Raw genomic sequence first — 57671 nt, forward strand, 5'->3', positions numbered from 1 at the left:
ATGGACTTGCAGACCTTTTTGACATGGGCGTAAAGCCCGTCCTGGGGCGCGTCGATCAGGTAGTGCGGGATCAGCAGGATGCCGTCGGCCCCGGCCTTTTCCGCCGCCTGGGCGATATCGACCGCGATTTCGGTGCCGTATCCGCATCCCGAAACGATCGGCACATCGCCCGCGCTGGATTTGGCCGCCTGCACGATTTCGGGGATTTCCGAAGGCTTCAGCGAAAAGAATTCGCCGGTGCCGCCGGCGGCGAAAAGCGTCGCTGCAGGATAACCCGCCAGCCAACCGACATGATCTTCATAGACCGGGCGGTTGAAAGCACCATTCACGCCAAAGGGGGTGACGGGGAAGGACAGAAGGCCTGAGCCCAGGGAAGTCTTGAGGGTTTGCGGGTCCATTGTGTTCTCCGGTGTTCCGTTCGGAACCAGAGCTACCCGAGAGGACAGACAAGTGTCAATAACTTGTATGATATATTTCAGGGATTGCGCAGCATGTTCCGGTATCTCTGCTGGCTTCCCTTCAGGTGGTGGCGCATTGCTTCGCGTGCGGCATCCGCATCCCCCGCGGCAATCGCATCAGCAATGGCGCGGTGTTCGTTCGAGATCAGGTTGATGTAACTGTCGGGGCTGCGCTGCCCGCCGCTGGCCTTCAGCGCCGAGCGCGGAATCACCGATGGCCCCATGAGATCCAGGAACTCGGCAAAGCGCGGGTTGTTTGCGGCCACAGCAATCGCGCGGTGCAGACGGAAGTCGGCCTCGGTCGTGGCTTCCCCCCTCCGGGCAAGGGCGCGAATTTCGGCCTCGGCTTCGTAGATTTGTTCTTCCTGCGCCGGAGATCTGCGGTTGGCCGCCAGGGCGGCGGCCTCCATCTCAACGGCGGTCCGCAGCTCAAGCATCTCGATTATTGAGGAAATTTTGTCCACATCGACGATCTGAAAAGGGCGTTGGATGCCGGCCGAAGGTTCTAGCACGAAGACGCCGGCGCCCTGGCGGGGTTCGACCAGGCCGTCCGCCCGCAGTGCGGCGATCGCCTCGCGGACAACGGTGCGCGACACGGAATACGCCTCGGTCAGTTGTGCTTCGGAAGGCAGGCGGTCGCCCACGTCGAATTCGCCATTCTCGATTCGCTCACGCAGCCCCACGGTGACTTCAGACACCAGATTGCGCCTGCCGCGAGGAGAAGTTTGTTTCTGTGTAGTCTCAGCCATGCCAGTATCCTTCCGTGTGTGACCATAAGCTGAATCGCGACCAATTTGTCAAATGATGACGACATGCATCATATGTGTTGACAACTTGTATGATGATTCTCCATACCACCGGTATCGGCGGACATACCGCCTGACCAAATGGGAGGACGAAAATGACTTTGACCCGGATCGCCATGAGCGGCGCCATTGCGGCCCTGACCGCTGTTCCCACACTGGCCGAGGGCTGGCGCGGCTGGAATATTCACCCCGAGGATTATCCGAACTCGATCGCACTTGAGAGCTTTGCCAAGGAAGTGGCAGAAAAGACCGAGGGCCGGATCGAGCCGCAGGTCTACCACAACGCGGTTCTGGGCGATCAGCCCGACGCGATTGAACAGGTCCGCAACGGCGGGCTGGATTTCGCGAACTTCAACATGGGCCCAATGGGCCAGATCGTGCCCGCGACAAACGTGTTGTCGCTGCCGTTCATCTTCCGCGACGTCGATCAGATGCATGTCGTCATGGACGGCGAGATCGGCCAGCGGTTCTCGGACGCGCTGTCCGAAGAGGGGCTTGTCGCCCTGTCGTGGTTCGACAGCGGCTCACGGTCATTCTACAACACCAAGCAGGCGATCGAGACACCCGACGACGTCAAGGGCATGAAGTTCCGCGTCATGAACAACGACCTTTACGTCCAGATGGTCGACATGCTGGGCGGCAATGCGACGCCGATGGCCTATGGCGAGGTTTATCAGTCGCTGAAGACCGGTGTGATCGACGGCGCGGAAAACAATTATCCGTCCTACGACAGCTCGAACCACTTCGAGGTGGCGAAATACTACTCGATCACCAACCACCTCATCATTCCCGAATGCCTGTGCGTGTCCACCGCCGCGTGGGACGGTCTGTCGGACGAAGACAAGGCCATCGTGAAAGAAGCCGCTGTAAACGCCGCGAAAGAGCAGCGCGCGCTGTGGGCCGACCGCGAAATGAAAAGCCGCGAAAAGGTCGAAGCGGCCGGCGCGATGATTAACGAGGTCAAGGATCCGGCGGCGTTCCAGGATGCCATGGGCCCGGTCTACGAAGGCTTCATCAAAGCGAACCCGGATCTGGAAAGCCTGATCGAGGACATCCAGTCCAGCAACTGATCCAAGCCAAGATGCCCCGGCCTGCTAGCATGGCCGGGGTATCGTTGTTCGGAGACCCGGATGATTTCTGAAACATCTTCTGCGCCTCGCGGCCCGCTCTTCCGGGTTCTCGACCTGACGGCCCGGATCTGCATCACCATCGCAGGCATTCAGCTGGTCACGCTGATCGCCATTTTCGGCTGGCTTGTCTTCGGGCGCTACATGCTGAACGACACCCCGACATGGGTGGAGCAGGCCTCGCTTCTGCTGGTTGTCTGGATCACCTTTCTGGGCGGAGCCGCCGGTGTCTGGAACCGGGCGCATCTGTCGATCGACTTTGTCCGCGAGATGATGCCGCCGATATTCCGCATCCCGCTGCGTTGGCTGGCCGTCATCGGCGTGCTGATCTTTGCCTCTTATCTGGCTTGGTACGGGGTTGAGCTGGCGGAAAAGACCTGGCGCCGCCGCATTCCAATGCTTGCGATTGCCGAGGGCTGGCGGGCCGTTCCGATGGCGATCTGCGGTGTTCTGAGTGTGTTTTATTCCCTTTATCAACTCGCCATGCTGCTGCGTGGTCAAGACCCGACGGAGCACTGAATGGGCCTGTCCATCCTTTTCGGCATCTTTGCCCTTGGCCTTATTTCGGGCATGCCCGTCGCCTTCGCGCTTGGCCTCGCCACCGTCGGCGGGTTTCTCTACGAAGGCCTGCCGCTGTTCATCGGCTTTCAGCGGATCATGTCGGGGATTTCCGTCTTTTCCCTTCTGGCCATCCCGTTCTTTATCTTCGCCGGAGAGCTGATGATGCAGGGCGGTATCGCGGGCCGGCTGGTACGGCTTGCGGCCTCGGCCGTGGGGAAATCGCGCGGGGGGCTAGGGGTCGTGAACGTTGCGTCCTCGATGCTGTTTGGCGGGATTTCAGGTTCGGCCGTGGCCGATACCTCGGCGCTTGGGTCTATTCTCATGCCGGTCATGAAGGAAAAGGGCTATGACGCCGACTATGCGGTGAACGTGACGGTAACCTCCTCGGTCGCGGGGGTGGTTATTCCCCCGTCGCACAACATGATCCTTTATGCGGTGGCGGCCGGCGGTGTCTCGGTGTCGCAGCTGTTTTTGGCGGGCATCGTGCCAGGTATCCTGATGTGCCTGTGTCTTGGGATCGTCGCCTGGTACATCGCCGTGCGCCGCGGCTATCCCTCCGAAGAGTTTCCTGGCTGGCACGCCCTGCTCATAAGCTTTGCCGCCGCAATCCCTGGCCTGATGACAGCCGTCATCATCGTCGGCGGCGTGCTGTCCGGTGTCATGACCGTGACGGAATCCGGGGCCTTCGGCGCGATTTGGGCGATTTTGGTGACAACTCTTGTCTATCGAGAACTGACGTGGCCGGGGTTCAAGTTGGCGGTCCGGTCGGCGGTCCGCACAACGGCGCTGGTCATGATCCTTGTGGCTACGGCATCGTCCTTTGCCTATCTGCTGGCGCTGTACCGGGTGCCGGACAATCTGGCGTCCTTTGTCACCTCGATCTCGTCTAACCCGATCGTGATCCTGCTTCTGCTGAACCTGACGCTTCTGGTGCTTGGGATGGTGATGGACATGGCGGCGCTGATCCTGATCTGCACGCCGATCTTCCTGCCCGTGGTCGTTGGCCTTGGGATGGACCCGGCCCAGTTCGGTGTCATCATGATGATGAACCTTGGTCTTGGCCTGTGCACACCTCCGGTCGGCGCATGCCTGTTTGTCGGCTGTGTCGTAGGCGGGATCCGAATAGATCAGGCGGTGCGCACGATCTGGCCGTTTTACTGCGCAATTCTCGTCGCGCTGATGCTGGTAACTTATGTGCCCGCTTTCTCGATGACCCTTCCCAACCTATTGAAATAAGGAGCTGACGGTTTGAAACGACTGCTCATCACCGGCGCCGCCGGGAACCTTGGCCAATTGGCCCGTGCCCGTCTGGGCCATCTGACCGACGTGCTGCGCCTTTCGGACATTGCCGATCTTGGCCCCGCTGGCCCGAACGAGGAAATCGTGACCTGCGATCTGGGGGACGAGGCGGCGGTGCATGAGCTGGTTCGCGACTGCGACGGCATCCTGCATCTGGGCGGAGTGTCCGTCGAACGGCCTTGGGATCAGATCCAGCGTGGCAACATCACCGGGGTCTATAACCTATACGAGGCTGCGCGCGCCCACGGGATGCCGCGGATCTTCTTTGCCTCGTCCAACCACGCCATCGGCTATTATCGACAGGACGAAGTCATCGACACCACCGCTCCGCAAAAACCGGACGGTCTTTATGGAGTGTCCAAGTGTTTCGGCGAAGCCATGGCATCGCTTTATCATTCCAAGTTCGGGCAAGAGACGGCGTTGATCCGTATCGGATCCTGCTTTGAAAAACCGCGCGACCGGCGGATGCTGGCCACCTGGATGTCGCCGGATGATTTTGTCAGCCTTGTCGAATGCGTCTTCCGGGTGCCGATGCTGGGCTGTCCGATCATCTGGGGCGTGTCCGACAATGACGAAGGTTGGTGGAACCAAGAAACCGCAAAGCTGATCGGCTGGCGGCCCAAGGACAATTCCGAGGTCTACCGGCAAGAGATCGAGGCCGCCGCCCCATGCCCGCCAAAGCATGCACCCGAAAGCGTCTATCAGGGCGGCAAGTTCACCAGCGAACCGATCTACAAGGACTGACCGATGACCTTCACACCCCATGGCAAACACCTGATCGCGGGGGACTGGGTGTCCGGTGCCGACACGTTCGCGTCCTCTCGGGTCACCGGCGATGGCCATGCCGTATCGCGCGGCACCCCGGCCGAAGTGGACCGCGCCGTTCAGGCGGCCGAGGACGCCTTCTGGACCTACGGCTATTCCTCCCGTGATACCCGTGCCGCATTCCTGGATGCCATCGCCGACGAGATCGAGGCGCGCGGCCCGGACATCACCGCCATCGGGACGGCCGAAACTGGCCTGCCCGTGGCCCGACTGGAAGGCGAGCGTGGGCGCACCACCGGTCAGCTTCGTCTATTCGCGTCGCATATTCGCGACGGTGCCTATCTGGATGTCCGGCACGACCCCGCGTTGCCGGATCGTCAGCCTTTGCCGCGCCCGGACCTGAAGATGGTGCAGCGTCCCATTGGCCCCGTGGCGGTCTTTGGCGCGTCGAACTTCCCGCTCGCCTTTTCGACCGCCGGGGGTGATACGGCCGCCGCGCTGGCGGCCGGGTGCCCGGTGGTGGTCAAGGGTCACCCGGCCCATCCCGGAACCGGCGAAATCGTCGCGCAGGCGATCCAAGGCGCGATCCGGCGGTGCGATCTGCATCCCGGTGTCTTTGCGCTGATCCAGGGCGATCAGGTCGACTATGCCCAGGCTTTGGTGCAGCACCCGCTGATCCGTGCGGTCGGGTTCACCGGTTCGCTTGGGGCAGGGCGCGCGCTGTTCGATCTGTGTGCTGCCCGGCCCGAACCCATCCCGTTCTTTGGTGAACTGGGCTCGGTCAATCCGATGTTCATCCTGCCGCAGGCCGCCGCTGCCCGTGCCGTGGCAATCGGCGAAGGCTGGGCCGGGTCGCTCACCATGGGGGCGGGGCAATTCTGTACCAATCCCGGTATCGCAGTTGTTGCTTCGGGCCCCGATGGTGATGCGCTGGTCGCGGCGGCTGCCGAGTCCCTCAAGGGGACAGCCGCGCAGTGCATGTTGACCGACGGCATTGTGGAAGCGTATCGGAACGGCAAGACCCGCATGGACGGACGCAATGCCGTCCGCCCTGTCCTGACCACCGACAGCCAAGGTCGCAATGCGATGCCGAACCTGTACGAGACGGATGCCGCAACCTATCTGCAGGATCACGGTCTGGGAGAGGAGGTCTTTGGCCCCCTCGGGCTGGTCGTCCGCGTCGACGGACCCGATCAGATGTCGGCCCTTGCCCGCGGGTTTGAAGGGCAGCTTACCGCGACGCTGCATATGGACGACGGCGATACTGACGCTGCGCGCCAGTTGCTTCCGATCCTCGAGCGCAAAGCGGGGCGGATTCTTGTCAACGGCTTTCCGACCGGTGTTGAAGTGGCGGATGCGATGGTGCATGGCGGGCCGTATCCGGCCTCGACAAACTTTGGCGCCACATCGGTCGGCACTTTGTCGATCCGTCGGTTCCTGCGGCCTGTCTGTTATCAGAACCTTCCCGGTGCCATCGGGCCCCAGTATCTCAACTAAGCATAGTCTTTGAGGACTCACGCTGAAGCGCAATTTCTGATATAGTTTTCTATTCCAATCGGTTCTGGATTTCCATCAGCTTGGTTTCAAAGATCTCAGCTGGTGTCTTCCATCCAAGGCACTTGCGGGGCGTGGAATTGAGGCCCTGACAAATCGACCTCAAAGATCGATTTGCCTGCGCCATCGGATCGGTTGGGCGGGGCAGATACTTTCGCAGCCTGTTGTTCGTGTTTTCTACGGTACCTTTCTGGTACGGCGCTTATGGATCACAGAACCACGCATCTGCGCCAATCCCTGCCTTGAGATGCTTCCAGGCCGAAAACTCTGCCCCTCGATCAAAGGTGATCGACTGGCGCGCGTCGGCCGGCAGGGGAGCGAGCTCTTGGATCAGCACTTCCATGATCGGCTTGGACTGACGATCCTCATTGCGCATGACTACCGCAAATCTGCTCACGCGTTCGACGAGCGATGTCACATTCACCTTCCCGTGGTACTTACGAAACATCATCAGATCGCACTCCCAATGGCCGAACTCGGCGCGTTCCGCGATCTGTGAGCGATACCTGAAACGCGACTCCTATTGCCTGCGGGGGTAGGGGCGGCGACCGATCTCCTCCATCATTTTGTCGCGGAAGACCTCGGCCAGGGTCTTCCAGCCGAGGCATTTCCGGGGCGTGTTGTTGAGCTGGTCGCAGAGCTTCTTCAGCTCGTGGTCCGTCATCTTGTTGATGTCGCGCTTGCGCGGCAGCCACCGGCGGACGCGCCGGTTGGTGTTTTCCGCTGTGCCTTTCTGCCAGGGTGAAGAGGGGTCACAGAACCAGGCTTGCGTCCCGATCTCGGCCTGAAGGTGCGGCCAGCTGACGAACTCGGTGCCGGAAGCTATCGCTCGGCGTCACTCTCGTCTTTCGCGAGGCGGTTTATGATCGCAGTCGCATCCTAGGGTCGGCTCGCGCTGCGAAAGCATAGGCCATCTCTGCAAGCCACCTATCCAAGATAAACCTTGCTCGGAGCGTACCCCACCCGGGGCTTGGATCGTGTTGCCAGGAAAAAGCCCAGGGTCAGGGGGCCGACCCGGCCCAAAAACATTACGGCGATGATTACCGCGCGACCGAAGCCGTCCAGATCTCCGGTGGTCCCACGTGACAATCCGACGGTACCGAAGGCCGAGGTGACCTCGAAAGCAAAATCGAGGAAATCCCCGTCGTGAGACAGGGTCACGAGGAAGATCGCGACCAGAACCGTCATCAGGCTGACCATAGTCAGCGCCAGAACCTTCATGACCTCTTCGGCGCCGATACTCCGCCCGAAAACATGCAGCTGCTGACTGCGACGGAAGAAGGCGACTGTCGCAAGCAACAGAACGATGAAGGTGGTCACCTTGATGCCGCCGGCCGTCGAAGTGCTGCCTCCGCCGATCACCATGAGGGACATGAACATCAATGAGGTGTTGTCATGGATGCTGCCAATATCGACGGTGTTGAAGCCTGCGGTACGGGTCGTCACGCCCTGGAACCAGCTCGCCCACAGCCTGTCACCGGTACTGGCAAGCCCCCCGAGCGTGGCCGGGTTAGACCATTCCAGCACAGCGAAGGTCAGCACCGACCAGACGATCAGGGCCAGCGTGCCGACCAACATGAGCTTTGTGTGCAGCGAGAAGGCCCGCCAACTGCGCTTGCCATAAGCCTCGGTCACCACGATGAACCCCAGGCCGCCGAAGATGAACAGTGCCGGGATCGTCAGGTTGACGATGGGGTTGCCCACATAGCGAGACAAACTGTCCGGGAAGAGCGCGAAGCCCGCATTGTTGAATGCCGAGACCGTGTGAAAAAGCGCCTGCCACAGACCCTCGCCCCAGCCAAATTCCGGCACGAAGACACCGGACAGCAGCGCGACGCCCAACAGTTCGCAGGCCAGAACGGTTTTTAGGATCCCACGAACCAGGACCAGCAAGTCGCTGATCGAGGTCTGGTTCAAGTCCTCGCGCAGAAAGATGCGCTGCGATATCGTGACCGGAAGTCCCAGCATCGACAACAACAGCACGGCAAAGGTCATCAAGCCCAGCCCGCCCAGCTGGATCAGCACCATGATGACCCCCTGCCCGAAATGGGTGAACTGGCTGCCGGTGTCTGAAATCACGAGCCCGGTTACAGTCACGGCGGATGCCGCGGTGAACATCGCATCCGACCAGGTGATTGGCATCGCCGTCGCTGCCGGCAGCATCAGCAGAATGCCACCCAGGATGATCAACACTGCATAAAGACCAGCGAGGATCGCAGGTGGTGGCAGTCGCATGCGCCATACCCCCTTGGACCATGCGGGCCGCATCAGCGATCAGAGCCCGTCCGCGAAGCGACGCAGGTTTTCCCTGCGTCCGAGAAGCAGCAACTTGTCGTCGGCCCTGAGTTCGGTTGCACCGGCCTGACACTCCACAAAATCGCTGCCACGCATAAGCCCTAGGGCCCGGAGATCGAACGTTTCGGACAGGCCAATCTTGTCCATGGGGGTCCCGTCGAGACTTTCCGGTACGCGAAAGTCCACCACGTGGAAGCCGTTGCCAAGGCTCACGTAATCGCGGACCAGCGGGTTGTGTAGCATCTGGGCGATATGGCGCCCGATCTCCTGCTCTGGCAGGATCACGCGGTCGGCCCCAAGCTTGGATAAAATCCGATGGTGGGTGCGGTTCATCGCCTTCACCCAGACGGTGGGCACGCCAAGCATCTTGACGTTCATGGTACACAGAATGTTGGCGTCAAGTTCTTCGCCGATGGCAACGACCGCCACATCGTAGCTGCCGGCTCCGACCTCGCGCAGAGCCTGCTCATCGCGACCATCGGCGATTACCGCTTCGGCGATCGTGTCTGCGACGTTCGAGACGTTACGTTCCTGCAGGTCGACCCCAAGCACGTGATTACCAAACCGGGCCAATTCAGACGCAACGGTTGTGCCGAAGGTGCCAAGGCCGATCACGGCGAAACTGCGAGACTTCGATTTGGGCATGGTTGCCTCCTTGAAGACCGCAAGAGGTAGGCCCGGGCACCCGTGCTGTCAATCGGCAGACCAGCCGCAACCAGCTATTCGAAATCGGTACCATATTTAAGGCGTCCGCAGGTAGCGGCCGTTGGCTGCCGCTGCTGGAACAGTCCTTCGATGCAGTCCTGATTCCGCGAGACTCTCAAACATGGCATCATGAAGCATCGTCAAGCTGGTCAAGGTCAGCAATTGGGCCGGTCGATAAGCCGAGGGCGTCGCCGCGCGTACAAGATCAGGCCGCCGTTCTGCTGGCCTTCTGGCTTGAAGTGGACAATGCCATCGTCGCCGCCGCGTCCGTGTTCCTGATGGCAGCTTTCGGCTTTGCGACAGTATCGCCCATCCAGAAGCTCGTCATGGACCGCGCCAGCAGTGCTGGTGCGCCGACGATGGCTGCGTCCGTCAATATCGGCATGTTCAACCTTGGCAATGCCATCGGTGCTTGGGTGGGTGGGGCCACCATCGCGGCTGGGCTTGGCCTTGCCTCTCCGAACTGGGCGGGGGCGCTACTCTCGCTAATCGCTCTTGCGCTTGCGGTGATTTCCTGGGCGACCAACGCGCGAGGCTACAGGGCGGCTGTCGCCGATTAAGCCGAAAGCCAAATCAAGCAACCTATCGCCGCCCTCCCTGAAACTAGATGGCGGCCGCGCTATTGGAGGTCGTGTAGGGGTCGAACCGGTCATGAAGCGTTGAGGCAAGTCACCTGACCAACCTGCGGAGCAACACGCCACTACCGGCCTATTCCGTTGAAAAACTCGGCTTGCTTGAAGGGCTGACCGCTGATTCAATTCAGCTGCGGCAGCTTGAGGTGAACGGCGATGATGGGGTCCCGGCAGGAAGCGCAAGGCGCTCTGTTATACGAGTTCTCGATCGACGCACATGTCCCGCCGGACCACATGCTTCGATCGGTTGATCGGTTCGTCGACCTGACTGGGATCCGGCAACACTTGGCAGCGTTCTACAGTTCGTCAGGACGGCCGTCGGTCGATCCGGAACTGATGATCCGCATGCTGCTGGTGGGTTACATCATGGGCATCCGATCCGAGCGCCGTCTTTGCGAGGAGGTTCATCTCAACCTCGCCTACCGCTGGTTCTGCCGCCTCGACCTGACGTTTCCCGTGCCGGATTACTCGACCTTCTCGAAGAACCGTCATGGCCGTTTCCGCGACAGCGACCTGTTGCGCCATCTGTTCGAGACGATGGTGGCACGTTGTCTCGCGGAAGGCCTGGCCAGCGGCCAGCGCCTCGCCGCGGATGCCAGTATCATCCAGGTCGACGCGAACCGGCAGAACTCGACGCCGAAGGCGGACTGGGAGCCCCACAGCATCGATCCCGCAGAGGTGCCTCGGGCTGTCAGGGAGTACCTGGACACGCTGGACGAGGCCGCCTTCGGTACCGCCAGCGAGGTCCAGCCCAAGTTCACCTCGCATTCCGACCCGGCCAGGCAGTGGACGGAAGCGCGCAAGGGTTCGGCATTCTTCAGCCATTCAGACAACTAAGTGATCGACACGGATCACGGCGTCATCGTGGATGTCGAGGCGACGCGGTCGATCCGGCACGCGGAGGTCGGCTCGGCACGCACCATGCTAAACCCGGTGAAGGCCAAATTCGATTTGCATCCCGAACGCCTGATCACGGATACCGCCTATGGCACCGGCCCGATACTGGGTTGGATAGTCGAGCGTAAGATCGCGCCACACATCCCCGTCTTGGACAAGTCGGGCCGCAACGATGGCACCTGGCCATCAGGGATTGGCCGAAAAATTTGATGCAATTTATTTTGGCCTCAACGCGGCTTCGGCGGTGATATCTGCTCCATCGTCGGATGGCTCGGCCCAGATATCGCGATGCATTTGCGGGTTCGTTTCGCGCTATGGCTCCGGCGATCGGAGATTCCTAGGGTTTATCGCCTACCAATGTAGGTGCGGCGTGTCCCTTACGAAAAAATCCGGAAGATGCGCTCCCAGTCTTCCGCCGTCGCTGGACAGTTCAGCTCTTGCTGCGGCGCTGCGCGAAGGGCGGGACACAAAGGCCCCGGCCCGACCAGCGGCCTCACGCCGGGACCTCAGAGCCGACGTAGTTCCGCCAGGTATGTTTCAATCGGTCGCCCGGCGCCTTTGGCATAGTCCCGTCCCACGTGGCCCCAATCCACCTCTGCCGACCGCAACCAATCGGTTCCTTTGGTCCAACCAGAGCCTGCGTTGCTACGATCTGACAAGGCGTAGTCGATGACCGTCTGACCTTCATCGAATTGCGCAAGTGTCTGATACCAGTCCTTGTCCGGCCAGATCAGCCTAAGCGACCTCTCCAGCGGATCGTACTCGGCGGTGAACAGCGTGCCGAACCCCTCGGAATAGCGGTCCTGCAACAGCGGAGGACCGCTGAAGGTGGTGTGCAGATCGCGCACGCCGAGGGTCAGCGCGCTGAGGTGTTTGTACCTTTCGTAGGTGCGGGTGAAGGGGCCCCGATCCGGAATGGCGCCACAGCTTTGATGATTCGTGGCGATGGCGCGGGGCATCCGGGTTGCTCCTCCGCCCGGGGACAGTTCGACACTGGTCGTCGCGCCCGAGGCGTCGGCCAGCACGATGTTGTATGCCATATGCGACGGCACCCGGTCCAGAACCGCAAGTGCCTCGTCCACGGTGTCACAGACTTCCAGTACGTAGCGCAGGATGGTGGTGACGCCGAAACCCTCGCCCGTGTCCGACCGACCGCCATAGGCTAGCGCAACGCTCAACCCAGCATCGTTGATGCCGTCGGACAGACCCCAGAGGAACTCGACCATTCCCATGACCGGCCGGCCGGTCCATTCGCTGCGCAGGAGCAGGCCCTCGTTCAGTTCCGGAGACAAATCGTAGTTGCGAAGCAGGCGCACATCCGTGCCGTCCGACATTGCGGCGAGCGAGCAGCCGCCGAGGTATCGCGGCGGACACCAGGTGGACAGGAACCGCGCCGCGCGGTCGCCGCCGCCTGCGAGGGCGACAAGCCGGTCATGGACCGGCAGCAGTTCCGGCATGTACCGCGCAAGCGCGGCTTTGCAGGCCGCTCTGTCTGGCCCGTCATCGCCGCCGCGCGCGATGAACCAAGCCTCATAGGCGGGCCAGGAGCGCAGCCAGCGGCCGCGCCATTTTTCGCCCGGCGTCCTCTCGCTTACGGCGTCGAACGTGAGTGTCATGGTCATGTCTGCAGGTCCTTGGGTTCCAGGAAGAAGCGGATCATTTCCGCGCTGGCATCGGGGCCGCGCGGATCGGTGTACGAGCCTCCGGGCCCGCCGCCCGACCAAGCATGCCCGAGTCCGTCGATCACCCAGTGCTCCAAGTAGTCGCGTCCGTCGGGCCCGGTCGTCATCGTAGCGGTGTAGGTCCGGCCATTTTCCTCGCCCGTCCGGGTGGTCTGCAGGCTGGGCGACGGTGCGCCCCGTTCGGCATCCCGCGCGATGGTGTCGCCGTTGGAGGCATCCACGGTCCCGTCGGCCGTTCCGTGAAAGACGATGGTCCGAACGCCCGCCTGCGCCGGCGCGTCCTGCTGGCCCAACCTCTGACCCGCCATGGCGGCGAAAGCAGAGGCGACGTCCTTCGCCGACCCGTAGGGAAGGCCCGAATGCGCGCCCGCCGCGGCGAACACATCCGGGTAGGTCGCCCCGAGGATGACCGCCATGGCCGCGCCTGCCGAAAGCCCGGCCACGAAGCAGCGCTCTGGCGAAACTCCGTAACGCGTCATCGCGTCCCGCGCCATGCCGGCAAGGATCTCCGGCTCGCCCCGATCGCGGAGCTGATCGTTCGGGCTGAACCAGTTCCAGCAGGTCTGCGCGTTTGCGCCGCGTGATTGCTCGGGGTAAAGCACAATGAAGCCATGACGCTCGGCAAGGGCGTTCATGCCGGTCCCGATGGCGAAATCCTCGGGTGTCTGCGTGCAGCCATGCAGCATCATCACGAGGGCGGTCGTTCCGCCCGCGGCGGAGGCAGGCACGTAAGTGCGGTAAGCGCGGGTACCGCTCTTGCCCTGATACGTATCGGAGAGGAACTGCGCGCCGTCGGGCAGTTCGACGCGGCTTGTTCCGGGCCCTGCCGCGGTCGCGTCGCCCCGTGGTGCACGCATCCGTTGCAACAGGTTCATCAGCCCCTGCGGATCGGGCAACGACGATGGCGAGGCAGATGGGCCAAGCCCGTGCTGCGCAAGGGTGCGCTGCACCAGTTCGTGCGCGTCGGTCAGCCTTTTTGCGCGCGCGTCATGGGTCACCGGGCGCCATGCGCCGGCGTTGAAATCAAACATGGGTCTTGTCCTTGGGTGAGAGTGTCTACGTTAATGGATGCGGTCGGAGAGCGCCGCCTTGACCTCTTTCGAGGCTTGCAGGGCGCCCAGAACGGTAATCGAGCCAATGGACTGCAGGGCGAGTTCCGGTGTCACGTCCGGATCGATGCGGGCTAGCCCCACGACCTTCACATGCAGCACTTCGCCTGAGTCGCGGAGGGCTTCGAGATCGGCCCGCGTGTAATCTCGCAGGCCGAGCTCCATCGTGTGCCGCTCGACAGACTTGGTCACGACATCGGCATGCGTGCCGAGTTGATTGCGGATCGCGGTACGAATGAAATCGCTGCGATTGGAGTAGAACCCTTCCTGAACCAGAAGATCAATGCGGCCTAGGTCCACATAGCCGAGATTTATAGTTATTTTTTCGCTTTCCGATGTCTTGTCACGAAACTGCCTGATGTTGTTCATGTCACTTCTCCATCTGAATGGATGGTATATGGATGCTTTTTCACGATATGCAAGCAATCAGTAGAAGACCTCATGATTATTGTTCTCGTTTGGGCCACGATTGATCGCCTGCAACGCGGCCTGGCAGTCGAGGCCCTGTGGACTTGCCCTGAAAAAGTGGAGAGCATCAACTGAGGTGGACTTGCCCGGGTTTCGTGGAGAGCGTTTAGCTCACTTCGCGGGCCTTTCGCTCGAATGCGATCGGGCTCTGTGAACCGCCCCGGGTTTACCGGAGAGTAAAACACTCAAAGGATGAGCCTTATGACACAGAAGAGATTCACCCCAGCCTATCCGGCTGAACTTCGCGAACGCGGTGTTCGTTTGTTTCAAGAGAACCGCGCCGATTACCGGAGCGATAGCGCGGCCTACCGAGCGATTGCCCCGAAGCTGGGGTGTTCGCCTGACAGTCTTCGCGTTTGGTGCCAACAGGCGGAGCGAGATGCAGGTCAGCGCGGCGGTTTGACGAGCGCGGAGAAGGACCGGATCAAGGATCTTGAGCGCGAGGTCCGCGAGTTGCGACAAGCCAACGAGATCCTCAAGAAGGCCAGCGCATATTTCGCGGCGGCGGAGCTCGACCGCCCGTTCCGCAAATGATCGCGTTCATCGACGATCATCGTAGCGTCTTTGGTGTCGGGCCGATCTGCCGGGTTCTGGGGATCGCATCATCGACGTATTATGTCTTCAAGGCGGTGGAGCGCGATCCGGAGCTGGCATCGGGCCGGGCCAGACAGGATCAACTGGACATGGCCGCGATCCAGCTGGCCTTCGATGGCAGTCGGGGGCGATACGGCGCTCGCAAGGTCTGGCACCAGCTGCGCCGCGAGGGACACGATGTCGCCCGTTGCACGGTGGAACGGCTGATGAAAGTGATGGGATTACAGGGCGTTGTCCGGGGCAAGAAGGTCATCACGACCAATCCCGATGCGGCACAACCTTGCCCGGACGACAAGGTGAACCGTGCCTTCGTTGCCGCCATGCCGAACCAGCTCTGGGTCAGCGACTTCACCTATGTCTCAAGCTGGCAAGGGATGGTCTACGTGGCCTTCATCATCGACGTCTTCGCCCGCAAGATCGTCGGCTGGCGCGTCTCGACCTCGATGACGACCGGTTTCGTCCTCGATGCCCTGAACCAGGCCATCTGTCAGCGGGCGCCGTCCGAGGCTGACAAGCTGATCCATCATAGCGACCGCGGCAGCCAATACCTGTCGATCCGATACACCGAGCGGCTCGCAGAAGCCGGGATTGATACGTCTGTCGGCAGTGTCGGGGATTCATACGACAACGCCCTCGCCGAAAGCATCATCGGCCTGTTCAAGACCGAGGTCATCAAGTTCCTCGGTCCTTGGAAGTCCGCTGCCCAGGTCGAATGGGAAACCCTCAAATGGGTCGACTCGTACGACAACACCCGCCTGCACAGCGCCATCGGATACATCACGCCCAACGAAGCAGAGGAGGCATACCACACATGCTTGAGCACTGCCGAAAAAGCAGCCTAATCATTGAATCAGAAACTCTCCGGTAAACCCGGGGCGGTTCATAGGACCAGTATACGGTTCCATCTCAGGAGCAGGGCCGTCTTCCCCATCAATGGGCGCCTTCGCGACGAGTGCCTCAACGAGCACCTGTTCGCCAATCTGCGCCATGCCAGAGAGCTGATCTCGGCATGGCGCGATGACTACAACCATCACCGCCCCCACAAGAGCCTCGACGGGCTCACCCCGTAGGAGTATCACCAACGGTCAGTAGAGGACCAAACCCTGAACAGAGCTAACTCATAACCGTGGACTCTATGGGGAGCGGGTCAGCCAAAATGCCCAGATCTTCAGCGATCTCGCGCCGTGTCCGACCGCTTGTCAGCGCCAGTCTGACTGCTTCACGCCGAAACTCCGGCGTCGGTCTGTTTCCGTTTCCCATAGAACACCTCCTGGTTCCTCAGTTGGTGCTCTCCACTTTTTCCGGGCAAGTCCAGGGTGAGCTCCGTCGCACCGCCCCGGATCACCTTGCGCACCGTGTTCCGCGACACTCGCAGCTACCGGCAGATCAGCTTGATCGACTTCTTGTCCTGAAAATATGCCCGCCGGGTCTTCGCTATCGTCTCCACGACCAACATCCCGCACTGTGCTACTTGATGAACTCGGGGGCATCACCAAATCGGAGTAAGGGGGGCATTTTTGGAAACCGATCACCCCTCTACGTAGTCAAATTTGCACGCCTGTTCGCATGCCAAAAGCCGATTGACTGACCTGCGACCGTGGCGATCATGGCTATGATGGCTATGATGGCTATGATGGCTATGATGGCTATGATGGCTATGATGCGGTGCTGTTCCGGGAAGCGTTGAAAGACCAGACGATCGCTCAGAACGACTTTGCCACGGTATTGCATATGGCTCATTTTTCCAAGAATTGATCCGCTTTGACGGCGCCTCTTTCTCCAAGCGGCATGCTCTTTCCCACCGTCGAGTCGACGCGGGTCTGTGCCTCGGCTTCGGCGTTCAACTCGGCGCCCAGCAGGATCACGTAAGCGGAAATCCACAACCACATCAGCAGTATGATCACGCCCGCCATGGCTCCGAAGGTTTCCTGATAACTTCCGAAATTCTGAACGTAGACCGCGAACCCCATTGAGGCGGCGACCCAAAGGATTGTCGCCAAGACTGCCCCAGGCACCAGCCAGCTCCATTGCGCGGCGCGTCGGTCGGGCGCCACGCGATACAAGACGCAAATGCCGAAGGCTGTCATTGCGAACAGCGCAACCCAGCGCGTGGCGCCGATCAAAAGTTCAGTCGTCACGCCAAACGAGAGCAGTTGAAGGATCGAGGGCAGCACGATCGTCGCCCCAAGCCCGGTGACCATTCCCACAACTAAGAAAATCGTCAGCCCAAGACGTGTTGCCGTAAGCCGGATGAATCCGCGGGTCTCGGCTTCATCATAGGCAACGTTTATTCCTTCGATAAGGCTGCCAACGCCTTTCGATGCCGCCCATATTGCCGTCGCAAAGCCGATAAGGGCGGTTAAACCCAAGCCACCGTCTTCACTTCCGGTAATTGCTGCCGCCTGACCAATAATGATCTCGGCGGCTGCTTCGGGCACGATAGAGGCGACAAGGCCGATCTGGTCGGTCACCTGCGAGGCATCGAATACCAGCCCGGCCAGTGCCATAAGCGCGGTGATCGCGGGGAAAAGCGCAAGTAAACCGTAGAACGCGACGCCGGCGGCAATCAGACTGATATGATCGCCGCCGACTTCGGTCCAGACCCGCAGGGCGATCGCCTTCCAACCGCCTATCGGGATGGCGCGGGGTGTGCGCGCCATCTCTCCTGTGTCATTGCTGTCCATCAGCCGTTCGGCTTGCCCAATTTCTGCGAGTCTGCTTCAGACATCGCAGCGTCCTGAACGCGCTTCGCACCAGACTTCACTTCGTCGACAACGTGCTCGGCGGCTGACTTTTGCCCCGGAGCCGAGTTGTCGATCTTGGCGCGCTCTTCTTCCAGCACTTCTTGCGCTGCTTGAGCGGCCCGATCGACGACCTTCTCCGCCTTGCGCCGTTCAGACTCGAAGATCCGCTCGGCCTTGTCGTAAGCACTGTCGGAACTCGCACCGAAGTACGCATTTTCCTGCTTCGTGCGAGGCAATGCACCTGCAAGCAGGGCACCGGCTGCCAAAGCAAGCCCCCCGACGACGAGCGGGTTCTCACTATAGAACTCGGACGCTTTGTCAGCCCCCTTGCGCGCCTGTCGGGCGGCTGAGCGACGAGCTCGAACGGCCGCCCAGCGAGCAGAGATTACGCGTTCTTTGGCTTCTTCGGTCAATTGCTCGGTTCCGCGTGCCAGCCTGTCGCGAATGCGACGCGCGCGTTCCGCAGTTGCGTCGCGGGCCGCTTCGGCGCTGTCACGCACCGATGCCGAACCACTACGGACCGAGTCGGCCGCGCTTCGACCTTTCGCCGAAATGCTATCCGCCGCCGACCTGGCCCCGGACTTGACCGAAGAGGCTGCATTGTGCGCCCCGTCGCCGACGGATCGGCCAAAGTCGGAAGCACGTTCTCCAACCGAGCGCTTGGAATTGGCGTCGTCGGCTTCGACGTAATCGGCTTCGAGATAATCATCCCAGTAGTCGTCATCGTCGGCGTACAGCCAAGTGTCCTGCTCCATCCGTTCAATGTCGCTCTCGCGGCGCAGCCCTGCTCCATGTGCAGGGTGGATGTCACGCGGCATGGGTTCAGCATGAATATCGCGGCTTGCGCCTCCCGGTTCGCGGCGTGTCGTATAGCCGCTTACACCCGATGTGGCGACCGGGTCGGTTCGTCTTGGGCTGGGGAGTGCCTTCCGGGCGGTTTCAACGCCAGGCGTGTCATCCCAGGACTTGCCGCTCATCAGCCACGCAAGCCCTATTCCGGTCAGCGCCAATGCGACGGGATTGCGCTTTACCGAAGAGGTGATTGCATTTCCGATGTCACTGCCGTGGTCGGTGAGTCCGCGCCCGATTTCGCGCATGATGTGGTCCGGCGAAAACCGGTTCTGAAGCGCTCCGACAGTGTCACGGAGTTCTGCTCTTTCGCGTTCGATATCGCGTTCGATTTCGTCCGGTGATCTGTGGTCAGACATCGTTCCGGTCTCCTGTAACAGCATGTGCATCGCGCTTGAGGTTCTTTGCAGTCCTTGTCGGCGCAAGGCTCGACAGGCTGAGGTCTTTCGTTCCTTTGCTGGCCATGATGGCTGCTACGATACCAAGGCCTGCACCCACGATAAGCGCGGCCCAGCCGGCAGGAATGCCCGCTTCGGCGAGACCTGAGACAACGGCAGCGGCCAAGACGTTGAGCGCCGTCAGTGAAATCACGACGGCCGCCACAAGGAGGCCAATTGCGGTTCCGGCGCGGCGAAGGTTCTGATCGATTTCGGCACGAGCCAGATCGACTTCGCCTCGGACCAGGGACGAAACATGGGTCATCGCGTCGCTAAGAAGCGACCCCGTGCTTTCCGTCCGCGAATGATCTGAAACACTCATGACGTTTCCCCCCCATGTGTGGAATTGTTTCTTGCAATGGCCGGAGCCGAGAGTTCGGACGTCACACCCTGAGACCGTGGTGCGACAGGGCGCGTACCGCCCGTTATGTGGCGACCCAATTCGTCGTCATGCTCGTCGGTATCCCAAAGCGCGCGCAGATCGACAGACTCTTCAGAACTGCGCCGCGATGCCTTGGCCAGCCGTGTGCCGGCAAAGCCCAGAAGGGCAGCACCGGCCAGAAATCCGAGCGGGTTTTTCCGGGCATAATCGGAAATGTCATCGACCATTTCACTGACATCCTTGTCGCGGACGGTGTCGGACAGGTCCGCGAGCGTTGATGCCATCTTGCCAAAAGACCGTTCCTGTGGGGATCCTTCGCGCAGCTCGTTCGCCGCAGTCCGCAAGGCGTGGCCTACGTCTGAAATCTCGTCCGCAACGCCGGACTTGGTGTCATCGGCCTTGCGGGAAACTTCCTCGGCAACCCGGTCGGAGGCGCTTCGCGCTGCCTGCTTGCCTTCCTCGGCCAGACCCTTGACAGCATCCTTTGCAGTATGTCTGCTGTCTCGGGTTCCGGTTGTTTCATTCTCGATGCTCATGGTGTCTCTCCTTTCGTGAGAGTGATCACGCTACGAAGTTCAACAGCGCGACGATGATCACGAATAGGCCCACCAAGTAGATGATTGCGTGCATAGTGGCGTCCTCCTTGCCGCTGCTTGCTTTGACTACTCGCAGCTTTGCATGGGAGTTCCGGAAAATATTTTTTTGGATACAGCTTGACGAATAGGCCGAGGCAAAGATGTGTGCGTACCATCTACCTTCAGCAACTGAGCTACTCCCCACTCATTGGACAGGATCTGGCGTATTTTAAGCTACTCGTTGCACCTGCTGATCGGGTTAGTTGATATCATTTCTCTGCCAATAGACCAGCGCCGGTGGCTTGCCGCAGAGGGCTGAGTGCGGGCGCTGGTGGTTGTAAAAGGTCATCCATTTCCGGATGGCCGCCTTTGTTTCCGAACCGGTCTCCCAGGCATGCAGGTAAACGCACTCGTATTTCAGGGTGCGCCACAGCCTCTCGATGAAGATGTTGTCGAGGAACCGGCCTTTTCCATCCATCGAGATGCGCACGCCGGATCGGCGCAGCCGATCGGTCCAGACGAAGGATGTGAACTGAGATCCTTGGTCGGTATTCATGATCTCGGGCGGCCCGAACTTTTGGATGGCCTCGGTCAGCGCTTCGACGCAGAAGTCGGCCTCCAGAGAGTTCGATATCCGCCAGGACAGAACCTTGCGGGTGTGCCAGTCCATGATCGCCACGAGGTAGAGGAACCCACGCCGCATCGGCAGGTAGGTGATGTCCGAGCACCAGACCTGGTTCGGGCGATCCACCCACAGACCTCGTAGCAGGTAGGGATAGGTCTTATGCCCCTTCGCCTGCCTGCTCGTGTGGGGCTTCTGGTAAATCGGCATGAGCCCCATCAGGCGCATCAGTCGCCGGATGCGCTTCTCGTTCACCAGGTGGCCGTCGTTGCGCAGGTGCCAGGTCATCTGCCGAACACCGAAGAACGGCGTCTCCAGGAACTGCTCGTCGATCCGCCGCATCAGGGCGAGGTTCTGTTCAGTCTCGCCCTTGGGGTGTAGTAGAAAGACGAACGCGCGATCGACAGCAGCTTGCACTGCTGGCCGATCGACAGATCCGGTGGTCAGACGCGATCATGCTGCGCCTCACTTCCCGCCCCAGGGCTTCAGCTTTCGTTCCAAAGAAGAGTTGGCCACCGCCAGCTCCCCGATCTTGGCATGGAGCTCCTTCACCTGCTCCTCGTCAATCTCGGGTTTCTTGCGGCCCCCGCGCTCGAACACGCCGGACGCGCCTTCAAGCAGGGCTCGCTTCCATTGAAAAATCATCGTTGGATGCACCCCGAACCGGCTTGCCAGCTCGGCGGCCGTCTCCTCGCCTTTCAGGGCTTCCAGCGCGACCTTGGCCTTGAACTCAGGCGCGTGCTGCTTCCGTTTCGACATCTCTGATCTCCTTCTCGTCGAAGATCAGCAGACTGCAAATCGTAGCTTATGTCAGTGTCCGAATTTCGGGGGGTAGCTCAGGTTTCGCGCAGCGTTGGAAAACATAGTGATGCGCGCCTACATTCCTGCCCGGACGCAACGCAAGTCCAGTCAGATACGACAAGCGCCGCTAAAAACGGCGCAACCGTAGCGAGATCATGTTCGGTAGGCTCAAGGACCCGAGGCGTGTGACAACCAGGTACGACCGATGCGCCAAATCAATCTTCTCTGCCATCGCTTTCGCCGCAGTCGTAAACTACTGGCTGTGAAACTCAATTAGTCCAGAGACTAAAATTCGGCCGTCCAATTACTGAGAGATCAAAATTGCTTCTATGGAACTCCGAAGAGCTAAGCTCTCGAACGGTTTGCTCAACACGATGCAGTCGTCCATATCTTTGGCCGACGTAACGTCTACGCCGCCAGTGGCAAAAATCACCGGCAGGTCGGCATATATCTCCCTCGCTTCCCTTGCCAGATCTTGACCCGATCGATCAGGCAATCCGACGTCCGTCACCAACACATTTATGGCCTCGCTTCTCAAAAAATTCAGAGCTTCACGCGCGTTTGCTGCTTCAAGCACCTCGTACCCCACATCGCGCAACTCTTCGGCCAGATCCAGCCTGATCAACGCATCATCCTCGCAAATCAGAATGCGGATGCCCTCAAGTTGTAGAGTATCATTGAAAACGGTCTGATTTGTACCTGCCACCGCATCTGAGAGTGTCGACCCGAGGGCGGTTCTAGCGCATTCAATCACTTCGCGGATCTTCTGCGCAAGTTGCACCTCCGTATACGGCTTTCCAATCAACTGAACCCCGTCGTTTAGGCGGCCGTCTTGCACTATCCGATCCTGCACAAAGCCGGAGGTGAAGAGCACCGGCACCCCGGGGCGCATCTCGCGTATCCGTTCCGCCAATACTTGGCCATTCACCTCTCCTGGCATCACCACATCGGTGAACAGAAGGTCGATGTGTCGATCACTTGCCAAGAGGTTCAGCGCCTGTTCCGCATCGGGTGCCTGGAGAACAATATATCCAAGGTCCGTGAGCATGTTGAAGGCGACAGCGCGCACCTCGTCATCATCCTCGACCAAAAGAATTGTTTCTGATCCACGCAATACCTCGACTTTAGCGCCGCGGTGGATCGCTTGCTCCTCTTCGAAGGAACGGGGCAAGTAGATGTTTATTGATGTGCCCACCGCAACCTCGCTCTCGACCCTGACGTAGCCTCCGGACTGAATTGCGAACCCATAGACCATCGAGAGGCCAAGCCCTGTTCCATTGCCGTCGGCCTTCGTGGTGAAAAACGGCTCGAAAATCCGATTGACTATCTCCGGCGACATACCGCGACCAGAATCTGTCACCTTCACGCAGATATATGGCCCCGGTGCCACATGCGGCTGTGTTTGCGCATAAGCCTCATCCAAAGTGACATTGCCTATATGGATCGCCAACTTTCCCTGGCCATCCATGGCATCGCGCGCATTGATCGCCAGGTTGAGCAAGGCGTTTTCCATGCTGCTGCGATCGACGTTGATATTCCAGAGACCGTCGTCGAAGCGCAATTCAAGCTCGACCCCCTCTCCAATGGCGGTGTGCAGCATATCGACGGCCTCACTGACGAGCCTGCCCAGATTGGTCACCGTCGGCGAAAGAGGTTGCTTCCGGGCGAAGGATAGGAGCTGAGAGGCCAGTGTTGCACCACGCCTAACGCTGCTCATGGCCTGATCAAGATGGGCCCTGGCGGGAGACTCAGGGCCGATTTCGCGCATCGCAAACCGCAGTTTACCCGTGATCACTTGGAGCAGGTTGTTGAAATCATGCGCGATACCGCCAGCAAGGCCACCAATTGCTTCCAGTTTCTGGCTATGGCGTAAGGCGGCGTTCAACTCCTCCAATTCACGGTTGCGCCGTGCCACCCGCGTTTCCAGTGTCGCATTGACCTTGGCGATTTCGGCCTCGAAGTTCTTGCGATCCTCGATATCGGTGTTGGTGCCGACCCACCCTGTCAACGTCCCCTCGCTGGTGCGCAATGGCGAGGCCCGTACGATGTGCCAACGATAGCTTCCATCAGCCTTGCGAATGCGGAATTCGGTTTCGTAGGGAATGCCGTCGTGGATAGCGTACGCCCACTTATTCTTCGCCGCTTCAAGATCGTCCGGATGGACGACGCGCGCCCAATCCGAGCCGAAAAGATCGCCTTCTTTGTAACCGGTGAATTTATAGGTTTGGACATTCAGCCAGTCCAGCGAACCTTCTTTATCGGCGGTCCACACGTGGTTCGGCATGGTTTGCGCCATGATGCGAAACTTTTCGCGCCTTGCCGCAAGTTCGGCCTCGGCAACCAGCTGGCCTGTGACATCGTGTCCTTGAACAAATATCCCGATTGCTGCACCAGAGTCGTCTTTCAACGGATGGAATATGAAGTCGACGAAATACTGTTCCGGTCGTGCATCCTGAGAAGCCTGTAGCCGCGCGGGCATAGCTTTGAACGAAACGGGTTCTCCTGTTCGGTACACTTGGTCCAGCAACTCGATGAAGCCTTGCCCGTCAAGGTCCGGCAGAGCTTCGCGAAGCGGCAAACCGATCACTTCTCTGCCGCCGATCAGATCCGTGTAAGATTGGTTCACGATCTTGAACATATGTTCTGGCCCGTTCAGGATCGCCATAAAGCTTGGGGCCTGATCAAAGGCGGACTGGAAAAACTCTGTGATTTTTCCAAGAGCCAGATTCTCGGTCGTGACAGCTTCAGCGCGCTGCAAAAGAGAAACATGACGCTCAAGGTCCGCAACCCCGGTCTTTTGTTCCCCAAGATACAGATCGGTCACGTCAACCGTATTCTGCAGAATGAACGCGACGCGGCCCTTTGCGTCGGGGATAGGAGTATGCGTGGCGCTCCAGTATCGATTGACCACGCGGCCACCTGCGGCCTTGATCGGGTATGGGATCAAAGGCAGATGATCGGGCTGCCCAGTTGCCAACACCTGGCGAAAGGAGCCACGCAGCATCTGGTCGGAAACTGAATCCGCAGGTGCTGGGAAGGCATCGGTCATGAGACACCCGATTAAGCTGTCTCGACTGCGTTCAGTGACGTTAAGGTACGCCTCATTGGCCCAGACAATTCGCAGGTCGGAATCGAGGAGTACATAGGGCGAAGTCGCGTTTGCGAAAAGCGTGTCCAGATCAATCTGCATCGTCTGTATCCACAGTATCGACAGGTCATGGCTCTGCCCCGACTTCCATAGCACAGAGAAATTTAGAAATAATCCCGCAAGTCCAGTTTCGAGAGTTAATCAGCCTCCGCATCCAGCACTGATACTTGGACGGCGCGGACTCGCAGTGAGAAAATCGAGTTCCACCCGGTTGTCCATCACAAAGCTTCCTGTCCGAATACGCGATTTAGCCGCGCCAACTCTCGAAGTTTTGCCAGGCACCGGCCGTGCGGTTTGCGCGAAGTGGAATCTTGGCCCAGTGTAGAACTGTTCCGAACCTGTGCCGCTCCTTCGACTAGGTATCGTGTCGCTCCTCACGCGAAGTGTAATACGGAGCTTTAGCTCCCCCATCACATTGGCTTTGTTCATACAATCTGCAAATCCGCTGCGATGCTTTCCGAACCAGACCCTCGGCACTGAAGCTTTTCCAGCACGCTGCGAACCCTGCGTCGTGCGGATCGGGACCGGACCTGTCTCGCCTCAAGTGTCCGGGGACGAACTGTGATCGTCCCCCCGTCCTGCCGAACATCAAACTCTCTCACGGCAGCCACAATATGCGACGCTTGGTTCGTTGCGGCGACCGAAACCAGTTTCAGTGTTGCCTGCGGGGACCGGCCATTCGACAGGTCATATCCGGCCCGATCCAGGATATCCCGGAACGAACCGATATCGACGTAGCCGCCACTTGGCAGAGGCCCCTGGCCTGTCATCTCCGTTGGCCGCTCAAGTTCCTCACGACGAAGCTCTTGCCGATCCACGACGCTGGCAACACTGGGGCCATCTTTCGTGTCGACGCCAGCCAGAACGTCCAACAGGTAAGCCGGTTGCGCCCCCATATTTGAGATCAGGCAACGCGCATCCAGACCTTCGCCGCCCCCGCGGTTGATCAACAGGCTCGACCTGCGTTGATCTTTGAAGCCCTTTAGAAGGACGTGCAAGTAAACCAGCCAGACGACCGTCGTCGTAAGGCTGGCCCCGATCTGCACAAGCTCCGAGTTCTGACGGACGAGCTCAAGCATCACCACCGCCCATCAGACCGAGCGTTCCCAGAACCGCAGAGCGGCACATTCTTTGAAGAACGCCGACGGCTTTATGTCCTTCGCGAAGAACATCCCGCCATCCGGTTCGTCCGGCAGGCCAGCCTTTTTGAGGAAAGGCAGAGCCTCGTCGGTGACTATCATGAATTTTTTGTGCGCAAATGCGTCCGCGACCCAGGTCTTTGCAGGGTGACTTCCGGCGAACTTCTCCGCGCCTTTTTCAGACACCAGCACCGCGACCGCATCGAACAGGACAGATGGACCACCGTCGATCTTCTCGTCCGCTTCGACGCTGGAGCCGTCGGAAAGCGTCACGCTACCGACCCTTGGGCCCACCAACGCGACGACAACGCCCGCCTTTTCCGCAGCTTTCTTGAGGGCATCCAATAGTTTTGCATCCGCCCCGTCGCTGATCAGGACGCCCAGTTTTCGGCTGGCGAAACTATCCGGGCCATTTTTCAGAATACTGAGCGCATTCGACTCCGCCAATCCATCAACCCTTTCACGGGCAGGTTTTGCAGGCTTCGGAACGTCCATTCCAAGCCCGTCAGCAACCGACTGCGCAAGTCCTTCGTCGATATTCGGCAAATGCGACAGCAGGCGTTCGCGGATCGCATTGGTTTGCACTTTGCTCAGCTCAAAAACCAAGGCATCGGCGATATGCGTCCGCTCAACTTCCGTCTGGCTGAAGTAGAATTGACGGGCCTGACTGTAATGATCGGCGAACAGCTCTGACCGCACCCTGTCTTTGACCCCTTCCGCTTCGGTCTGAACGGATCGAAAGCCGGTCTCGGGAGCCTCTCTCGGACCGCCCTCGGCTCCGCCCCAGGAATTGGGTTCATAGTTCGCGCGGCCCTTGGGGTTGTGCATCGCCATGTGGCCGTCCTGCTGGAAATGATGGAACGGGCATTTCGGTGCGTTGATAGGGATATGCGTAAAGTTCGGTGCGCCGAGCCGTTTGATCTGCGTATCGAGGTAAGAGAAGTTGCGACCCTGAAGCAGCGGGTCATTGGTGAAATCAATGCCCGGCACGATGTTCTGTGTGCAAAAGGCAACCTGCTCGGTCTCGGCAAAGAAGTTGTCGACGACACGGTCCAGCACCATCCGGCCGATGATGCGAACGGGAACATCCTCTTCCGGGATCAGCTTGGTCGCGTCGAGGATATCGAAGGGGAAGCTGTCCGCGAATTCGTCATCAAACACCTGAACGCCCAGCTCCCATTCGGGATAATCTCCGCTTTGGATCGCGTTCCAAAGATCACGCCGATGGAAGTCCGGGTCGGCGCCGTTGATCTTTAGCGCCTCGTCCCAGGTGACCGACTGAAGGCCCTGCTTCGGCTTCCAGTGGAATTTCACGTAAGAGGATTTACCATCCGCATTCACAAAGCGGAAGGTGTGCACCCCGAACCCTTCCATGAACCGGAAAGAGCGGGGAATGGCCCGGTCGGACATGGCCCACATTACCATGTGCATCGCCTCAGGCATCAACGATACGAAGTCCCAAAAATTGTCGTGAGCGGTCTGCGCTTGCGGAAATCCTCGGTCGGGCTCCTGCTTGGCGGCGTGGATGAGATCGGGAAACTTCATCGCATCTTGGATAAAAAACACCGGGATGTTATTGCCGACGAGGTCCCAGTTGCCCTCCTGCGTGTAGAACTTCACCGCAAAGCCGCGCACGTCGCGGGCGAGATCTGCCGACCCCTTGTTCCCGGCCACAGTAGAGAACCGGCAGAATACCGGCGTCTTCTCACCCTTGCGCTGGAAGATGTCAGCGCACGTCAGCTCGGGGATCGGGTCCAGCGTTTCGAAATATCCGTGCGCAGCATAGCCCCGCGCATGCACTACGCGTTCCGGTATGCGCTCATGGTCAAAGTGGAACATCTTCTCACGAAAGTGGAAGTCCTCCATCAGCGCCGGGCCGCGCGCGCCCTGCCGCAGCGTGTTCTGATCGTCGGACACCGGGACACCCTGAGAGGTCGTCATCACCGGCACGTCGCCCCCGGCGGTTTGGTGCGTCTCGCCGCCCTCGCCGTAATTCGTCTGCGGCTGCTTCACCGTGGATTTCGGCGCTTTCGCGGGAGTCTTAGATTTCGATTTGCTCGCGGCCTTCGCCATGATCATGCTCCTTTCAGGGTTGGATTATTCGGCTGCAAGGGGCAGCACACCGGCCCAAGCCGGAAGTTCGATTGAAGGGAAGTCGACGTCGGGTGCCGGAGTGTCGCGTTCCGCTATGCAAAGCCGATAAAGCTCTTCATAGCGGTCAATCATCGTATCGAGACCGAAGCGGCTGACGGTCTGTTGCCGGACGTCATGGCGGTCCAAGCGCATGGCCCTTAGCGCTGCGGCAGCCAGTCCGACCACGTCCCCCTCTTCGACAATGGCGCCACCCTCGCCGACGACTTCAGACACGGCGCCCGCATCGAAGGCCGCCACGGGAACGCCGCAAGACATGGCTTCGACGGCGGCAAGGCCGAAGGGCTCGTTCCACCGTGGGGTAAAAAGACAGACAGAGGCTCGTGAAACGGCGTCTGCCAACATGTCCGGATCGAGGTTTCCGCAATAGGCCATCGTCGGCCCGAGGAATGGCGCCACTACCTGGTCAAAGTAAGCCTGGTCTTCCACCGGCCCGAAGATCCTGAGCGGCAGCCCAGCGTAGCGCGCGGCACGAACGGCTTCCGCCGTCCCCTTGTTGGGCGTGATACGACCGAACCAAACTGCGATTCCGTCCCCTTGGGGTCGGAAGGACCACCGTGCCGTGTCGATGCCGTTATAAGCGATATGCAAAGGCAGCTCGGAGGTCGCGGACGACCAAACCTTCAACTGTTCACTCGAGCAAACGGTAAACCGGTTCCATGCGGCACCGGAGGCATGGACGGCCCGACGAAGCGCGTCAAACGGCGGCACGTGCAGTGAGGTCAGCATCGGCACCCGGTCACGACGGGCCATCCGGGGCGGATACCGGTGAAGCGAGTTGTTGTGGATGACGTCGAACCCGCCGTCGCGCAATTGGTTCAGAATTCCTTCAAATGCCGCGTCCAGATGCGCGTTCAAGGCGTCGGTCCCGTGGAAGCGGTGCCATGGGAAATCGCGGTCGTAGTGATGCTCCACAATCGGATGCAGCCGAACCCCCGACGGCGGTTTGCTGTCGCCAGACGCGAACATCGTGACGTCGTGCCCCCGATCGCGCAGGGCCGATGACAATGCGTAAGAATGGGCTTCCATGCCGCCCATAAACGGCATGGCGATCGGGTGACGAATATGGGCGATGAGGGCAATACGCATAGGGCCTCCGTTGCCGCAAACCGGAAAGGTTCGGTCTTCCTGTCAGCGACGATTGGTAAACTTAAACTGCGGTGTTTCTGCCTAAGGAACCAATCTCAGCGCCGATTGTTCCAATATTAGAAAACTTAATACGAAATCAGTTTTCGCGATTTCAGTTCAGTTGGAAAAGGTCCTGCTTTGGAGCAAACTATCCCTCGCCCTCGGCGCGGCAAGAGTAACCGTGTTCGCGTGCCTGACATGCGTGATCCGTCCCTGCCCCGTGTTGCAATTGTCGGCAGTGGTCCAACCGCCATTTACGCGCTGAAACAGCTGCTGACCTCGCCTCAGCCGCTCGAAATCCATCTCTTTGAGCGGGAACGCGAAATCGGCACGGGAATGCCGTATCGCGAAGGTGAGAACCTGCCCCAGATGCTGTCCAATATCGGCAGCAGAGAAGTGCCCCCGGTAGTCGAGACGCTTGAGGAGTTCCTGCGATCTTGCGATGCGGCCACTCTGCGAGAGTTCGGAATGTCTGCTGACGACATCGGACCGGAGACCTTTTATCCGCGGCTGGTTCTGGGTCGGTATTTCGTGGCCCAGCTTGCGGCGTTAACGGCTCAGGGTCGAGGCAGAGGCCACACGGTGGAGATACGATCCAGACACGCCGTCACTGACGTTATCCCAAGCCCAGATAGCACCGTGGTGAAATTTGAAACGCCTCACGCAGTCGGCCAGACATCTTTTGACCACGTCGTTCTTGCGACAGGCCACAAATGGTCGGAGAAAACGCACCCATCCGGGGTCGTGCTGCACGCACCTTGGCCGGCAGAGCGACTCCGCCGCTTCTATGATTGTCGCGTCGGTATCTTGGGCAGTTCCCTGACCGCAATCGACGCTGCCGTAGCCCTGGCGAGTTTTCATGGCCGTTTCGACGAAACGGACGGGACCCAGTGGATCCCGAACAGCAAGGACAGTGCGTTCCGTATGGCCATGCTTTCAAGACGCGGGCTGCTGCCCGATGCCGACTGGTTCTATCCCCTGCCCCTGCCCGGCCTTCCGACATTCAACCATGCAGGTCTCGAACTTCTTGTGACCCGCACCAGTGGGCAAACCGGTCTGCTTGAGGCGTGTCAAAGGCAACTGGGCGAAGATCTCCGGCTCCTGGACCCGACCTATGCCAGGCGGGCCCAGCCAAACCGTGTCGAGGGTTTTGCCGAACGCCACTTTGCCGACCGGCTGAAACAAGGCGGTTGGGAAGCGGCACGAACCGGCCTGGCCGTAGCAGCCAAGGCCAGGGAGGCCCGGCACACCGATCCTTGGCGCATGGCCCTGCTGGCAGCGCACCTGACATACGAAAGTGTCCTTCCCCACTTCAGCGACGAAGACCGCAGACAGTTCGACAAGGAGCTACGGCCGGTCTTCGCTGATGTTTATGCTTCGGTGCCACATCGCTCGATCCGACGGATGCTCGCCCTGAATGACGCCGGAGTTCTGGATCTGCATGGGTTGGGTCAGCACTACACCATCTCTCCGGCCAGCCCCGGGGCTCTGGTATCCGGAAAATGCGGCACTATGGAATTCGATCATCTTGTAGACGCGCGTGGTCAGACCGCAGCCGCCCTCGCCGATCTCAGCTTCCCGACCCTATCGCACGGCGGTCATTTCGATCCTGAGTCGCTGCGCGTCACGCATGAGATGTGCCGCGCCTCCACGATCACCTGCGCTGCCATCCCGGTCCTGCTGCGGCATAATCCGTTCGTTCAGGGCCTTGAGAATGTAGAAGAGCTTGGACGGCGCGCAGCCGACAATGTGTTGGCGTCGATGACCCCACCCAAGGCCGCCTAAACAGTCCGGGGCGACAGACGATAGGCTTGTGCCCATCCGCGCAGCCCCTCGATTGTGGGATCCGGTTCCTGCGGAAGGCTGCTCAACAGAACGCGCGCAGCATCATCACTGCTAAATGCCTCGACCAACTTGCGCGGCAGGCGCATATCTGTATCGGGGTGGCTATAAAACAGGGCAAACGGCGCCGTGTTCAACTGAGCGACCAGCGTCGCCAGCTGCGGCAGAACAGTGCTTCGGTAGTCCGAATCGTCGGGCCCCATGACCCGCCGCAACAACAGCAGCCCCCGCCCATTGCTCACCGTTTGCGTGGTCGACAGCACGAATGACACAGAGAGTGTCAGAACCACCATTCCATTCACCGCGCAAACCACGCCAAGCAGCGCGTAGCCCAGGCTTGATGGCTCTGTCTTTCCACCACCGACGGTCGATAACAGATGGCCCGCGTGCGAGATCGCGCCAAGAAGACCGGCATCAACACCCGACTTGGACATGACGACGGCGCGGTCGAAACCGTCAAAGATCATGCCCCAGCCCACACCTATCCCTGCAACCCACCAGAGCGCGACGGCGCTCATAACCACCGGACCAACGGCAACGTGTCGGAACCGCCCATCCGGAAGGCTGCGGAACACGGCAAAGACCCACTTGGCGATCCGCAAGGACAGGAAACGCGACGGTGTTCCACCAATCGTCGTGAAGAGAAAGTCGGCACACACGTAAACGGTGAGACCCACCCCGATCAAAAGCAAAATCATCGTGTCAGACTATAGCAAATTCCGTCATTCCGCAGCCGGCAGCAGGAAGACGCTCTGCGCTTTCTCGACCTGGGCCACGCGTGCGGCACCCGTGGCTTGGTCCTGGGCCTGATCCAGTTTGTCGATGACCCTACGAGTGCTGGCGTAGGGCATGTCTTCCATTTGCGAACATAGCGCGTAATCCGCGTCGTCGGGATCACGCAGGATACGGATGCCGGTCCTCGTGTTTTCGATCAGCCCCATGAGGCGAAAAGCGTAGAGCCAGTGTTCCATGGTTCGATGCCCCCATTTGGACGCGAAGAGCTCCGCATTGCGGACAACCGAGCCGACCTGGTGGATCGGGGGCATGCAATGCGGGTGATATTGGTGATACACCGTCGCCCCCTTGATCCAGTAAATCGGGATACCCCGTTCGTCCAATATCCGCCCGTAATCGGTATCTTCGCCACCATAGCCGACGTAGCGCTCGTCGAACCCGCCCGACGCGGTCCAGCTGTGTCGGTCTATCGCGAAGTTGAGCGACCAGAAGCACCGGTAGTCCTCGCATTTCGAGATGCCTTTAGTAGGCGGCCCCTGCCGGTCCGAATGGCGCACGGCCAGCTTTTCGAACCTGGCATAGTCCAGCCCATCCGACGTGGCACCACCCGGAAGATACCCCACCTCGCCCATCAAGAGCCCTGCGTGACGAGCGGAGGTCGAGAGGTAGTCGAAGACGAAATTGGGATGAGGAATGCAATCGACATCGACAAAGATCAGAAGGTCGCCCGACGCGGCCGCGGCGACGGCATTTCGTGCGGCGGCGAGTGGCAATTCAGGCCCGGTGACGAAGATCTGCCTGACCGGGAAATCCGTGTCGGGAAGGCCGTCGTAGGCCTCGTTTTGCATCACACCGATGATCAGTTCATCCGGGCGGACAGTTTGAGCCTGAAACCCGGCGACCACGTTTTTTAGATGCTCGGCGCGACCGGCGGCGATGGTCAGGGCGGAGATACGGGTCATGCAACAATTCCTTCGTGCTTATGTTTCAATGAGGGCGATGACGGGATCAACGACTGGAGCCAACTGCCGGCTTCAATGGCCGCGTCAAGATTGATGAGGGCAGATTGCGCACCGGGTCGATGCCGGTCGTGGGCTTCTGCCACGGCGATCCGCCATGCCCCGGCGCTGGACGGCATGTGGTCGAGGTGCAAGGCGACCCCAGCCCGAGCAAGAGCCCGCGCCTTTTCGACCTGTTCGTCGAAATAGCGCCACTCGGGAACGACGATCCAGGGGCGGTCGACGGCCATAACTTCGGCGCAGGTGGTGTTCCCGGTCGACGACACGACAAGATCAGCCGCCGCGATGTGGTCCGATACGGTGTCGATCCAGCCCTTGTGAACAAGGTTGCGCCCCTCCGTCCCGTGCCAGTCGACCTGCATCGCGCCGACCGTGATCCACGTCCAGTCCGGAAGCGCCCGCGCCGCAACACCAAACGGGGCGCTCGACCAGCCGCTTCCCCCACCACCCGACAGAACAAGGGCGACCCTTTGATGAGCGTCAAGCCCAAGCCGCGCGCGGGCATCCTCCTTCGATGGAGCCTCCGTCCGAAGCCCAAGTCCACCAGCGAAGTGCGTCTTGCCCAGCATCGTCTCGGTCCAGTCCGGCTGGGCAAGCTGAGACGCAAAGGGGGCCAGAAGCCCGACCGCGCCGTCATAGGCCGCGCGATGGCCGGGGTCACTTCGGTCCCCGTGCTGCAAAATCTTGACGTGCGGGACCGAGCAGATGCGGCACAGCTGCGCTATCTCTGCGCTGACGTCACAGATCATCAAAGATGGATCGGCAGTATCGAACCACTGGGCCATCGTGGCCATCGCACGACGTATTCCCGGCCAGCCGAGCGGCGCGCAATGCAAAGTCTCGGGCGTCGCAACCGCATCAAGCCCCTCGCGTTCCTGCCCCGAACGCTCGAAGAGGGACGGAACTTTAATGACACTGGTGTTGTCACGCATCGCGGGAAAAATGTCGTTGCGGGCGCAGAAGATGACGACCTCCTGCTCGGTCGGAAGCGCGTTCACCAAGCTCGCACACCGCTCCGCGTGCCCCCGTCCCTGGTGGTGCACGAAATATCCAATGGGTCGCGGGGCGTGGGGAAAGTCACGCATGCCGCACCGCCGATCGCTCGGTCGCGCCATAGATCGCCGCGAGGCCGTCGAGAACGCCCGCTGCATAACGATGGCGGCTTTGAAAGGCTTTGCCGCGCAGAAGATCGGCGATGCCATCGCGTGCATTCGCGGGCAAAATGGCGGCGCCACAGGCCGACAACATGTCCAGATCGTTACCGCTGTCCCCGGCGGCGATGCAATCGGCCAACGTCAGACCAAGCCTCTCGGCTTCGAATGTGATGGCCGCCGCCTTACCGGCATTGCTTGGAAGGACATCGATCAGGTTGCCATGCGAATGAACCACACGCGCCGCCAGCCCTTGGTGGGTCAGAGTTTGGCTGACGCGACGGCTATCCGCAACGCTACCGAAATAACTCAGCTTCCACCGGCGTTGGTCGTGCATTGGTTGCGATGTCAGCCCAAGGCCCGCGATGACTTTGGCAATATCCTCCTGGTGCCACCCCTTGGAAATGCGGTCAGCGTAGGAGCGGCACAGCCGATAGTCGCCCCAACCGTCGCACCGCCAGATCTCGCTTCCGACAGATGTCACAAGAATATCCGGGCACGGCAAATCCCAGGCCGCAATCACGCGCCGCGCCTCGGATATAGATCGGCCGGTGGCGACAAGAACGCAGGTATCTTCTCGTCTGGAAGACCACTTTCCGAAGGCCGCAGCGGACCGACGGTCGCCGGTCAAGGTTCCATCCACATCGCAGGCAAGGACGCGTGAAACTTTCCGATGCGCCTTTGCACGCCGTGTCGAAATATCCCGATAGACGCAGACGCTCTCGCTTGCCCACTGCTTCCATTGATAAAGTTGGCACGCTTTGGCACCCGCATCGGCGCAGCGTTGTTCGCGCTCCGGGTCATTCAGCAGGTCCAGTAGGCGCTGCGCAAGGTCGGCCGGATTTCTAGGATCAACCAAAGCCCCATAGCCGATGTCACCGATGATCGATGATGGTCCGCCATTGCGCGTTGCCACGACCGGCACTCCGGCTTGTGCGGCTTCGACAACGGTCAGCCCAAACGGTTCATGCCACGCAGGATTTCCGAACACGCCGTCAATCGCTGCCAGATCGTAGAGAGACCTCACATCAGCCGCAGTGTGACGCTTCGGCAGTGCAACGCTGCCCCACAGATCATATTGATCGATTAGCCCCATTAGGTCCTGGTGAACGGCCACCTGTTCGTCTGGGCCATCACAAAGAGATTTTCTTAGCCCGGCAAGGACCACGAGGTTTGCGGTGTCGCGAAGCGTGGGGCTTTCGCCGAAAGCGCGAACCAACGCCGCGAGGTTCTTCTTCTTCACCGGGCGCGCGACGGCGAGAACGATTGGCTTGTGCAGGTCCCGCAGGAATGGGGCAATCAGGCGCCGTCCCTTGTCCGGACCCTGAGGCGGTGTCAGCGCGACACCCGGCGAAATCCGATGGATCCGACCTGCCGCATCAGGGTCGTAGGCCATGAGCTGCCGTTCCGCTTCATCGCGTGATGAAACGATAATCCCATGCGCCGTGCGGATCGCCGCCAGCTCGTCGGAAACGCGCTGCGATGCAGGGTCGCAATCCGCTTTCTCCAACGCCAGTGAATGCGGTGTGTAGATCCACGGTATTGCAAATTTCTCAAAGGCCGCCCGGGCAATTGCTGCCGCGTCCGAGAAATGGGCGTGAATAACATCCGGTCGATAGCCGAGCCCATCCAACATCTGGCAAAATGCTTCTGTTATCGCCGGGATTTCGGCATTCAGAGCATCTTTGTCGAGATAAATGTCGTTCGTGGTTCTCAAACGCAGAATCCGCAGTTTGGGGCAAACCTCTTCAATTGTTTTTCCGTATGCCGGACCGAGTTCGAGATCGGCGAAGCCGCGTGTCACAATGTCCACGCCAGTGACCTGATCCAGCTTCGCCTGTGCCATCGCTGCTCCCAGAACATAGGCGATGTGACCGCCCGTATCCTCGGTCAGCCCGTAGTCGACAGGAGGCGCTTTTAGGCACCCCCCCAGCGCGATGTGGAGGATCCGCATTTTTTGTCCCTTTGACGATTGAAGTCTTGGAAGCCGGATGCATCTCCGACACAGGGAGAACACATGCTAGCGGCACTTGTTCCAGAATTTATTATACTAATGCAGTGTTGATTTTCATGCCCCCCGCCACAGGACTTCCACCATGAGACGATACCTTTTCATCGGCGGCCTTCATCGGTCCGGCACCAGCCTCTTGGCGCGCCTTGTCGGAAAACATCCTGATATCTCTTCGGTTTCCGGCTCGCCGGCACCTGAGAACGAGGGGTGCTATCTGCAAGGTGCGATACCCCACACAGCCTTGCACGGCCGCCCGATGCACTTTGCGACGGATCGGGATCAGCATCATGTTGAAGGATGCAGCTACGATACATTGGAGGTTCGTGAGCGGATTGAGGCCGATTGGTCCAAGTGGTTCGACCCATCCACACCTTGGCGGGTCGAGAAGTCGCCCGTCAACCTGACGCGGATGAGACTATACCAGCAGCTTTTTCCAATGTCGCAGTTCCTCGTCATCATGCGTCACCCGGAACTCGTGGCAGCAGCGGTGGCCAAATGGGTAGACGAGGCACCAACGGCACTGACCGCTCATTGGATCGCCGCCCACCAGCAGATGTATGGCGACCTGCCCTATCTGCATGCCATCTGTGTAATTCGATACGAAGACTTGTGCAGTAATCCCGATCGCACGGTTGCAGGTATTCACCGGTTCATGGGCTTAGAAGCGACATCTGACAGCTATGTTGCTGAGCTCCGAGCCGGCAACGAGGATTACGCGCACCCGTCAGGGCTAAGTGATGAGCTTACCTGCTGGGGATACGGACCAGGTGGCCAAGTGAAGCCTTGGTCTCCAATTGTGCGCCACCCACTCAGGTCGATACGGGAACACGTGGTGCACACCCTATCCGGTCAATAGTCGTCAAGAGGAAGACGCATATCAATATGCAGCCACCCATTCTCGAAACGCCGCACCTTTTCAGCCCTCAACTGCATGGCAGACGCCTGAATGAGGCGAGACCCGAACCCTTTTTCTGCATCGACGTCGTAGTCCGGGACCAGTTCGCGCCAATGAATTTCCACGCCGCCCTCATAGGGAGACCACTCGACACTCATCGTTCCGTCGGTATGTCGCAGTGCGCCATATTTAGCAGAGTTCGTCACCCACTCGTGGAAAATAAGAACGAGGGACGTGATGGCCTTCGCGGGAATGAGAACCTCGGCGCCTGACATCACGATGGTCTGGCGGCTCCGCGCCGGAGCGAGGACTTCGTTCAGCAGCGCGCCCAGTGGGATCGGACGGGACGCGTCGGTCTTCACCATGAGCGAATGGGCACGGTCCAAAGCTGTCACCCGATCGCGCAGGTTCGCAACCAGTTCATCTTTGTCCGAACTCTCGCGGGATGCACTGGAAATCATCGCCGCGACCAACGCGAAAAGGTTCTTGATCCGGTGGTTCATCTCGGCGAGGTGCAGCTCACGCTCAGCCAGCAGTTCTTGCTCCGAGGTGACGTCGAAGCTCACGCCAATGACCTTGTCGCCGTCGGGCTGCGAACGGAACTTCGCTACGCCACGCAGCCACCGTCCACGACCCGACGGCAAGACCAGCTTGAATGTCTCGTCGTATTCATCCCCTTCGGCAGAAAGACAGTCGAGCGCACCGAACACGCGCTCTCTTTCGCTCTCATCTATACGCTCGACGACAATATCGCGTGACAGTGCATCGTCTTCGGACAGCTCAAAGAGCTCTCGGCAGACATCGTCCAGCCGGAGCGTTCCACCATCCACGGAATATTCCCACCGCCCGATGCCAGCAAAGCCGAACGCGTTTTCCAAGTCGGAACTGATAGAGGACATCGGGGCATAATCCAGTTTAATCGAGGGTTGTCAGGCGTCCGAAGAACGACTTCGGCCTCTGCCCCAATGTTAACTTTCATGCTCCAGAGTCAACCGATCAGGTGAGCTTGAGCGGCCCCCGGCCATAAAGGTAGGCCGGATCGAACGCGCCCAGCTCTTTCAGCAGCGTCTTGTCAAGGACCGTCACCTGACCGCGCGAGATATCGACCACACCGGTTTCACGCAGTTTCTTGACGACCCGGTTCATATGGATGCTGGTCGTGCCGCAGGCGTCCGCCAGCTCTTGTTGCGTCAACGGCAACGAAAAACCGTTCTCGCCCGCCAGATCGACGAAATCGAGCCGCTGCCACAGTTCCGCAACCAAATGAGCTAGGCGGCCGTCGGCACTGAGGCGTTCCAGCTTCATGATCCACTCACGATGCATCGCGGCATCCAGCAGTGTCGAATACCATAGCATCCGTGCGAGGGTCGGTTCGGTCTCCAATATCTTCTGGATGCGATCATGCGGCGCAAAACCGATTTGCACAGAGCCGATTGACACGACATCGTGATCAAGGCGCTTCAAAGCAAAACCGTGCAAATCCACGAAATCGCCCGGCACGTGCAACGCAACGATGTGGCGTTTACCGTCTTCGTGGATCACGCGGGCCACTGTGCCTTCGATAAGGATCGTGCTCTGATCGACAACGTCGCCTCGGTTCAGGATTGTGTGCGGCGCGGTGAATCGCTCAACCTTATCGACCAGACCTTCCAGCAGTCCTTTCTCACGATCCGAAAGGGCATCTCTCGAACGGCCCTGCAAGAACCGCCGCGTGTAGGGGAAGGCTTCCTCTGTCATGATATTATTCCTCCCCCTCTAAGAGCACCGCTCACCGCTCGGCCACTAACATAGGTTAACTTCCAAGGCCACTAGACTCGCTGCCTCTACGATCACAACGGCTTCAATGCAGGCGTGTTCCGAGAATTTCGTAATCGCAGTCGGACAGATTAAGTCCATAGATTTGCCCATAAAAGGTTGGATGGTACCAACTGACAAACGAAGAATTTTTCTATGTGAAACGGCTACAGACCTAAGCCCTAGTCTCTCCGCGATGCAGTCAGTTCTACACAGGCAAGGGGACGGATGTCACGGCAAGCGGTCCTTGCTGCAGGTTAATAGGCACAACTTCCGGACAGCTACATGAAACGGCAAAGCCCTATTGGAAATGGTATCTACGACAGAGCACAAGCTCGCTAATGCTTGTCGATTGGTCGTCCAGGCGCCGTCCACACATCCCACATTAGCCGCGCCGGGCAATACTTACTTTCGAAGAGATATGGGCTGGGAGTTTCGTCACAGAACCGGTTGTCTGCCTCTCCAAGGACCCGCAAAAAATCCAGCTGTTTGCGGCGGGAACGCCCACCTTGGCTCTTACCTCCTGTCTAGGACTTCGGAGATTGTTGGCTCACCCCAAAACAACCGAGTACCACTGATCGAATTCCAATCAAACGGCAAAACCAAAAATATCACATAATAACAACAACTTAACGCCCACTCCGAACCAACGCTCCACGAAAAACCCTACAAGACTCTATAAAATTTCAATGGAATAGGTGTGGTTTACGTAGGGGTTCACCAGCCACGGCGTCCTCGCTGCAGCTGATAAAGGCGATATCATACGGCGCCGCGCCCCGCCGCAGAACGTGTCACCTCTGAGCCCTGACAGCGGTGCGGACCAAATCCAGAACGCCACCCAAGGCGCTTTTGATTTCGGGAGACAGATTGCCGCCCTTGAGCGCCGCCAAGTACAAGACCATGCGTAGCGCGAATGCGACCTCTGGTTCCTCGGGATTGTCCGGATCCACTCTGATCGTGAACTCTCCATTGGCATACTCACTTACGTAGCGGCTGATGAATATAGGCTCATCCACGTCAAGAACTCTAATCAAGGGGAACAGCTTCTCATGAGGCAGTTTGAGCACGTCCTGGCGGATCAACTTGACAACGTTGCTCGCCTTAAAACCAGCCTTCTCTGCGATCGCGCCGTCGGACAGGCCAGACCGCTGGATCGCATCGTTCAGCATTGTGTTGAAGTTATCAGATGGCATCAGAATTCCCTTTGTTTTTTCACTGATGCGCTGTGATAGTCGTTGAGCAATCGTCCTCGCTGTTTCGCCTCCAAAGTTGTCTTAGACCCAAACGTTCAGGCGAGCAGCACTAGCTCTCTAACGAGCGCGATCCAGAGTCCAACGCTTCGCCTACGGTCGACGCTGGGCGGTACGGGCAATGCGACGGTGCGCGACACTGTCAGGACTTCTGGCACGCGAGCGACTGACGCCTTCCGATCCGAGCAAAACCATGACGCTTGAGGTCTGAGCCTCATACGGCCTTCCCGCAGATATTCTGGATGCCAAGGAGGAGACTAGATAGGATTTCTATTCGGACGGGCTTCACCACGATCCCGAATTTCACATGTTTTGGACAGCTCAGACCAGGTTTCAGCCCGAGTTGTGGGATGTGCTGTGAGATAAGGTGTTTGAGAAGTTTCCCGCTAAACCGCCCAAAAAAAGCAACGCCACCAGCAACCAGCACTTTAGTCCTGAAAGTGGGCCATGCGGACAGAGTGAGCTTTCGCTGCGCTTGTTGCAATGACCGCTTCGGATGGTGCTACTCTCCCGTTCAACGACGGCCCATCGCAGAGAGTCTGAGAGGAAAACCACAAAATGATTGCCTACGTCACCGTTGGCGCAGATGACATCGTGAAGGCGGAACGCTTCTACTCAGCATTCCTGCCAAGTCTTGGCTACCGGCTGGAAAAGTATCATGGAGACCTGAGTTACATCTTGCCGGCTGAAAAAAAATACTCCTTTGTTCAGCCCGATTTCTACGTCAAATCCCCTTTCAACGGGCAATGTGCATCGGCTGGGAACGGCGTAATGGTCGCGTTCCAGGCGGGTTCGCAGAAGCAGGTCCGCGAGCTTCATGCCGCTGCGTTAGCCGCGGGCGGAACCAACGAGGGGCAGCCTGGCTTCCGTGCCTCGCATGGCCCCCACTTCTACGTGGGGTATGTTCGTGATCCACAAGGCAACAAGATCGCGCTCTTTTCCAGCGATCCTAATGAACCTGCGCGCGATGGATAACTGTAGGCAACAATCTCGGCACTGGTAGAGTCCTAAGCGGCAGGTCGGGCCGCGCAGCGCGGCGCAGAGGAGGTCACCCGCCTCCCGGCGGAAAAACCATAGCGTGGCAACTTAGCAAGGTCGCCGAATTCCCCACCTGCAAAGGGCTCCGCACCACAAGGACCGCTGAAAACATTCGGAAGAACAATGTGAAGAGCTGTTCATACCTACCCAACCCTTGTAGTTGATCAGGTCTAACACCCTATGCCAACTTGCAGGTGAACACGGTCAAGGCAGCAGTCCTTTAGCCGACCCTAAGAGCATGCGCGGGGTCAGTTGTAACCTCAGTCCAAGCCTGCAACCTTTTGCACGCCACGCATAGTCATCTTGCCAACGCCCACCGTCCCATTGACCGCTGTCTTGGTGACGAAGCCAACGGTCGAGCTCGTGTTGTGGGCCACCTGGTCCGTCGTGCAGACCGAGACGGCCACTACCGCGCCAATCAGCCCAACGCTCACGATGTTCCGAACTTTGATCATGTCATGCTCCGTTTTCGAATGTTCCAGCCGCATGTAAACAGGTCCTTTTGCGGCATCGCGGCTCCGGTGACCGGCCCCACACCCGCTTTCGTGAGATGATGCGGTTATAGCAGATCGCCATACCGCAGAGCTGCAGCCGCGTTATCACCATCGGTGCGCAATACTCTCTGTGGCCGAGGCTTGGCTTCCGTTGGATCAATGCCCTGCAACGCGACATGCCCGACCTGTCGATCCGAACTGAGCTGGGCATGGCTGATCGCCTGACCCGATTTCTGACTGAAGGGGTGTTCAAGCCCCGCTTTTATACACTCCGCAGCTGCGCCCGAACCTGATTGCTGAAAAGGCACTGGAAGACGAACTGACCATGGCCGCGTCCTACCCCGACGCCACGCCCGAACCTGACCGGGATATGTGTTTGTCGATTGGGGGCCCGAGTTCACCCACGCGCACGCCTTGGCCCTGCCCCGTCTGAAAAATGCGGGCCTTGTAATGTGCCTAGGCGCATTGGCCGCCGATTACGTCGCTAACCGCAGGGCTTCTGCCTACCTGCCCGCGCGGGCCGTCAAGCGTCGGCTGGATGCCTGGACCCTGCATGTGGTCGCCGATGCGCCGCGGTTCCCCTACCCCGCATGGATCGTCTGGCGAGATGATATCGACCCGGACATTGCAGCAACCGCCCGCACATCCTTGGCAGCTATCGTGGCAGACGCCGAGAACGAACAGGAAACACTTGTCAGGAGTTTGGAGGCAATGAAAGGCCAAGACGCTGGCTGAGCCCGGCAGGTTACATGGGCTTCAAAACGCGATCTACTGTCCCCTAAACCGGTCCGGTTATACCAAGGATTTGGTAAAATTTCGCCCGAGAGCACCGCAATCCGGAGCGTTCGCCTTGGGTTTAAGGGGCAGTAGATTGCGTTCCTGAATACTATATATACACACCATTTTGATGATTTACCTCGAAAACCACTACATATAGACACCGCGGCACACTCCGAGCCCCCCTTTTTATATTTTTTTTCTTTAAAGAATCTAAACCCTACTTAACTGTAGGATTTAGTAAGAAAAAAGAAATTTATGAAAAGGGGGGCTTGATAGGCGGAATGTTCGGAACCCCACCTTCCACGTTCTACCCTCCGGATTCCAGCGACAGCGGGACTCCACCAGACAATCCCTCGGGAGATTTTCTGAGTCCTACGTTGCGTTAGACGCTTCGCCCCAAGAACCCGGTAAGCGTTGAGAGACCAGCCTGCGTCGGTTCTTGCCAAATCTTCCTTCGATCACACAATCCTATGGCAAATCATCCCGCTTACTAAACCAGACATTCCTGTCGCGGCCACCTCACGACCTTTTTAGGCGCGACGTCCTGGAAGATACTGACATGTCGTGCAGGATCTTCCGCTCGCTGCTACAGGCGCTGCACACTGCCGGAGCTGATCGAGCAAGGCAGCACCGCGCCTACGACCGATCGGAACCCATTTAAAAGCAGAACTTTTTCGAAATTTTGCCGCCAGGACGGTTGTAGCCCGCGGCCCTCCGCACCACATCTATCAAGTACTTCCCGAGCGCGGGCATGAGGTCGCCTGTCCTCCTCTCAACCGCTGGGAAGACCTTTTGTTATGTTTGGTATGAGTTCAGGCGCCTTGGCGCCATAAGGTAGATATGACGTTGCCCCCTTGCCCAAAGACCGATGAGCCCTTCGCAGAGATCATTGCAACTGAAGCACCCAACATCTGCATCATCGGCGGACCCGGCACCGGAAAAACCTTCGCACTCCATCATCGAGTTGCGCGGATACTTCGAGACCTGCCACGTGAGCGCCGCATTTTGGTTCTGACCCCCACTTGCAGGGCAGCACAGGCCCTCATGAGATTCCTTCAAAAATCCGGCGCCAGCAACATAACTGCCGTCGATGCGATGCCGTTTCGGGACTTTGCGGTCGAGCACATATCCGTCAACCGCGGCAACAAGGTTGACGACGATAGCCCAGTCAGTTCGGCCACTATCTGCAAGGTAATCCCTCGGTTCATGCTAGAGCCGATAATCAGCGACCTTGCTCTTGACCATGGCACCACGGATCAGGTCCGCCAGCGCATCGAAGACTATGAAACTCAGGTGGCCGCACTGAAACGGCCGGTTCTATACGGCTTTCCAAATGAAGCGAAGGGCTCGTTCGAGCACGATTTCCATCTCACCCTCATTGAAAGCGGCGCGATGCTCCAAGGAGAGATAGCGGCGCTTCTGCTCCAAAACTTGCGAGCATGCAGTGAGCGTTTTGATCGCTATGCATACAGCCACGTCTTGGTCGATAACTTTGAAGAGTTGACCGGCGCGGAGCAGGGAGTAATAAACCACCTCTCGAAGAACATGGATGTTACGATATGTTCGAACCCAGCACCGTTTTCCGTACCGGCCCTAGCCAACCCCGATGGCGCTATTCGGTGGTGCGCCAAGTTTACCAATTGCATGAAATGGCATCTGGAAGTTTGCTACCGCAGTCCGCAATCTGTTGCCAGACTCCTTCAAAACCTCTCGCAGGAAAATCACGCGGTCAAGGTGGCGAGTGCCGTTCCCAGGTCGGAGAATCCGGGAGGCAACGTCTTGGTTCATCGATACGCGACGCTGAAAGACGAGGTGAATGGCCTCGTCCGGGATGTCGTCAAACTTCTCGCGAAAGGCGTCTCGCCTTGGGAGATCCTGATACTCTCGCAAGACCCAAGGCAGGGTTTGCTGCTACATACGGGACTGAGCCGAGCAGAAGTTTCGTCATCGGTTGAATATCTGTCGCAGGCACTAGAGAACAAGAGTGTCCAAAGGTTCTTAACCTTCGGCAGGTCTGATCCGATGTCCCGACGATTTTCTCTTGGCTCTGGCCATCCAGAATGGAGAGCGAGATCCTACAAACGCATTTTGGACTATTCTCGCAAGTACACAGTGGACGTAGGAAAAGTCATCGATAAGGTAGAGGATGGTGAAACAGCAATTCGCGACGTTAAGGCAATTCTAAAATATAACAAGAATGTGCGCACCGACTGGATTGCTGAACAGAACGTGGTTCACGATTTGGATATTGGTCAATTATTCATGGATGATTGTGAAAACGGATCTGAAGCGGCCATGGACTTGATCGACACTTTCTTTCCGACGAGCGCTATACAGCTAAGCTCGTTAAGAAGTTTGGCCATTGCTAAAGCAGATCACGTACACAATGCCGAAAAACTTCGCTTGGAGAACCTTCTACACGAAGTTCGAGAAGCTGCTTCTCGCCAGGAACGCATAGACCCGAACTCTGCTACAGTCAGGATTATGGCGATCGACAGGAGTACTGACCTCGAAGCTCCGTACATATTCGTACCAGGCCTTTTTGAATTCGCATCGGCGGGTCACGCGGAGTACAGCACACTTCGCGAAACAACAGCAAACCGTGCCGCGAAGGACAACAGTGCCCTTCAAACAGCGGTGTCACGCCTCGCTTCAACAGACAGGAATCTGAACTCTGGTCGGATCACGTTCAGCTTCCCTGAACAAGTACCTTCTTTGATGGTTCAGGAGCCCGATCAAAAAAGAGGTGAATCCGGAGATCGACAAGCGTGCGTGCAACCCAGTTCCGCACTGCTGTCGCTACAGCGCGAGTGGGCGCGCATCGAAAGCGACCCACCGGAAAGATATTCCGTTTGATCACCTCAGCCAAGGCTGTAAGCCAAATCTTTGCGACGGACTGTTTACCCAAATTCCCCGTCTCAGGACTAGTTCAAGTATACACTCGGGATCATAGGAGCCCTTAGCGTGTATCGGTGAGCAAGCGATCGTCGTGCGCGCCGACACAAAATTGAAACGAGCCCAAGCAAATTTCCAAACGAAAAAGAAGGTACGCACTGTGGAACGAGTCCTAGAGTTAAGCCGAGCTGAGCAGAAAAGAGAAAGGTTCATAACCGCGCTAAGCGACGCACACGTCGCTGGATTCGGCTCGATCCTTTCAAAGAGAACAGGGATCTCGATTCAGACAATGATGACAGAGCCCCCGGAAAGGTTCCAGCCCAAACCTCGACCCCAAGGTGGGCGCCCCCGCGCCAATGTCTTGGCCCATAGAAACGCAAAGAGGAAGTTATCCGAATATCCAAGGGAAACGGAAAATCTGGAAGCCGAGAGAAAGAAGATTTTAAATCGATTTGCAATATGGGAAAAAAGATATGGGAATAGAAGGTCCAGTACCGGATTCAGCCACATGGATTTATTGACGTCTCCTAAGCTAGAGAACAATGGCCGCCCGACGTGGACTGTGTATCGAGCCGCTGAATACACCTCAATCCTCATGGGGCAAAAGCACCCGGAGAAGAAAGAAAATCGCGAAGGATATGAATACCATTACCAGACATTCGACTGGGAGGTTCGGGACCTTTGGAGATATCTCAACCAGTTCATCGAGTTGACCGCAAGGACACGAAACGGGCCTAAGCCGAATGTCGAAAAGTTGTTCAAGACCGCACTATCCGCCTATGCCACCCGTAGACTCATGTTGCGCCATGGAGGGAACTACAAGGTGCGGCTATCTGCTGTAGAGGTTAGTCAATCTTGGTACCTCATTTTTGGAGAGGACGAAAGCGAGGACAACATCAAGAAATATTTGCCAAGGCTGGCTCACCCCCTGAGAATAATAAACCAATTCTTCGAACCTTTGCAAAACTCGCGCCTCAGGCCGTTTCATTCGCTCGGCAGAACGCTTGCGTATCAGTTTCCCGATAGCAACTGGTACTGACTGCTGCAGACTTCCTTATAGAGTACACAAGAATGTTTGTTGCACCGTTGATGGCCGTCTGGGCCGACATCAGGGCCGGTTTCGAGCGCTGACCAGTCAACTATTGGAAAACCAGCCTGGAAAGATCGATAGTGCCCCCGCGCGTGGTGTAGGAGCGTCGACCTTCGGAGAGGTCCGGGTCTGATCAGGATGCCACGGCGGGCAACCTGCCGGTGGGATTGTCGGTGACGCGGGCCAGGGTTTCAAGGCTCATGTATCGCCGCACCACTGCCCATTCATCGTTGGTTTCGAGCATCAGAGCGCCGACGAGGCGGATGATGACGGCGTCGTTCGGGAAGTTCCCGATGATATCCGCACGTCGCTTTACCTCTCGGTTCACCCGCTCCAGCGGGTTGGTCGAAGCGATGTGGGTCCAGTGCTCTCGATGGAACGACATGTAGGCCAACACATCGTCGCGGGAGTTGTCCATCAGGGCGCCGAGCTTGGGCTGTTTCTCCCGAAGGGCGTCCGCCACGACGGCCCACTGGTTCTCGGCGTCGCCCTTGCTTTCCTGGGCGAAGACCGTCTTCAACATCGCCGCCGCTGCCGTGCGGTGTTTCGCAGGGGCATGCACCAGGGCAGAGCAAAACCGATGATATCGCCACACCGCATAGGTGATGATTTCGCGAGGAAAACGGAAGCCCTTCAGTCGTGGCAGTGAGGTCAGAATGGTCAAGGTGCCGCGCTAGCCGAGAAGGACAATTCGATCAACTTGGCGGTACCCTATGCCCAGATGCGGGCCTGACATCTGTTCCCGAAGGATTTTCATCGCAACGCAACCGGATGATGCCCGATAGAACGCAAACGGTCCGGGCCTGCAGGTGTCTCGCGACTGTGAAAAGGGAACACAAGCACGCTCTGCGCGGTTATATCCCCTGAAACACAGCTGAATCGTGGTAGGTCGAATGGAAAACCGGGATAGCTCCGGCGCGGCACCATCCATTGTCGTCATCCTGAACCTGGATTCAGGAAAGGACGAAACAAAACCATCGGCCGATGAGATCCTGTCGATGTTCAGAGACCGGGGGCGCACAGCCCGGGTTGCCGCAGTGTCGAGCGGAGCAGATATTGCCGGCGAAGTTGAAAAGGCCATCAACCAGACCGGCGTCGACTGTGTCGTTGCAGCCGGGGGAGATGGCACGATTTGCGGCGTGGCAGGAGCCTTGGCAAACAGCGGCGTTGACATGGGGGTTTTGCCGCTCGGCACCTTCAATTACTTCGCGCGACGGTTCGAGATTCCAGAGGACATCCAGGGTGCCATCGACACGATTTGCAGCGGTGGAACGGAAACCATAGATCTGGGCTGCGTGAACGGTGAGGTTTTTATCAACAATGCCAGCATGGGGCTGTATCCGGCGATCCTCAAGGTCCGCGAAGATATCTATCAGCGATGGGGCCGTTCGCGACTGGCGGCCTATTGGTCGGTTGCGGTGGCGATGGCAACGGTCTATCGCCCCATGACGATGCGGATCGAGGTTGATGGCGTTCCGCAGAAAACCCGGACCCCCACCGTATTCGTCGCGATGAGCGCCTACCAACTTGATGAATTCGAAATTGAAGGCTCTGACGCCGTGCGGGCTGGGAAATTCGCGATCTACCTTGCACCCGATTGCGGACGACTGAGCCTGATCTGGAAAGCGGCGAAAATCGCCTTTCGCGGCTTGAAGAAAGAAACAGATTTCACTCTTCTGACCGGAGCGCAGGCCACCGTCGCCACGCGCAAACGTCGCCAGCTTGTCGCGATGGATGGTGAGCGCAGCCGCCTGGAAGGCCCGTTCGTATTCTCTATCATGAAGAACGCGCTGGCCGTGCGCGTTCTGACCGCCGCAGACAGGACGGATACGGCGGCATGACGCGACTGGTTCAGATCAGTGATCTGCATTTCGGAACCGTCGACCAAGAACTGATGGAACCGCTGGCCATTGCCATCGAAGAGGCGGCGCCGGACCTTGTCATTATGGCCGGAGATTTCGTGCAGCGCGCGCGTGGATCGCAATTCCGTCAAGCGGCCGCCTTTATGGAGCGACTTGGACGTCCGTGGTTGGGGGTGCCCGGAAATCACGACATTCCGCTGTACAATCTGATCCTGCGCGTGATCGATCCGTTCCGGCGCTACAGGCGGTGGATCTGCGATGATCTTCAGCCGGAGGTGGAATTTCACAGGGTCAGAATCGTGGGTTTGAACACGACCGATCCGTTCGCGCACCAACGGGGCAGGGTGTCGGAACACGACGTCGACAGGATTTCCGGGATCATTTCCTCGGATCCCGACCGGCTTGTGGTGATCGTCGCCCATCACCCGTTCCATCAGTCGCCAGAAGTTGAAAAGAAACTGATGGTCGGGGCGGGGAATGCCTTGGAAAGCTGGGCCAAGGTCGGACCCCATGTCATCATGTCAGGGCACCTGCATCAATGGCTGGTCGAGCCTTTCGTGAGGCGCAAGGGCGCGAAGATGACGCTGCAATTGCATTGCGGCACAGGCCTGTCGACCCGGCGGCGCGGCAACCCCAATGATTTTGCGATCGTCGATTGCGCAGGCACGGGCGTAACCGTCACCCGCATGGTCGCCCGGCATGGCAGGTTCACGAATGCCGGGTCCGTGCAGTATGCCCTTGGCGACACGGGCTGGAAATGCGACGGCGATCAGATCGAGCGATAAGCGCCCCCGGACCAACGGACGCGAACCCACTTCTGCCCCTTGGATCGGCGCAGAGGCAGCTACCGTTCTCATACGCTGAATCACCGCCAGACGCAGGCTTGGTCGGGCTGTTTCGCCGAGGTTATCAAACTAAGACGGCATCGCAGCGAAATGGCGCGCGTCTTTCACAGTTCAGAGTAGACTGGCTGCAATCCTGCCTCGTGGCGATAGTATCGGATGGCGATGGCACTGCGACGTCTTGCGCAGACGGAGAAGCTGTTGCGGCTGGCGGAAGGTACCGACACGAAACATTGCAATCCGCCACGAGAACGCAGGGAGCTGAAGCCCGGCATAGTTCGTTTCAGTTTTTGGAACAGCGGGTGGCTGTTTTCGGTTCCTGAAGCTCTAGCGAGAGCAATGCTAAAAGCTCGGTGCAGCCGCGCTTGTGCGAGCCGTATTACGCAAATCCATCCGTCACGATGCTCTTTGGCACAAAACCATGACGCGTCAACAGCTTGACGCCCACACGCCTGCTCCAACTCATCGGCAAAGCTGTTCAGACTGGTAAGGACGCGATGAAACAGTCTCCAGATGGGGTGGCTCAGCGCCGTGGTCTCCATAAGGGACGTTTCCGACAGCACAGTCGCGGCACGGGCCACCGGTGTCCCTTCTCCCGCATCGAGTCACGTGGCAATCTGGTTCGGCTCGAGGTTCGGCAAGGCCAGCTCCAGAACCTTGAACGACACCGGCAGTTCCACCACGCGCCACCAGGCAAGGTAGATTTCAACCGCCGGTCCAGGCAGGTCGCCGGGGGCCATCAGATGGTGCAAGACGCGCGGTTCCCCTGCCCTCCCTGGTCAGCCCGATAATGCGACACCGGCCTCAGATGCTCTCAGCGTCAAAGGGGGCCGAAACCAAGCGTGGGTCACATCCATGCGTCCCAACACAAAGTGCTGGTGGTTCAGCGCCACACCCGACAAAAACGCAACATCTTTGAGGGTTTCAGCGCGTGCGGAGGTGACCCAAGCGGTCATCCGGGGTAACGTATCGAGGTCGATGAAGTGGTCCGGTCGGGCAAATATCAGCCCATAGTGTACACATACGCGGCGCTTGTTCCCCGATAATAGCGCTCAAACCGCCCCATTCTAATACTCTAAAAAACGTCCGATAAGTTTGCATTATCGGACAGAACAATGATATGCTCCAGAACATGGGCAGTCTCACAAATAAGGGTACCAAAATCGAGGGCACCGGCGGCCGCGAGGCCGAGATTTCGAGCTCAGCGCCCCAAAACACGTCGACCGGCAAAGAGCACGACGAGATAGACGCTCCAGACCACGCGTCGATCGCGCTGCCCGCCCATGCCGGGGGCCTCGCAGGCTCCGGGACCCTCGACCGGCTGGTCGACACCGCCCGCGACTACGCGAAAGCCTCGACCGCCGAGAACACCAACAAGGCCTACGCCGCGGATTGGAAACACTTCGCGCGCTGGTGCCGCCGCCATGGGGCGGACCCGCTTTCGGCACCTTGTCCCAACCCTGAGCTCATCGGCCTCTACCTGACTGAGCTCGCAGCCCCGACGAACGGCGCCCCTGCCCCCTCAGTCTCGACGATAGACCGGCGCCTCTCCGGCCTCGCCTGGAACTATGCCCAACGTGGTCTTGCCCTCGATCGCAAGGATCGCCACATCGCCACGGTGCTGGCCGGGATCAAACGACAGCATGGGCGACCACCGGTCCAGAAAGAGGCCATTCTCCCCGAGGACATCCTCGCCATGGTCGCCACCCTGCCCCACGATCTGCGCGGGCTCCGGGATCGTGCAATCCTGCTGCTGGGCTTCGCCGGCGGGCTCAGGCGCTCGGAAATCGTCAGCCTCGATCGCGGCAAGGACGATACCCCGGATTCCGGCGGCTGGGTCGAGATCATAGAAAAAGGTGCCCTCCTGACCCTCAATGCCATGACCGGCTGGCGCGAGGTGGAGGTCGGGCGCGGATCGTCGGAGCAGACCTGCCCGGTTCATGCGCTTGAGCAATGGCTGCACTTTGCGAAGATCGACTTCGGTCCGGTCTTCGTCGGCACCTCGCGCGACGGCAAACGCGCCTACGAAACGCGGCTGAACGACAAGCATGTCGCCCGCCTGATCAAGCGCACCGTCCTGGACGCCGGCGTGCGATCCGAACTGCCCGAAAAGGAACGCCTGGCGCTGTTCTCGGGCCATTCGCTGCGGGCCGGCCTCTCCAGTTCGGCGGACGTCGACGAACGCTACGTCCAGAAGCACCTAGGCCACGCCTCGGCCGAGATGACCCGCCGCTACCAACGCCGCCGTGACCGGTTCCGGGTGAATCTGACCAAAGCTGCTGGGTTGTAGTCTTCCGAACCAGCATCGATGCCTCACCGCTTGGCAGATCAGCGGTGAGGAAGGCGGGAACGTCGACATCTTCGGACTGCTCCGCGGCGGAGGTGAGCTGTGGCGGCCCCCCTGCCCTTCTGCGCCGTCGAGTGCTGCCAGATCGTGACGGCGAAGAACCTCCGGCAACCAGCCACAGCCTTTCAGCAGACGCTCGGCTTCGGTCGCCATCTCGCTCTTCTTCAGGTGCCCGAGGAGTTGCACCGTCCCCTCCCCTTTCGCCTCTCGCACAGTAGCGAGGATCCGGGCCTTGGGTACGCGGTTCAAGTAGGTATCGGCCGTCGGCTCCCAACCCGCCTCGACCATGTCGAGTTCGACCGCTTGTGCGACCAAGGCGGACTGGGTCATCCGCTTGGTCAAGCTGCTGGCAGATATACCGGCACCATAGGGGTTAACCTTCTCGTGGAGCGCGTTGATCACGAAGCTGAGGCAATGCGCGAGCAGGGACAGTCGGCTCACCTGATCGAGGGAGGTCAGGTAATCCCAGAGAGCGGCATCCTCGCCAAGAGGAAGATCGGCCTCCCACTCGGCGTGGCGATCGTCCACCAGCTTGGCCACCACGTTGTCCTTCAGATCGCTCGCCTGCGCCGACATGTAGACGTGACGCACCGAGGCCTCGAGGCAGCTGCCGGCCGAACTGGACGTCCGGAAGGTGTCATTGACAAGCTTCAGAAGCAGCAGCGTCAACGCGACGTCAGGGGAGCGCCCGACCGCTTCGCGCAGTGCGAGTGTACGGTGGGCCGTCAACTCTATGACCAGCCGCTCAGGCAAGGGCTTCAACGCACCATCATTATCGTAGTCGGGCACGTTGACACCATGCGCTTGGCCAACAGAGGTGATCACCGTGCCGTGGCCGACACCATCCGAGTTGCTCGTTGCTGAAAGCTCAGCGCCCTGCCCGTCTGCTGTCTGTTCACCGCTGTGGACGTCGACCTCTGCCGGTGGCTCATCCTCGGGCGGGACAAAACCTCGATAAACTGCTAACTCGCCATAGCAGTCAAGTGTCACGAAAGCCCCTGCCCGTGCGATCTCCTCCGCGTCGAAAATCAGCGGTCGGCCCACGAGATTTCCCATCGCGACTTCCAACTAGCTAGGACGCGCGTCGATCTCTTCGGGGAACTGATCCTGGCCCTCGTATTCCTCCTTGAGTGTCCGGTACTTGGCAAACAGCTTGGCATGGGCCGCGCCTTCGTCATCTGTCATTGGCGCCGGGTTTCCATTAAGCCGCCCCAAAACCCTGGCTGTAGCCAAAAGGCAGGTCGAGCGAGACTTCGATCCATTTCCAACCTTCGGTCGCGATTGCTTCGGCTTCAGCCAGCCGCCATCATCGCCCTGAAAGAGGTCATGTAACATGGTGCCGCCAGCAGCCTCACAAACCTCTACGTCGACAAAGACGGCACGACGGGCAGACGCGCGCACAGAGGTTTCGGTCAGCATGCGCCGGATCTGATAGGGCTCCTTGTTCCACGATGACCGGATCGCCTCCCAGACCTGAACCTGGCGCTCGTGGTCCGGATTGACCGTGAAGTCCATCGGCTGTTCCAGCGACATTTCATCCTCGGCATAAAGCTCAAGCAGGGTAGGGGACAGGGCGGCGAGTTTCAGGCGCTGTTTGACCAGCTGCGGCGTGACGAAGAAGGCGGCTGCGATCTCTTCGTCGCCCTGTCCCTTCTCCCGCAGCGCCACGAAGGCACGGAACTGAGCGAGCGGGTGCAGGGTTGCGCGTTGCATGTTCTTAGCGAGCGAGTCGCCTTCGCCCAGGTTCGTGGACTTGGCATCCCGCACGATGCAAGGATTGGGCGTCGTCTTGGCCAAGCGTTTTTGCTTCACCAGGAGTGACAGGGCCTGGAAGCGCCGACCGCCGGCGGGGGATTTCGAATTTACCGGTCTCGGAATCATTGTCCGCCAGAACGGACCGGACGCTCAGGCTCTGCGCCGACCCGCGGCGGGCGATGTCTTCGGCCAGTTCTTCGACCGAAATGCCGCCCTTGATGCGCCGGACGTTGGACTGGCTCAGCACGATTTTGGCGAAGGGAATGTCTAGGGAGGGGGACAGGGTGATTTTTTGGGTAGATTTGGCCATCAGTTCTTCTCCACGACGGGCGCCTGAAGCCACTCTCCCGATCTCACTTCCCGTCACCCCTTTCACAGCCTTTCTCTACCTCTAAACGTGTCCACCGCGGTGGACGTCATGCAGCAGCTGCCCCAGAACGAGATAGTCTCTCCAACAAGCGCGATGGATTGAAGTCAATTGCTCTGCGACCAAGGGTGATGCTGTGAAAGTACGCTCCAAAGTCTCGGATACGGTTGTTCATCTGGAGAATTATGAAGATGGCGCACGATGCTTTCTGTGAGCCAATTTTCTTAGCCGCGCTTTCGAAGGTGCTTTCGTGAATTCCCATCATAGGAGCGAGCGTTCTGGCGTGGCTTTCAACATCGTGCCAATTTTTGAGTGAGTGCGTAGCGAACGATGTGGCTTGGTCACAAATGGTCGTGAGTGTTTGCAAGGGGAGTGTCTTAATGTCGGTTCCGCTTTCTAGATCTTTTTGTTCTTTTTTAGACTTAGATTGGTGCCGGACAGTTTGCCCGACATTGGCGGACAGTTCCATTGGTTCCGGTGCGTCCACCGGGGTGGACATATGTGTGCATTGAGTTTCCAGTTCATCGAGCAAAGCACGATACTCCTCGATCGAGAGTTTCCTCCGAAGAACGCGGCGCAGCTGATGGGTGAGCTCGTTCTCGGGGTCAGCTTCGTCGATCTGCGCAAGTCTGGTCAGGATTTGCTTACGCAAGAATACGCGATCCCGACGAGCATTTTCCATCTCTTGAGCCGCTGCAAGGAGTTCGTCGGCACGCGCGAGCAAGGGGGCCAGCGACAAGCCGTAGCTAATGGCTTGGCCTTCGGACGACCTCACTCGGTATCTTTTGCGGTTCGGGCTGTCGTCGCGCTTCATGAAACCGAGTTCGACAAAGCGGTCGATGTGCCTACGGAGGGTGCGTTCATCGATCCCGCCAATTCGACGGCAGATCTCGTTGTTGGAAGCAAACACCGTGTCTCCATGCCCAGGCTTGAGAAAGCTCAGCATTGCCTGGAGCGTTTGAACATGTCCTGGCCGGAGACCGAACAGGCTGCGAGTATCTCTGAGCGCGCGGAAGACTGCCCAGATGTCGGTTTCAGGTGTTGACGTGGCGGGGGTGCCCTTGCCGACGCCAAAGGTCTGAACGGAAAGCTTTGTGAATGCCATGTTTGTTGAACGACGACCGTTGCGGCCCACAACTTCCCCGGCCCTTCCCGCTGTTTTTGGCGAGAAAAGGCAACAAAAAGACGTCCACCGAATCGGTGACTCTTGACCGGTATGTCGGAGATTGCTACATCACAGGTGCTAATCAGATGATGAGGGCTCTCCGGGGGAAACCTTGGGGGGCTCTTTTCTTATTGGTCTTCGCCTTTCTCCTCTGCTCGTGTTTTTGGTTATGACCGGGGATCAGTTCCCCGAGTCTCTCTCATTCTGCCATTGTTCAAAAAGCTGTCGCAGCATGGTTGCCGCGCGCTCTTCGAGCCATTGGCCGAATTCCGGGTTGTCCTTGCGGGTGATCTTGATAGCGATCGACTTGCCATCGACTGAAAGTGTGCCGACAGGGCTACCACTATTGTCCTTTACCACGGTCGTTTGGCCACGGACGCTTTGGTTAGCTGCGCCACGCGCCTTGCTGGAGCAAGCAACATAGACGGCTTGAAATTTGTCCGTGCTTGGAGTGGTGTCAGGCAGAGAGGCAAGTGTCTCACGCGCAATGTCGACAAGCGGAACCTTCTCTGAAAGTGCGGCAAGATCACCCCATTGGCGTCGACCTACGCCATGAGCCGGGCCGATAAGCTGGACAAGTTCGTCAGGCAGTTGCTCGATGACTACACGATGGTTCGACACACCTTGCCGGGTGAGGCCTAGGGCGTCCTGAATGACGCCAGGCTTGTAACCGGCCTCCTGCATCTCTCTGATAAAAAAGGATTTTTCAATGAAGGACGGATCCAGCCGTAGGTTGTTTTCCTGGCCTTGCGCGATCAGAGAAGCATCATCATCGAGGATTCGAACAATCGCTTTGACGGTTCCACCAACTCTTCGAATGGCTGCAAGTCTGCGACGGCCGTAGATGATGCGGTATCGATTCGGTTGGTCCGAGGGGCGAACCATGATCGGCACTTGCTGACCATGCTTGCGAATGCTTTCGGCGAGATCTTCAATGCTACTATCATCCAGGATCAAGCGATCTCGGAGACCATCCATATCGATCCGGTCGGGTTCGATGTCCCGGATTGAGTTGGCAGTGATTTCCCGGAGAGAATCCCGCAATCCGCCAACCGACCCAGGTAGCTTTGTGGATTTGACCGGGGCAGGGGAGGGGGCTTCCGACTCTTTCTCGTCTTTGGGTGGTTGGTTGAAGATATTTCGAGCCATCAGCGACGCCCCCATGCCATTTGGATTGTCTGCTCCAGCTCATCGGCAACGCTGTTCACGCTGGCTAAAGCCCGATCAATGGTTTTCCGAATGAGCTGGCTCGGGTCTACCTCATAGATGGTTTGCTGAGTCATGCCGGCGTCAGAAATGGCTGTCGACTTCAGCATCGGTTCAGTCATGACTTGGCCAGCAAGGATTGAACGCAGGTACCCGGCCATTTGCGTTTGTGGTCCGTCCGACGGCTCGTAGCGTGTGATCAGGAACTTTACGAAGTCCCACGTGACATGTCGTCCAATCGCCTCTTCGACGGCTTTGATCGTTTCCGAAGCGAGTTTGAGGAACTGGCTCATCGAAGCGATGTCGAGCATGCCGGGGACCACCGTCACGAGTAGGCCCGTGGATGCTGCCAATGCTGTCAATGTTAGGAAGCCTAACTGCGGAGGGCAATCGATCAGCACCATGTCGTAGTCGGAATCGACTTCTTCTAACGCCAGAGCAAGTCGCTCCGCGAAAATCGGCTGAACCCTGCGCGCAAGGGCGTTCGCTGTCTCGGTTTCATACTCGGACAACATCAAGCCAGCCGGGACCATGTCGAGCTTGTGAAAGTATGTTTTCTGGATGACCTCCGAGAGCGGAACCTGATCACCGTATCTCAATGCGTCGTAGATCGTGCCGCCTTCGGCAAATTCGAGTTCAGGCCGGAAGCCGAAAAATGTCGTCAAACTGGCTTGTGGGTCTAGGTCAAGCACAAGCACGCGGTAACCACGCAGGGCATACCTGTGTGCCAAATGGATCGTCGCTGTTGTCTTCGAGCTTCCGCCTTTGAAATTCACGACCGAAATGACCTGAAGACGGTCGCCGTCTCGGCGGCCAGGTCTGTACGCGTCAGCATTTTTGCCTGTCCGCGCCAAAATGTTGCGGAGGTCGTCAACTTCTTCGGCCGTGTAGAACCTATGACCGCGACCGTCAGTGTGAACTTCTGGGAAGCTGCCATCTTTGTGGCGGTTGCGCAGGTTCGACGTACTGACGCGCAGCAACTCGGCGACCTCGGTCGAGCTGAAGCGGCGCAAGGATTTACGTTCTTCTGGCTCGAACGCAACTTTCATCTGCCGGTCAAGCGACTCAGCAAGACTGTCTGCGAATGCTCCGATGTCGGAAGAGCCTATGCCTTGTGCGCAGCCCGTATTTCGATCATCCATGTTCTGCCGCCTCTCATGGCCTTTTTAAAGGCTCTTTGTCGTTCTGACGGCCGAAGCCACGTCTGACGCGTTTTGCCGTCAGGATGGAAATGCCACGAACATCTGAGTCCGGCAAGAAGAATCTAGATGTAGTGAAAAAGTTATCCACAGCACCAATTTGGTCACGCGGGACTAGCGCTAGATAACGCATTGATTACAAGAGATAAAGACCGTTGCTGACGAAGCCGATGCCCTTCAAGATATTTTCTGCTCGCGCGAACTACTGCCAAGGCTTTGTTGGATGTTTACTTGGTTCTCGCCTAATCCGAACCCGGAATTGTCCTCATGGACAAACCGTTGTCCGCCCATGGTTCGCCGATCCGGGGCCAGTTGCAGGACAAGTCAAAGCTCCGACCAAATCATTTGGTAAGTCCGGCGTGTTCATCACTCATGATCTCGACTAGGCGATCGCATCGCGAATCACGAAGAGCGGTGCGATGATCCAGATCGGAACCGCCGAAGAGGTCGTCATGAACCCCGCCGAAAAGTATGTTGCCGGAATCTCGCGCATCCATCTGGTGAAAGCCGGGTTGGTAATGCTGGCCGTCATTTTAGGGTTCTGTCCGGTGTCCTCGCGGATACCGCCCGCGCCTTTGCCGCACTATGGACCCGGTGCTTGACTATGTTCAGACTTGGTCGCCCTACATCTACCTGCTGCCTCCGATCGCGTTATTGGGCTTTGGCCCGGCCACGGCGGTCGTTGCGATCGTGATCTTCGCGGTGACGCCCGTAATCCGTCTCGTCGCGCATGGCAATTCCTCGAAACCGTTTGAGTTCGTTGAGGTTGGCGGAGCCACAAGAACAGCCCCACGCGACGCCTTCCTGAAAATCCGGCCGCTTTTCGCCTTGCCCAGCATCGTGGCGGGAGTGAACCGAAGCCTGAGGACGGCATTCGGCATTGTCGTCATCACGGGTATCCATCCGTGACATTCTTGGGGCTGCTTGCTGTTCGGCGGGCGCGCGTGCGAATTCGAGCAGGGAGCACACTCAGGTTTGACAAGAGCCTGTCTTGCATGTGAGCCGC

At 58.8% G+C, this 57671-nt stretch carries 46 protein-coding genes, 12 pseudogenes and 1 other annotated feature; of the genes and pseudogenes, 20 read left to right on the forward strand and 38 right to left on the reverse strand.

What is annotated here, in order from left to right:
* Together FGK64_RS21245 and FGK64_RS21250 are read right to left on the reverse strand one after the other, a co-directional pair.
* A partial coding sequence (locus tag FGK64_RS21245; RefSeq protein WP_171054182.1) for a dihydrodipicolinate synthase family protein occupies positions 1-398 on the reverse strand: 398 nt, incomplete at its 3' end.
* 77 nt (positions 399-475) lie between these two features.
* Positions 476-1207 (reverse strand): FadR/GntR family transcriptional regulator, encoded by a 732-nt coding sequence (locus FGK64_RS21250; RefSeq protein WP_138865883.1) that lies wholly within the window; start codon positions 1205-1207, stop codon positions 476-478.
* Positions 1208-1359: 152 nt separating this feature from the next.
* Here FGK64_RS21250 and FGK64_RS21255 point away from each other — a divergent pair, with 152 nt between their 5' ends.
* The 5 genes from FGK64_RS21255 to FGK64_RS21275 are packed head-to-tail and all read left to right on the forward strand — an operon-like array spanning position 1360 to position 6513.
* On the forward strand, positions 1360-2334 hold the full coding sequence (locus FGK64_RS21255; protein WP_138865884.1) for a TRAP transporter substrate-binding protein: 975 nt from the start codon (positions 1360-1362) through the stop codon (positions 2332-2334).
* Between the two features lie 60 nt (positions 2335-2394).
* Positions 2395-2910: a TRAP transporter small permease gene (locus FGK64_RS21260; protein WP_138865885.1), complete on the forward strand. Its 516-nt coding sequence runs from the start codon at positions 2395-2397 to the stop codon at positions 2908-2910.
* Complete coding sequence (locus FGK64_RS21265) at positions 2911-4188, forward strand: TRAP transporter large permease (RefSeq protein WP_138865886.1); 1278 nt, start codon at positions 2911-2913, stop codon at positions 4186-4188.
* Positions 4189-4200: 12 nt separating this feature from the next.
* The gene (locus FGK64_RS21270) at positions 4201-4995 is read left to right on the forward strand and encodes an NAD-dependent epimerase/dehydratase family protein (protein WP_138865887.1); all 795 of its coding nucleotides are present in this window, start codon (positions 4201-4203) and stop codon (positions 4993-4995) included.
* Between the two features lie 3 nt (positions 4996-4998).
* Complete coding sequence (locus FGK64_RS21275) at positions 4999-6513, forward strand: aldehyde dehydrogenase (NADP(+)) (protein WP_138865888.1); 1515 nt, start codon at positions 4999-5001, stop codon at positions 6511-6513.
* 49 nt (positions 6514-6562) lie between these two features.
* Here FGK64_RS21275 and FGK64_RS21280 read toward each other — a convergent pair.
* The 4 genes and pseudogenes from FGK64_RS21280 to FGK64_RS21295 all read right to left on the reverse strand — a co-directional run.
* Positions 6563-7063, reverse strand: a pseudogene (locus FGK64_RS21280) (IS30 family transposase); the annotation flags it as partial.
* Positions 7064-7090: 27 nt separating this feature from the next.
* Positions 7091-7390, reverse strand: a pseudogene (locus FGK64_RS21285) (IS30 family transposase); the annotation flags it as partial.
* Between the two features lie 107 nt (positions 7391-7497).
* Positions 7498-8805: a TrkH family potassium uptake protein gene (locus tag FGK64_RS21290; RefSeq protein ID WP_138865889.1), complete on the reverse strand. Its 1308-nt coding sequence runs from the start codon at positions 8803-8805 to the stop codon at positions 7498-7500.
* Positions 8806-8844: 39 nt separating this feature from the next.
* Positions 8845-9510, reverse strand: coding sequence for a potassium channel family protein (locus FGK64_RS21295; RefSeq protein WP_138865890.1), 666 nt, complete (start codon positions 9508-9510; stop codon positions 8845-8847).
* Between the two features lie 386 nt (positions 9511-9896).
* On the opposite strand from FGK64_RS21295, the gene FGK64_RS21300 reads away from it, so the two are divergent.
* Together FGK64_RS21300 and FGK64_RS21305 are read left to right on the forward strand one after the other, a co-directional pair.
* Complete coding sequence (locus tag FGK64_RS21300; RefSeq protein WP_246057879.1) at positions 9897-10130, forward strand: hypothetical protein; 234 nt, start codon at positions 9897-9899, stop codon at positions 10128-10130.
* Between the two features lie 228 nt (positions 10131-10358).
* A pseudogene (locus FGK64_RS21305) lies at positions 10359-11282 on the forward strand (transposase); the annotation flags it as partial.
* Here FGK64_RS21305 and FGK64_RS21310 read toward each other — a convergent pair.
* The 4 genes and pseudogenes from FGK64_RS21310 to FGK64_RS21325 form a co-directional block, all read right to left on the reverse strand.
* Positions 11278-11424: pseudogene (locus FGK64_RS21310) on the reverse strand (IS5/IS1182 family transposase); the annotation flags it as partial. The pseudogenes FGK64_RS21305 and FGK64_RS21310 overlap by 5 nt on opposite strands.
* A gap of 181 nt (positions 11425-11605) precedes the next feature.
* Complete coding sequence (locus tag FGK64_RS21315) at positions 11606-12721, reverse strand: C45 family autoproteolytic acyltransferase/hydrolase (protein ID WP_138865891.1); 1116 nt, start codon at positions 12719-12721, stop codon at positions 11606-11608.
* Positions 12718-13812, reverse strand: a complete 1095-nt coding sequence (locus FGK64_RS21320; protein ID WP_138865892.1) for an extracellular catalytic domain type 1 short-chain-length polyhydroxyalkanoate depolymerase — start codon at positions 13810-13812, stop codon at positions 12718-12720. Before FGK64_RS21320 ends, FGK64_RS21315 begins: the two co-directional genes overlap by 4 nt.
* Before the next feature lie 30 nt (positions 13813-13842).
* Positions 13843-14259: a CopG family transcriptional regulator gene (locus FGK64_RS21325; RefSeq protein ID WP_138865893.1), complete on the reverse strand. Its 417-nt coding sequence runs from the start codon at positions 14257-14259 to the stop codon at positions 13843-13845.
* A 300-nt stretch (positions 14260-14559) separates the two neighbouring features.
* On the opposite strand from FGK64_RS21325, the gene FGK64_RS21330 reads away from it, so the two are divergent.
* Positions 14560-15794, forward strand: a protein-coding gene (locus FGK64_RS21330) for an IS3 family transposase (RefSeq protein WP_425456652.1) whose coding sequence is annotated in 2 segments (ribosomal slippage) — positions 14560-14860 and positions 14860-15794 — 1236 coding nt in all. Because the reading frame shifts where the segments join, the coding sequence is not laid out codon by codon here.
* Positions 14847-14963, forward strand: a sequence feature (AL1L pseudoknot). It overlaps the preceding gene by 117 nt.
* A gap of 87 nt (positions 15795-15881) precedes the next feature.
* Positions 15882-16022: pseudogene (locus FGK64_RS21335) on the forward strand (integrase core domain-containing protein); the annotation flags it as partial.
* A gap of 85 nt (positions 16023-16107) precedes the next feature.
* Here FGK64_RS21335 and FGK64_RS22860 read toward each other — a convergent pair.
* From FGK64_RS22860 to FGK64_RS21370, 7 genes and pseudogenes are all read right to left on the reverse strand, one after another.
* Positions 16108-16212, reverse strand: a pseudogene (locus FGK64_RS22860) (transposase); the annotation flags it as partial.
* A gap of 49 nt (positions 16213-16261) precedes the next feature.
* A pseudogene (locus FGK64_RS21340) lies at positions 16262-16408 on the reverse strand (IS21 family transposase); the annotation flags it as partial.
* Positions 16409-16688: 280 nt separating this feature from the next.
* Positions 16689-17636 carry a YihY/virulence factor BrkB family protein gene (locus FGK64_RS21350; protein WP_246057882.1) on the reverse strand — a complete coding sequence of 316 codons (948 nt, stop codon included), beginning with the start codon at positions 17634-17636 and terminating at the stop codon, positions 16689-16691.
* Positions 17636-18904 carry a DUF3618 domain-containing protein gene (locus tag FGK64_RS21355; RefSeq protein WP_171054183.1) on the reverse strand — a complete coding sequence of 423 codons (1269 nt, stop codon included), beginning with the start codon at positions 18902-18904 and terminating at the stop codon, positions 17636-17638. Before FGK64_RS21355 ends, FGK64_RS21350 begins: the two co-directional genes overlap by 1 nt.
* Complete coding sequence (locus tag FGK64_RS21360) at positions 18897-19304, reverse strand: phage holin family protein (protein WP_138865898.1); 408 nt, start codon at positions 19302-19304, stop codon at positions 18897-18899. Before FGK64_RS21360 ends, FGK64_RS21355 begins: the two co-directional genes overlap by 8 nt.
* On the reverse strand, positions 19301-19900 hold the full coding sequence (locus FGK64_RS21365) for a hypothetical protein (RefSeq protein ID WP_210236613.1): 600 nt from the start codon (positions 19898-19900) through the stop codon (positions 19301-19303). Before FGK64_RS21365 ends, FGK64_RS21360 begins: the two co-directional genes overlap by 4 nt.
* A gap of 298 nt (positions 19901-20198) precedes the next feature.
* Positions 20199-21320: pseudogene (locus tag FGK64_RS21370) on the reverse strand (IS3 family transposase).
* Between the two features lie 82 nt (positions 21321-21402).
* On the opposite strand from FGK64_RS21370, the pseudogene FGK64_RS21375 reads away from it, so the two are divergent.
* Positions 21403-21628 (forward strand): annotated as a pseudogene (locus FGK64_RS21375) (transposase); the annotation flags it as partial.
* Between the two features lie 38 nt (positions 21629-21666).
* Here the strand turns inward: FGK64_RS21375 and FGK64_RS21380 are convergent.
* The 4 genes from FGK64_RS21380 to FGK64_RS21395 form a co-directional block, all read right to left on the reverse strand.
* The gene (locus FGK64_RS21380) at positions 21667-24552 is read right to left on the reverse strand and encodes a hybrid sensor histidine kinase/response regulator (RefSeq protein WP_138865899.1); all 2886 of its coding nucleotides are present in this window, start codon (positions 24550-24552) and stop codon (positions 21667-21669) included.
* A 383-nt stretch (positions 24553-24935) separates the two neighbouring features.
* Positions 24936-25589: a hypothetical protein gene (locus FGK64_RS21385; RefSeq protein ID WP_138865900.1), complete on the reverse strand. Its 654-nt coding sequence runs from the start codon at positions 25587-25589 to the stop codon at positions 24936-24938.
* A 12-nt stretch (positions 25590-25601) separates the two neighbouring features.
* Positions 25602-27722, reverse strand: coding sequence for a catalase (locus FGK64_RS21390; RefSeq protein WP_138865901.1), 2121 nt, complete (start codon positions 27720-27722; stop codon positions 25602-25604).
* 24 nt (positions 27723-27746) lie between these two features.
* Positions 27747-28889 carry a glycosyltransferase gene (locus FGK64_RS21395; RefSeq protein ID WP_138865902.1) on the reverse strand — a complete coding sequence of 381 codons (1143 nt, stop codon included), beginning with the start codon at positions 28887-28889 and terminating at the stop codon, positions 27747-27749.
* Positions 28890-29126: 237 nt separating this feature from the next.
* Between FGK64_RS21395 and FGK64_RS21400 the strand changes: the two genes are divergently transcribed.
* Positions 29127-30713, forward strand: a complete 1587-nt coding sequence (locus FGK64_RS21400; protein ID WP_138865903.1) for an FAD/NAD(P)-binding protein — start codon at positions 29127-29129, stop codon at positions 30711-30713.
* Here the strand turns inward: FGK64_RS21400 and FGK64_RS21405 are convergent.
* From FGK64_RS21405 to FGK64_RS21420, 4 genes are read right to left on the reverse strand one after another with little or no spacing between them, the layout of a single operon-like run.
* The gene (locus FGK64_RS21405; RefSeq protein WP_138865904.1) at positions 30710-31468 is read right to left on the reverse strand and encodes a hypothetical protein; all 759 of its coding nucleotides are present in this window, start codon (positions 31466-31468) and stop codon (positions 30710-30712) included. The genes FGK64_RS21400 and FGK64_RS21405 overlap by 4 nt on opposite strands.
* A gap of 24 nt (positions 31469-31492) precedes the next feature.
* Entirely contained in the window at positions 31493-32467 is a 975-nt protein-coding gene (locus tag FGK64_RS21410) for a glycosyltransferase family 2 protein (RefSeq protein WP_138865905.1), read from the reverse strand.
* On the reverse strand, positions 32464-33609 hold the full coding sequence (locus FGK64_RS21415) for a glycosyltransferase (protein WP_138865906.1): 1146 nt from the start codon (positions 33607-33609) through the stop codon (positions 32464-32466). Before FGK64_RS21415 ends, FGK64_RS21410 begins: the two co-directional genes overlap by 4 nt.
* Entirely contained in the window at positions 33602-35629 is a 2028-nt protein-coding gene (locus FGK64_RS21420; protein ID WP_138865907.1) for an HAD-IIB family hydrolase, read from the reverse strand. The genes FGK64_RS21415 and FGK64_RS21420 overlap by 8 nt, the downstream gene beginning before the upstream one ends.
* A 142-nt stretch (positions 35630-35771) precedes the next feature.
* On the opposite strand from FGK64_RS21420, the gene FGK64_RS21425 reads away from it, so the two are divergent.
* Positions 35772-36542 carry a sulfotransferase family protein gene (locus tag FGK64_RS21425; RefSeq protein WP_138865908.1) on the forward strand — a complete coding sequence of 257 codons (771 nt, stop codon included), beginning with the start codon at positions 35772-35774 and terminating at the stop codon, positions 36540-36542.
* Here the strand turns inward: FGK64_RS21425 and FGK64_RS21430 are convergent.
* From FGK64_RS21430 to FGK64_RS21440, 3 genes are all read right to left on the reverse strand, one after another.
* A complete protein-coding gene (locus FGK64_RS21430) occupies positions 36536-37480 on the reverse strand; it encodes a sensor histidine kinase (RefSeq protein ID WP_138865909.1) in 945 nt (314 codons plus the stop codon). The genes FGK64_RS21425 and FGK64_RS21430 overlap by 7 nt on opposite strands.
* A gap of 97 nt (positions 37481-37577) precedes the next feature.
* Positions 37578-38318 (reverse strand): Crp/Fnr family transcriptional regulator, encoded by a 741-nt coding sequence (locus FGK64_RS21435; protein WP_138865910.1) that lies wholly within the window; start codon positions 38316-38318, stop codon positions 37578-37580.
* Between the two features lie 848 nt (positions 38319-39166).
* Positions 39167-39568 (reverse strand): hypothetical protein, encoded by a 402-nt coding sequence (locus tag FGK64_RS21440; RefSeq protein ID WP_138865911.1) that lies wholly within the window; start codon positions 39566-39568, stop codon positions 39167-39169.
* 615 nt (positions 39569-40183) lie between these two features.
* Here FGK64_RS21440 and FGK64_RS21445 point away from each other — a divergent pair.
* Positions 40184-40600 carry a VOC family protein gene (locus tag FGK64_RS21445; protein WP_138865912.1) on the forward strand — a complete coding sequence of 139 codons (417 nt, stop codon included), beginning with the start codon at positions 40184-40186 and terminating at the stop codon, positions 40598-40600.
* Positions 40601-40923: 323 nt separating this feature from the next.
* Here FGK64_RS21445 and FGK64_RS21450 read toward each other — a convergent pair whose 3' ends face one another.
* Complete coding sequence (locus FGK64_RS21450) at positions 40924-41118, reverse strand: hypothetical protein (RefSeq protein ID WP_138865913.1); 195 nt, start codon at positions 41116-41118, stop codon at positions 40924-40926.
* 504 nt (positions 41119-41622) lie between these two features.
* Here FGK64_RS21450 and FGK64_RS21455 point away from each other — a divergent pair.
* The 3 genes from FGK64_RS21455 (at position 41623) to FGK64_RS21465 (ending at position 45871) form a co-directional block, all read left to right on the forward strand.
* Complete coding sequence (locus FGK64_RS21455; RefSeq protein ID WP_138865914.1) at positions 41623-41892, forward strand: hypothetical protein; 270 nt, start codon at positions 41623-41625, stop codon at positions 41890-41892.
* A gap of 885 nt (positions 41893-42777) precedes the next feature.
* Complete coding sequence (locus FGK64_RS21460; RefSeq protein ID WP_138865915.1) at positions 42778-44793, forward strand: AAA family ATPase; 2016 nt, start codon at positions 42778-42780, stop codon at positions 44791-44793.
* 547 nt (positions 44794-45340) lie between these two features.
* Positions 45341-45871 carry a hypothetical protein gene (locus FGK64_RS21465; protein WP_138865916.1) on the forward strand — a complete coding sequence of 177 codons (531 nt, stop codon included), beginning with the start codon at positions 45341-45343 and terminating at the stop codon, positions 45869-45871.
* A gap of 184 nt (positions 45872-46055) precedes the next feature.
* Here the strand turns inward: FGK64_RS21465 and FGK64_RS21470 are convergent.
* A pseudogene (locus FGK64_RS21470) lies at positions 46056-46511 on the reverse strand (transposase); the annotation flags it as partial.
* Positions 46497-46586 (reverse strand): annotated as a pseudogene (locus FGK64_RS22385) (IS6 family transposase); the annotation flags it as partial. The pseudogenes FGK64_RS22385 and FGK64_RS21470, both read right to left, overlap by 15 nt.
* A gap of 229 nt (positions 46587-46815) precedes the next feature.
* On the opposite strand from FGK64_RS22385, the gene FGK64_RS21475 reads away from it, so the two are divergent.
* Together FGK64_RS21475 and FGK64_RS21480 are read left to right on the forward strand one after the other, a co-directional pair.
* Positions 46816-47763 carry a diacylglycerol/lipid kinase family protein gene (locus FGK64_RS21475; RefSeq protein ID WP_138865917.1) on the forward strand — a complete coding sequence of 316 codons (948 nt, stop codon included), beginning with the start codon at positions 46816-46818 and terminating at the stop codon, positions 47761-47763.
* Positions 47760-48569: a metallophosphoesterase family protein gene (locus FGK64_RS21480; RefSeq protein ID WP_138865918.1), complete on the forward strand. Its 810-nt coding sequence runs from the start codon at positions 47760-47762 to the stop codon at positions 48567-48569. Before FGK64_RS21475 ends, FGK64_RS21480 begins: the two co-directional genes overlap by 4 nt.
* A gap of 662 nt (positions 48570-49231) precedes the next feature.
* Here the strand turns inward: FGK64_RS21480 and FGK64_RS22260 are convergent.
* Both FGK64_RS22260 and FGK64_RS22650 read right to left on the reverse strand, forming a co-directional pair.
* On the reverse strand, positions 49232-49378 hold the full coding sequence (locus FGK64_RS22260; protein ID WP_171054186.1) for a hypothetical protein: 147 nt from the start codon (positions 49376-49378) through the stop codon (positions 49232-49234).
* Positions 49379-49405: 27 nt separating this feature from the next.
* Positions 49406-49633 (reverse strand): DUF1403 family protein, encoded by a 228-nt coding sequence (locus FGK64_RS22650; protein WP_342773977.1) that lies wholly within the window; start codon positions 49631-49633, stop codon positions 49406-49408.
* A gap of 125 nt (positions 49634-49758) precedes the next feature.
* Between FGK64_RS22650 and FGK64_RS21490 the strand changes: the two genes are divergently transcribed.
* Complete coding sequence (locus FGK64_RS21490) at positions 49759-50916, forward strand: tyrosine-type recombinase/integrase (protein ID WP_138865966.1); 1158 nt, start codon at positions 49759-49761, stop codon at positions 50914-50916.
* A gap of 10 nt (positions 50917-50926) precedes the next feature.
* On the opposite strand, the pseudogene FGK64_RS22850 reads toward FGK64_RS21490, so the two are convergent.
* The 5 genes and pseudogenes from FGK64_RS22850 to FGK64_RS22265 form a co-directional block, all read right to left on the reverse strand.
* A pseudogene (locus FGK64_RS22850) lies at positions 50927-53038 on the reverse strand (ParB/RepB/Spo0J family partition protein); the annotation flags it as partial.
* Between the two features lie 106 nt (positions 53039-53144).
* Positions 53145-54200: a plasmid replication protein RepC gene (repC, locus tag FGK64_RS21500; RefSeq protein ID WP_138865919.1), complete on the reverse strand. Its 1056-nt coding sequence runs from the start codon at positions 54198-54200 to the stop codon at positions 53145-53147.
* A 240-nt stretch (positions 54201-54440) separates the two neighbouring features.
* The gene (repB, locus tag FGK64_RS21505; RefSeq protein WP_246057897.1) at positions 54441-55409 is read right to left on the reverse strand and encodes a plasmid partitioning protein RepB; all 969 of its coding nucleotides are present in this window, start codon (positions 55407-55409) and stop codon (positions 54441-54443) included.
* The gene (gene repA, locus FGK64_RS21510; protein ID WP_138865921.1) at positions 55409-56608 is read right to left on the reverse strand and encodes a plasmid partitioning protein RepA; all 1200 of its coding nucleotides are present in this window, start codon (positions 56606-56608) and stop codon (positions 55409-55411) included. Before repA ends, repB begins: the two co-directional genes overlap by 1 nt.
* Before the next feature lie 439 nt (positions 56609-57047).
* A complete protein-coding gene (locus tag FGK64_RS22265) occupies positions 57048-57197 on the reverse strand; it encodes a hypothetical protein (RefSeq protein WP_171054187.1) in 150 nt (49 codons plus the stop codon).
* Positions 57198-57259: 62 nt separating this feature from the next.
* Here FGK64_RS22265 and FGK64_RS22390 point away from each other — a divergent pair, with 62 nt between their 5' ends.
* A complete protein-coding gene (locus FGK64_RS22390; protein ID WP_210236614.1) occupies positions 57260-57574 on the forward strand; it encodes an ABC transporter permease in 315 nt (104 codons plus the stop codon).
* The last annotated feature ends 97 nt before the right edge of the window (positions 57575-57671 follow it).

It is taken from the genome of Arenibacterium halophilum (assembly GCF_005938225.1).
Lineage (GTDB): Bacteria > Pseudomonadota > Alphaproteobacteria > Rhodobacterales > Rhodobacteraceae > Arenibacterium > Arenibacterium halophilum.

Bases quoted from the DNA above. Each gene is read 5' to 3' on its own strand.
- FGK64_RS21390 (WP_138865901.1), bottom strand. From the start codon at position 27,722: ATGGCGAAGGCCGCGAGCAAATCGAAATCTAAGACTCCCGCGAAAGCG.
- repB (WP_246057897.1), bottom strand. From the start codon at position 55,409: ATGGCTCGAAATATCTTCAACCAACCACCCAAAGACGAGAAAGAGTCG.
- FGK64_RS21435 (WP_138865910.1), bottom strand. From the start codon at position 38,318: ATGACAGAGGAAGCCTTCCCCTACACGCGGCGGTTCTTGCAGGGCCGT.
- FGK64_RS21355 (WP_171054183.1), bottom strand. From the start codon at position 18,904: ATGTCTGACCACAGATCACCGGACGAAATCGAACGCGATATCGAACGC.
- FGK64_RS21365 (WP_210236613.1), bottom strand. From the start codon at position 19,900: ATGAGCATCGAGAATGAAACAACCGGAACCCGAGACAGCAGACATACT.
- FGK64_RS21360 (WP_138865898.1), bottom strand. From the start codon at position 19,304: ATGAGTGTTTCAGATCATTCGCGGACGGAAAGCACGGGGTCGCTTCTT.
- FGK64_RS21385 (WP_138865900.1), bottom strand. From the start codon at position 25,589: ATGCTTGAGCTCGTCCGTCAGAACTCGGAGCTTGTGCAGATCGGGGCC.
- FGK64_RS21260 (WP_138865885.1), top strand. From the start codon at position 2,395: ATGATTTCTGAAACATCTTCTGCGCCTCGCGGCCCGCTCTTCCGGGTT.
- FGK64_RS22265 (WP_171054187.1), bottom strand. From the start codon at position 57,197: ATGACGGCCAGCATTACCAACCCGGCTTTCACCAGATGGATGCGCGAG.
- FGK64_RS21275 (WP_138865888.1), top strand. From the start codon at position 4,999: ATGACCTTCACACCCCATGGCAAACACCTGATCGCGGGGGACTGGGTG.
- repA (WP_138865921.1), bottom strand. From the start codon at position 56,608: ATGGATGATCGAAATACGGGCTGCGCACAAGGCATAGGCTCTTCCGAC.
- FGK64_RS21320 (WP_138865892.1), bottom strand. From the start codon at position 13,812: ATGTTTGATTTCAACGCCGGCGCATGGCGCCCGGTGACCCATGACGCG.
- FGK64_RS21480 (WP_138865918.1), top strand. From the start codon at position 47,760: ATGACGCGACTGGTTCAGATCAGTGATCTGCATTTCGGAACCGTCGAC.
- FGK64_RS21420 (WP_138865907.1), bottom strand. From the start codon at position 35,629: ATGCGGATCCTCCACATCGCGCTGGGGGGGTGCCTAAAAGCGCCTCCT.
- FGK64_RS21325 (WP_138865893.1), bottom strand. From the start codon at position 14,259: ATGAACAACATCAGGCAGTTTCGTGACAAGACATCGGAAAGCGAAAAA.
- FGK64_RS21350 (WP_246057882.1), bottom strand. From the start codon at position 17,636: ATGGACAGCAATGACACAGGAGAGATGGCGCGCACACCCCGCGCCATC.
- FGK64_RS21265 (WP_138865886.1), top strand. From the start codon at position 2,911: ATGGGCCTGTCCATCCTTTTCGGCATCTTTGCCCTTGGCCTTATTTCG.
- FGK64_RS21295 (WP_138865890.1), bottom strand. From the start codon at position 9,510: ATGCCCAAATCGAAGTCTCGCAGTTTCGCCGTGATCGGCCTTGGCACC.
- FGK64_RS21405 (WP_138865904.1), bottom strand. From the start codon at position 31,468: ATGATTTTGCTTTTGATCGGGGTGGGTCTCACCGTTTACGTGTGTGCC.
- FGK64_RS21445 (WP_138865912.1), top strand. From the start codon at position 40,184: ATGATTGCCTACGTCACCGTTGGCGCAGATGACATCGTGAAGGCGGAA.
- FGK64_RS21300 (WP_246057879.1), top strand. From the start codon at position 9,897: ATGGACCGCGCCAGCAGTGCTGGTGCGCCGACGATGGCTGCGTCCGTC.
- FGK64_RS21395 (WP_138865902.1), bottom strand. From the start codon at position 28,889: ATGCGTATTGCCCTCATCGCCCATATTCGTCACCCGATCGCCATGCCG.
- FGK64_RS21465 (WP_138865916.1), top strand. From the start codon at position 45,341: ATGGATTTATTGACGTCTCCTAAGCTAGAGAACAATGGCCGCCCGACG.
- FGK64_RS21475 (WP_138865917.1), top strand. From the start codon at position 46,816: ATGGAAAACCGGGATAGCTCCGGCGCGGCACCATCCATTGTCGTCATC.
- FGK64_RS21400 (WP_138865903.1), top strand. From the start codon at position 29,127: ATGCGTGATCCGTCCCTGCCCCGTGTTGCAATTGTCGGCAGTGGTCCA.
- FGK64_RS21490 (WP_138865966.1), top strand. From the start codon at position 49,759: ATGGGCAGTCTCACAAATAAGGGTACCAAAATCGAGGGCACCGGCGGC.
- FGK64_RS21450 (WP_138865913.1), bottom strand. From the start codon at position 41,118: ATGATCAAAGTTCGGAACATCGTGAGCGTTGGGCTGATTGGCGCGGTA.
- FGK64_RS21430 (WP_138865909.1), bottom strand. From the start codon at position 37,480: ATGTCCTCTATCAGTTCCGACTTGGAAAACGCGTTCGGCTTTGCTGGC.
- FGK64_RS21250 (WP_138865883.1), bottom strand. From the start codon at position 1,207: ATGGCTGAGACTACACAGAAACAAACTTCTCCTCGCGGCAGGCGCAAT.
- repC (WP_138865919.1), bottom strand. From the start codon at position 54,200: ATGGCATTCACAAAGCTTTCCGTTCAGACCTTTGGCGTCGGCAAGGGC.
- FGK64_RS21415 (WP_138865906.1), bottom strand. From the start codon at position 33,609: ATGCGTGACTTTCCCCACGCCCCGCGACCCATTGGATATTTCGTGCAC.
- FGK64_RS21440 (WP_138865911.1), bottom strand. From the start codon at position 39,568: ATGCCATCTGATAACTTCAACACAATGCTGAACGATGCGATCCAGCGG.
- FGK64_RS21290 (WP_138865889.1), bottom strand. From the start codon at position 8,805: ATGCGACTGCCACCACCTGCGATCCTCGCTGGTCTTTATGCAGTGTTG.
- FGK64_RS21460 (WP_138865915.1), top strand. From the start codon at position 42,778: ATGACGTTGCCCCCTTGCCCAAAGACCGATGAGCCCTTCGCAGAGATC.
- FGK64_RS21380 (WP_138865899.1), bottom strand. From the start codon at position 24,552: ATGCAGATTGATCTGGACACGCTTTTCGCAAACGCGACTTCGCCCTAT.
- FGK64_RS21255 (WP_138865884.1), top strand. From the start codon at position 1,360: ATGACTTTGACCCGGATCGCCATGAGCGGCGCCATTGCGGCCCTGACC.
- FGK64_RS21315 (WP_138865891.1), bottom strand. From the start codon at position 12,721: ATGACCATGACACTCACGTTCGACGCCGTAAGCGAGAGGACGCCGGGC.
- FGK64_RS21410 (WP_138865905.1), bottom strand. From the start codon at position 32,467: ATGACCCGTATCTCCGCCCTGACCATCGCCGCCGGTCGCGCCGAGCAT.
- FGK64_RS21425 (WP_138865908.1), top strand. From the start codon at position 35,772: ATGAGACGATACCTTTTCATCGGCGGCCTTCATCGGTCCGGCACCAGC.